This window comes from Alteromonas halophila (genome assembly GCF_014651815.1).
GTDB lineage: Bacteria > Pseudomonadota > Gammaproteobacteria > Enterobacterales > Alteromonadaceae > Alteromonas > Alteromonas halophila.
In genome coordinates this window covers 1-56,923 of record NZ_BMXP01000011.1, presented here as the reverse complement: position 1 = coordinate 56,923, position 56,923 = coordinate 1, and the positions used below count along the sequence as shown (strand labels likewise).

Annotated in this window: 58 protein-coding genes, 1 rRNA gene and 1 other annotated feature (1 of these 60 cut by a window edge); of the genes, 22 read left to right on the top strand and 37 right to left on the bottom strand. The window is 51.0% G+C overall.

Going from position 1 to position 56,923, the window contains the following annotated elements; translation table 11 throughout:
• Together IE054_RS15935 and IE054_RS15930 are read left to right on the top strand one after the other, a co-directional pair.
• On the top strand, positions 1-965 hold the 3' portion of the coding sequence (locus IE054_RS15935; protein WP_189408095.1) for a retropepsin-like aspartic protease. It extends 124 nt beyond the left edge of the window; only the last 965 of its 1,089 coding nucleotides appear in the window; its start codon lies beyond the left edge, outside the window; the stop codon is at positions 963-965.
• Positions 966-1,016: 51 nt separating this feature from the next.
• Entirely contained in the window at positions 1,017-1,577 is a 561-nt protein-coding gene (locus tag IE054_RS15930) for a type 1 glutamine amidotransferase domain-containing protein (protein ID WP_189408094.1), read from the top strand.
• Positions 1,578-1,623: 46 nt separating this feature from the next.
• Here IE054_RS15930 and IE054_RS15925 read toward each other — a convergent pair whose 3' ends face one another.
• Positions 1,624-3,666 (bottom strand): FAD-dependent oxidoreductase, encoded by a 2,043-nt coding sequence (locus IE054_RS15925; protein WP_189408093.1) that lies wholly within the window; start codon positions 3,664-3,666, stop codon positions 1,624-1,626.
• A gap of 14 nt (positions 3,667-3,680) precedes the next feature.
• Positions 3,681-4,565 (bottom strand): crotonase/enoyl-CoA hydratase family protein, encoded by an 885-nt coding sequence (locus IE054_RS15920; RefSeq protein WP_189408092.1) that lies wholly within the window; start codon positions 4,563-4,565, stop codon positions 3,681-3,683.
• A gap of 96 nt (positions 4,566-4,661) precedes the next feature.
• Here IE054_RS15920 and IE054_RS15915 point away from each other — a divergent pair, with 96 nt between their 5' ends.
• Positions 4,662-5,279, top strand: coding sequence for a TetR/AcrR family transcriptional regulator (locus IE054_RS15915; RefSeq protein WP_189408091.1), 618 nt, complete (start codon positions 4,662-4,664; stop codon positions 5,277-5,279).
• On the opposite strand, the gene IE054_RS15910 is transcribed toward IE054_RS15915, so the two are convergent.
• On the bottom strand, positions 5,248-6,870 hold the full coding sequence (locus tag IE054_RS15910) for a GMC family oxidoreductase (RefSeq protein WP_189408090.1): 1,623 nt from the start codon (positions 6,868-6,870) through the stop codon (positions 5,248-5,250). The two genes, IE054_RS15915 and IE054_RS15910, sit on opposite strands and share 32 nt — an antisense overlap.
• A 236-nt stretch (positions 6,871-7,106) precedes the next feature.
• Here IE054_RS15910 and IE054_RS15905 point away from each other — a divergent pair, with 236 nt between their 5' ends.
• Positions 7,107-7,823, top strand: a complete 717-nt coding sequence (locus IE054_RS15905) for a DUF1439 domain-containing protein (RefSeq protein WP_189408089.1) — start codon at positions 7,107-7,109, stop codon at positions 7,821-7,823.
• 42 nt (positions 7,824-7,865) lie between these two features.
• On the opposite strand, the gene IE054_RS15900 is transcribed toward IE054_RS15905, so the two are convergent.
• The 3 genes from IE054_RS15900 to IE054_RS15890 are packed head-to-tail and all read right to left on the bottom strand — an operon-like array spanning position 7,866 to position 11,210.
• Positions 7,866-9,311: a wax ester/triacylglycerol synthase domain-containing protein gene (locus IE054_RS15900; protein WP_189408088.1), complete on the bottom strand. Its 1,446-nt coding sequence runs from the start codon at positions 9,309-9,311 to the stop codon at positions 7,866-7,868.
• A 2-nt stretch (positions 9,312-9,313) separates the two neighbouring features.
• On the bottom strand, positions 9,314-10,000 hold the full coding sequence (locus IE054_RS15895) for a TetR/AcrR family transcriptional regulator (protein ID WP_229805207.1): 687 nt from the start codon (positions 9,998-10,000) through the stop codon (positions 9,314-9,316).
• 1 nt (position 10,001) lies between these two features.
• On the bottom strand, positions 10,002-11,210 hold the full coding sequence (locus tag IE054_RS15890) for a DUF445 domain-containing protein (RefSeq protein WP_189408087.1): 1,209 nt from the start codon (positions 11,208-11,210) through the stop codon (positions 10,002-10,004).
• Positions 11,211-11,413: 203 nt separating this feature from the next.
• Here IE054_RS15890 and IE054_RS15885 point away from each other — a divergent pair, with 203 nt between their 5' ends.
• The gene (locus IE054_RS15885; protein WP_189408086.1) at positions 11,414-12,901 is read left to right on the top strand and encodes a DUF3336 domain-containing protein; all 1,488 of its coding nucleotides are present in this window, start codon (positions 11,414-11,416) and stop codon (positions 12,899-12,901) included.
• A 39-nt stretch (positions 12,902-12,940) separates the two neighbouring features.
• Positions 12,941-14,374 carry a hypothetical protein gene (locus IE054_RS15880; RefSeq protein WP_189408085.1) on the top strand — a complete coding sequence of 478 codons (1,434 nt, stop codon included), beginning with the start codon at positions 12,941-12,943 and terminating at the stop codon, positions 14,372-14,374.
• Positions 14,375-14,403: 29 nt separating this feature from the next.
• On the opposite strand, the gene IE054_RS15875 is transcribed toward IE054_RS15880, so the two are convergent.
• The 4 genes from IE054_RS15875 to fadR form a co-directional block, all read right to left on the bottom strand.
• Entirely contained in the window at positions 14,404-15,021 is a 618-nt protein-coding gene (locus tag IE054_RS15875; protein ID WP_189408084.1) for a hypothetical protein, read from the bottom strand.
• A gap of 79 nt (positions 15,022-15,100) precedes the next feature.
• The gene (locus tag IE054_RS15870) at positions 15,101-15,472 is read right to left on the bottom strand and encodes a phasin-related domain-containing protein (protein WP_189408083.1); all 372 of its coding nucleotides are present in this window, start codon (positions 15,470-15,472) and stop codon (positions 15,101-15,103) included.
• A gap of 82 nt (positions 15,473-15,554) precedes the next feature.
• Positions 15,555-15,941 carry a VOC family protein gene (locus IE054_RS15865; protein ID WP_189408082.1) on the bottom strand — a complete coding sequence of 129 codons (387 nt, stop codon included), beginning with the start codon at positions 15,939-15,941 and terminating at the stop codon, positions 15,555-15,557.
• Between the two features lie 180 nt (positions 15,942-16,121).
• Positions 16,122-16,832 carry a fatty acid metabolism transcriptional regulator FadR gene (gene fadR, locus IE054_RS15860; protein WP_189408081.1) on the bottom strand — a complete coding sequence of 237 codons (711 nt, stop codon included), beginning with the start codon at positions 16,830-16,832 and terminating at the stop codon, positions 16,122-16,124.
• A gap of 366 nt (positions 16,833-17,198) precedes the next feature.
• On the opposite strand from fadR, the gene nhaB reads away from it, so the two are divergent.
• The 3 genes from nhaB to IE054_RS15845 are packed head-to-tail and all read left to right on the top strand — an operon-like array spanning position 17,199 to position 19,861.
• The gene (nhaB, locus tag IE054_RS15855; protein ID WP_189408080.1) at positions 17,199-18,782 is read left to right on the top strand and encodes a sodium/proton antiporter NhaB; all 1,584 of its coding nucleotides are present in this window, start codon (positions 17,199-17,201) and stop codon (positions 18,780-18,782) included.
• 9 nt (positions 18,783-18,791) lie between these two features.
• Positions 18,792-19,319 (top strand): disulfide bond formation protein DsbB, encoded by a 528-nt coding sequence (gene dsbB, locus IE054_RS15850; RefSeq protein ID WP_189408079.1) that lies wholly within the window; start codon positions 18,792-18,794, stop codon positions 19,317-19,319.
• Positions 19,316-19,861, top strand: a complete 546-nt coding sequence (locus tag IE054_RS15845; protein ID WP_189408078.1) for a GNAT family N-acetyltransferase — start codon at positions 19,316-19,318, stop codon at positions 19,859-19,861. The genes dsbB and IE054_RS15845 overlap by 4 nt, the downstream gene beginning before the upstream one ends.
• A 4-nt stretch (positions 19,862-19,865) precedes the next feature.
• Here IE054_RS15845 and IE054_RS15840 read toward each other — a convergent pair whose 3' ends face one another.
• The 13 genes from IE054_RS15840 to IE054_RS15780 form a co-directional block, all read right to left on the bottom strand.
• Positions 19,866-20,360, bottom strand: a complete 495-nt coding sequence (locus IE054_RS15840; RefSeq protein WP_189408077.1) for a YcgN family cysteine cluster protein — start codon at positions 20,358-20,360, stop codon at positions 19,866-19,868.
• Positions 20,357-21,022 carry a fumarylacetoacetate hydrolase family protein gene (locus tag IE054_RS15835; RefSeq protein ID WP_189408076.1) on the bottom strand — a complete coding sequence of 222 codons (666 nt, stop codon included), beginning with the start codon at positions 21,020-21,022 and terminating at the stop codon, positions 20,357-20,359. The genes IE054_RS15840 and IE054_RS15835 overlap by 4 nt, the downstream gene beginning before the upstream one ends.
• Position 21,023: 1 nt before the next feature.
• Complete coding sequence (locus tag IE054_RS15830; protein ID WP_189408075.1) at positions 21,024-21,998, bottom strand: lytic murein transglycosylase; 975 nt, start codon at positions 21,996-21,998, stop codon at positions 21,024-21,026.
• Positions 21,995-22,291 (bottom strand): YcgL domain-containing protein, encoded by a 297-nt coding sequence (locus IE054_RS15825; protein WP_189408074.1) that lies wholly within the window; start codon positions 22,289-22,291, stop codon positions 21,995-21,997. The genes IE054_RS15830 and IE054_RS15825 overlap by 4 nt, the downstream gene beginning before the upstream one ends.
• Positions 22,288-23,478: a ribonuclease D gene (rnd, locus tag IE054_RS15820; RefSeq protein WP_189408143.1), complete on the bottom strand. Its 1,191-nt coding sequence runs from the start codon at positions 23,476-23,478 to the stop codon at positions 22,288-22,290. The genes IE054_RS15825 and rnd overlap by 4 nt, the downstream gene beginning before the upstream one ends.
• A 57-nt stretch (positions 23,479-23,535) precedes the next feature.
• On the bottom strand, positions 23,536-25,188 hold the full coding sequence (gene fadD / locus IE054_RS15815; RefSeq protein ID WP_189408073.1) for a long-chain-fatty-acid--CoA ligase FadD: 1,653 nt from the start codon (positions 25,186-25,188) through the stop codon (positions 23,536-23,538).
• 125 nt (positions 25,189-25,313) lie between these two features.
• Positions 25,314-26,153: an alpha/beta fold hydrolase gene (locus IE054_RS15810; protein WP_189408072.1), complete on the bottom strand. Its 840-nt coding sequence runs from the start codon at positions 26,151-26,153 to the stop codon at positions 25,314-25,316.
• Positions 26,154-26,302: 149 nt separating this feature from the next.
• Positions 26,303-26,986: a Slp family lipoprotein gene (locus IE054_RS15805; RefSeq protein ID WP_229805204.1), complete on the bottom strand. Its 684-nt coding sequence runs from the start codon at positions 26,984-26,986 to the stop codon at positions 26,303-26,305.
• A gap of 118 nt (positions 26,987-27,104) precedes the next feature.
• A complete protein-coding gene (locus IE054_RS15800; protein ID WP_189408071.1) occupies positions 27,105-27,401 on the bottom strand; it encodes a hypothetical protein in 297 nt (98 codons plus the stop codon).
• Between the two features lie 99 nt (positions 27,402-27,500).
• Entirely contained in the window at positions 27,501-28,184 is a 684-nt protein-coding gene (gene tsaB, locus IE054_RS15795; protein WP_189408070.1) for a tRNA (adenosine(37)-N6)-threonylcarbamoyltransferase complex dimerization subunit type 1 TsaB, read from the bottom strand.
• 15 nt (positions 28,185-28,199) lie between these two features.
• Positions 28,200-30,113, bottom strand: a complete 1,914-nt coding sequence (gene yoaA / locus IE054_RS15790; protein ID WP_189408069.1) for a DNA repair helicase YoaA — start codon at positions 30,111-30,113, stop codon at positions 28,200-28,202.
• 102 nt (positions 30,114-30,215) lie between these two features.
• Positions 30,216-31,526, bottom strand: coding sequence for an alpha-amylase family glycosyl hydrolase (locus IE054_RS15785; RefSeq protein ID WP_189408068.1), 1,311 nt, complete (start codon positions 31,524-31,526; stop codon positions 30,216-30,218).
• A 210-nt stretch (positions 31,527-31,736) separates the two neighbouring features.
• Positions 31,737-32,645 (bottom strand): sulfite exporter TauE/SafE family protein, encoded by a 909-nt coding sequence (locus IE054_RS15780; protein ID WP_189408067.1) that lies wholly within the window; start codon positions 32,643-32,645, stop codon positions 31,737-31,739.
• A gap of 174 nt (positions 32,646-32,819) precedes the next feature.
• On the opposite strand from IE054_RS15780, the gene IE054_RS15775 reads away from it, so the two are divergent.
• The 4 genes from IE054_RS15775 (at position 32,820) to IE054_RS15760 (ending at position 35,410) form a co-directional block, all read left to right on the top strand.
• Positions 32,820-33,308: a DUF2244 domain-containing protein gene (locus IE054_RS15775; protein WP_189408066.1), complete on the top strand. Its 489-nt coding sequence runs from the start codon at positions 32,820-32,822 to the stop codon at positions 33,306-33,308.
• 125 nt (positions 33,309-33,433) lie between these two features.
• Positions 33,434-33,682, top strand: a complete 249-nt coding sequence (locus IE054_RS15770) for a DUF6482 family protein (RefSeq protein WP_189408065.1) — start codon at positions 33,434-33,436, stop codon at positions 33,680-33,682.
• Between the two features lie 91 nt (positions 33,683-33,773).
• Positions 33,774-34,631, top strand: a complete 858-nt coding sequence (locus IE054_RS15765) for a TraB/GumN family protein (RefSeq protein ID WP_189408064.1) — start codon at positions 33,774-33,776, stop codon at positions 34,629-34,631.
• A gap of 206 nt (positions 34,632-34,837) precedes the next feature.
• Positions 34,838-35,410 (top strand): lipid-binding SYLF domain-containing protein, encoded by a 573-nt coding sequence (locus tag IE054_RS15760; protein ID WP_189408063.1) that lies wholly within the window; start codon positions 34,838-34,840, stop codon positions 35,408-35,410.
• 56 nt (positions 35,411-35,466) lie between these two features.
• Here IE054_RS15760 and IE054_RS15755 read toward each other — a convergent pair whose 3' ends face one another.
• Complete coding sequence (locus IE054_RS15755) at positions 35,467-35,835, bottom strand: hypothetical protein (protein WP_189408062.1); 369 nt, start codon at positions 35,833-35,835, stop codon at positions 35,467-35,469.
• A 236-nt stretch (positions 35,836-36,071) separates the two neighbouring features.
• Positions 36,072-36,194: a sequence feature (His leader region), on the top strand.
• A gap of 34 nt (positions 36,195-36,228) precedes the next feature.
• Between IE054_RS15755 and hisG the strand changes: the two genes are divergently transcribed.
• The 9 genes from hisG to lepB all read left to right on the top strand — a co-directional run bounded on the left by hisG (position 36,229) and on the right by lepB (position 44,086).
• Positions 36,229-37,131: an ATP phosphoribosyltransferase gene (hisG, locus tag IE054_RS15750; protein WP_189408061.1), complete on the top strand. Its 903-nt coding sequence runs from the start codon at positions 36,229-36,231 to the stop codon at positions 37,129-37,131.
• A gap of 9 nt (positions 37,132-37,140) precedes the next feature.
• Positions 37,141-38,442, top strand: coding sequence for a histidinol dehydrogenase (gene hisD / locus IE054_RS15745; RefSeq protein WP_189408060.1), 1,302 nt, complete (start codon positions 37,141-37,143; stop codon positions 38,440-38,442).
• A complete protein-coding gene (gene hisC / locus IE054_RS15740; RefSeq protein ID WP_189408059.1) occupies positions 38,442-39,518 on the top strand; it encodes a histidinol-phosphate transaminase in 1,077 nt (358 codons plus the stop codon). The genes hisD and hisC overlap by 1 nt, the downstream gene beginning before the upstream one ends.
• Positions 39,515-40,585, top strand: coding sequence for a bifunctional histidinol-phosphatase/imidazoleglycerol-phosphate dehydratase HisB (hisB, locus tag IE054_RS15735; RefSeq protein ID WP_189408058.1), 1,071 nt, complete (start codon positions 39,515-39,517; stop codon positions 40,583-40,585). Before hisC ends, hisB begins: the two co-directional genes overlap by 4 nt.
• Entirely contained in the window at positions 40,585-41,181 is a 597-nt protein-coding gene (gene hisH / locus IE054_RS15730) for an imidazole glycerol phosphate synthase subunit HisH (protein WP_189408057.1), read from the top strand. Before hisB ends, hisH begins: the two co-directional genes overlap by 1 nt.
• Entirely contained in the window at positions 41,181-41,918 is a 738-nt protein-coding gene (gene hisA / locus IE054_RS15725) for a 1-(5-phosphoribosyl)-5-[(5-phosphoribosylamino)methylideneamino]imidazole-4-carboxamide isomerase (protein ID WP_189408056.1), read from the top strand. Before hisH ends, hisA begins: the two co-directional genes overlap by 1 nt.
• A complete protein-coding gene (hisF, locus tag IE054_RS15720; RefSeq protein ID WP_189408055.1) occupies positions 41,900-42,697 on the top strand; it encodes an imidazole glycerol phosphate synthase subunit HisF in 798 nt (265 codons plus the stop codon). Before hisA ends, hisF begins: the two co-directional genes overlap by 19 nt.
• A 3-nt stretch (positions 42,698-42,700) precedes the next feature.
• Positions 42,701-43,324 (top strand): bifunctional phosphoribosyl-AMP cyclohydrolase/phosphoribosyl-ATP diphosphatase HisIE, encoded by a 624-nt coding sequence (gene hisIE / locus IE054_RS15715; RefSeq protein ID WP_189408054.1) that lies wholly within the window; start codon positions 42,701-42,703, stop codon positions 43,322-43,324.
• Between the two features lie 105 nt (positions 43,325-43,429).
• Positions 43,430-44,086, top strand: coding sequence for a signal peptidase I (lepB, locus tag IE054_RS15710; RefSeq protein ID WP_189408053.1), 657 nt, complete (start codon positions 43,430-43,432; stop codon positions 44,084-44,086).
• Positions 44,087-44,093: 7 nt separating this feature from the next.
• Here lepB and IE054_RS15705 read toward each other — a convergent pair whose 3' ends face one another.
• From IE054_RS15705 to IE054_RS15645, 13 genes are all read right to left on the bottom strand, one after another.
• Positions 44,094-45,224, bottom strand: coding sequence for an alanine racemase (locus tag IE054_RS15705; protein WP_189408052.1), 1,131 nt, complete (start codon positions 45,222-45,224; stop codon positions 44,094-44,096).
• Positions 45,221-45,622, bottom strand: a complete 402-nt coding sequence (locus IE054_RS15700; RefSeq protein WP_189408051.1) for an MAPEG family protein — start codon at positions 45,620-45,622, stop codon at positions 45,221-45,223. The genes IE054_RS15705 and IE054_RS15700 overlap by 4 nt, the downstream gene beginning before the upstream one ends.
• 269 nt (positions 45,623-45,891) lie before the next feature.
• Positions 45,892-46,536 carry an adenylate kinase gene (gene adk / locus IE054_RS15695; protein ID WP_189408050.1) on the bottom strand — a complete coding sequence of 215 codons (645 nt, stop codon included), beginning with the start codon at positions 46,534-46,536 and terminating at the stop codon, positions 45,892-45,894.
• Positions 46,537-46,815: 279 nt separating this feature from the next.
• Positions 46,816-48,738 carry a molecular chaperone HtpG gene (gene htpG / locus IE054_RS15690; protein ID WP_189408049.1) on the bottom strand — a complete coding sequence of 641 codons (1,923 nt, stop codon included), beginning with the start codon at positions 48,736-48,738 and terminating at the stop codon, positions 46,816-46,818.
• A 120-nt stretch (positions 48,739-48,858) separates the two neighbouring features.
• Positions 48,859-49,458: a recombination mediator RecR gene (gene recR / locus IE054_RS15685; protein WP_189408048.1), complete on the bottom strand. Its 600-nt coding sequence runs from the start codon at positions 49,456-49,458 to the stop codon at positions 48,859-48,861.
• Between the two features lie 18 nt (positions 49,459-49,476).
• A complete protein-coding gene (locus IE054_RS15680) occupies positions 49,477-49,803 on the bottom strand; it encodes a YbaB/EbfC family nucleoid-associated protein (protein WP_189408047.1) in 327 nt (108 codons plus the stop codon).
• 39 nt (positions 49,804-49,842) lie between these two features.
• Complete coding sequence (gene dnaX / locus IE054_RS15675; RefSeq protein WP_189408046.1) at positions 49,843-52,152, bottom strand: DNA polymerase III subunit gamma/tau; 2,310 nt, start codon at positions 52,150-52,152, stop codon at positions 49,843-49,845.
• 15 nt (positions 52,153-52,167) lie between these two features.
• On the bottom strand, positions 52,168-52,704 hold the full coding sequence (apt, locus tag IE054_RS15670) for an adenine phosphoribosyltransferase (RefSeq protein WP_189408045.1): 537 nt from the start codon (positions 52,702-52,704) through the stop codon (positions 52,168-52,170).
• Between the two features lie 228 nt (positions 52,705-52,932).
• Entirely contained in the window at positions 52,933-53,685 is a 753-nt protein-coding gene (locus IE054_RS15665) for an HvfC family RiPP maturation protein (RefSeq protein ID WP_189408044.1), read from the bottom strand.
• Positions 53,682-54,530 carry an HvfB family MNIO-type RiPP peptide maturase gene (locus IE054_RS15660; RefSeq protein ID WP_189408043.1) on the bottom strand — a complete coding sequence of 283 codons (849 nt, stop codon included), beginning with the start codon at positions 54,528-54,530 and terminating at the stop codon, positions 53,682-53,684. The genes IE054_RS15665 and IE054_RS15660 overlap by 4 nt, the downstream gene beginning before the upstream one ends.
• Positions 54,531-54,599: 69 nt before the next feature.
• Positions 54,600-55,052: an HvfA family oxazolone/thioamide-modified RiPP metallophore gene (locus tag IE054_RS15655; protein WP_189408042.1), complete on the bottom strand. Its 453-nt coding sequence runs from the start codon at positions 55,050-55,052 to the stop codon at positions 54,600-54,602.
• A 311-nt stretch (positions 55,053-55,363) separates the two neighbouring features.
• The gene (locus IE054_RS15650) at positions 55,364-55,888 is read right to left on the bottom strand and encodes a CC0125/CC1285 family lipoprotein (RefSeq protein ID WP_189408041.1); all 525 of its coding nucleotides are present in this window, start codon (positions 55,886-55,888) and stop codon (positions 55,364-55,366) included.
• Between the two features lie 955 nt (positions 55,889-56,843).
• Positions 56,844-56,923, bottom strand: a 23S ribosomal RNA gene (locus IE054_RS15645); the annotation flags it as partial.

Below are 56,923 nucleotides of genomic sequence, written 5' to 3'. Positions count from 1 at the left end.
ATCCGCCTGTCAGCCCGGCTCCGACTGAGGCTGCCCCCCCAACAGCCCCTGCTCCGAACCGGCTTAGTGAGTACCGTCAGTGGCTCGAATCGGGCCAGTATGAACGCCTTAAAGAGGCACTAAACCGGGCGCTGAAAGCCAGTCCGCTGGATGCGGAGATGCTATTGCTGGAAGCCGAACTGGTACTGCAAACGGAGCCACTGTCCGAGGCCATTCTCCATTACTACACGCTGCTGGATCTGCCGCTTGCTGCTGAGGTACATGACAAGGTAAATGCGCGTATTACGTCACTGACAAGTAACGCCGCCTCCCAGCTTCGTCAGAATGCAAACTGGTCATTGCTGGCACAATTTATGGAGCCACTATTTCAGCGCATGCCGACGGATTACCAGTACGCACGCTGGCTGGCCGAAGCGTATGCACAGCAGCAAAAACCGACACTCACCGAAGATGTACTGGCGGCTTTGCCGGCAACGGATCCCGCTGTAAGCCGGATCAGGGGACTACTTGTCACGGTGCCTGCGTCTGAAGACACCGCCGATACCAGGGCTTCGGATAGTACGTCATCAGAAGCGATTACCATTGCACTGGAGCGAGGGCGCGATCAGTACTTTGCACATGTGCGGTTTGCCAGTGTCCCAGCCCGGTTGCTGTTTGACACGGGAGCCAGTACGACCGCCATTACCGATTCGCTGTACAAAGCACTAAAACGCCGCAGCGCACTACCATTTATTGGCAATTTCACGGTCAATACCGCAGCGGGCAGGATCCGGGCGGCCATGTACGAAGTACCCGTGTTGACGTTCGGGCCGCTGCGCATTGAAGATACGCCTGTTCTGGTTCTGCCGCCGTCGGTGTTACCCAACGCCGATGGACTGCTGGGAATGAATGTACTGCGTGGCTACCATTTTGGTATCGATCAGCAAAAAGCGGCACTGACACTTTCTCCGCTTAAGCCAAACTAAACGTGTAGTCTCACGTATAAACGCGCACATACAGCAATAAGCGGAGTCATCATGAGTAAGCTAACCGGAAAGTCTGTCGCAGTGCTCGCCACCCATGGCTTTGAACAAAGTGAACTGTCTGAGCCGGTCGAGGCAGTACGAAAAGCGGGGGCACTGGTGCATATCATCAGCCTGGATGGCAAGCCAATACAAGGCATGAACCATGACGAGAAAGGCGAGATGGTCGATGCAAATAACGCCGTGTCTGATGTGTCTGCGCAGGACTATGACGGCCTGATACTACCGGGCGGCGTTGCCAACCCCGACAGCTTAAGAATGTCCTGCGAGGCCATGCAGTTTGTTCGTGACTTCTTTAGCAAACATAAACCGGTGGCCGCTATCTGCCACGCCCCCTGGACACTGATTGAAGCGAATGTGGTAAAAAACAGAAATGTGACCTCATTCCCCAGTATAAAAACCGACTTACTGAACGCCGGCGCATTGTGGGATGACCAGGAAGTCGTGATCGATCAGGGCCTTATCACCAGCCGTAACCCGGATGACTTGCCCGCCTTTTGCCAGGCCATTATTGATGAATTCAGTAAAGGTGAACAGGCCCGTCAAACTGTTTAAGAATACAGGCAGCCTTGCGGCTGCCCGCCTGTTTTGAAAATGCCAATCAGAGCGCAGCACACACCCGTGTGCCCTGATCAATGGCCCGCTTGGCATCCAGCTCTAACGCTTCATCCGCGCCACCAATCAGGTGGTACGGTAAGGTTAGGCCTTCAATCAGGTCACGCAGCGGGTCCTGACCCGCACAGATTACGATGTTATCGACGGCAAGTACCTGACGCTCACCGTCCACCTCAATGTGCAGGCCGGCATCATCGATCTTCTCGTAACTGACACCGGGAACCATGTGTACGCCTTTCATTTTAAGTCCGGCTCGGTGAGACCAGCCAGTCGTCTTACCCAGCCCGGCGCCTACACGTGTCGTTTTACGTTGCAGCAAATAAATCTCACGGGGTGACGGCTCCGGCTGTGGCGTCATCCCTTCCACTCCGGCACGGGCTGAAAAGCTCATGTCGATGCCCCACTCTTTCATAAACGCAGGAATGTCCTGACTGGGCGTTGCGTCGCCGTGCGCCAGAAATTCTGCGGTGTCAAAACCAATGCCGCCTGCGCCAATAATGGCGACCGACTTACCGACCGGCTTCTTGTCGCGCAATACATCGAGGTAGGACAGCACGCTGGGATGATCAATCCCTTCAATCTCTGGCGTTCTTGGTCTGATCCCGGTGGCAACCAGCACCTCATCAAACCCAGCCTCATTCAGCATCCCGGCATCCACGCGGGTATTCAGTTTCAGCGTGATATTGTCATGCAGTTCAATCTGGCGTTTGAAGTAACGCAGCGTTTCATAAAACTCTTCCTTACCCGGAATTTGCTTGGCGATATTAAACTGCCCGCCAATCTCGTCTGCGGCATCGTACAGAACAACGTCATGACCACGTTCAGCCGCGGTCACTGCAGAAGCCAGTCCGGCCGGGCCCGCCCCCACCACAGCGACCCGCTTTTTAACGTCGGCTTTGGTGACATTCAGCTCAAGCTCGTGGCAGGCGCGTGGGTTAACCAGACAACTGGTCATCTTGCCGTTAAACACATGATCCAGACAGGCCTGGTTGCACCCAATACAGGTATTGATCTCATCAGCCCGGTCCTGCTGGGCCTTGACAACAAAGTCGGCGTCAGCCAGAAACGGCCGGGCCATCGACACCAGATCCGCATCACCGCGGGCCAGCACGGTTTCTGCCGTATCCGGCATGTTAATGCGGTTAGAGGTGATCACCGGTATCGTCAGCGCCTGTTTGAATCTGGCCGTTACCCAGGTAAACGCCGCACGCGGCACTTTGGTGTTAATGGTTGGGATGCGCGCCTCGTGCCAGCCAATGCCGGTGTTGATAATGGTGGCACCGGCCTGTTCGATCGCTTTGCCAAGCTGCTCGACTTCCTCGGCACTTGAGCCACCTTCTACCAGATCAAGCATGGACAACCGGTAGATGATAATAAACGCATCACCTACCGCCTCACGCACGCGCCTGACAACCTCAAGCGGCAATCGAATGCGGTTCTGGTAATCCCCGCCCCATTCATCATCACGATGATTAGTGCGCTGTGCAATAAACTGATTCAGAAAATACCCTTCAGAGCCCATGATTTCGACACCGTCGTACCCAGCTTTCTGTGCCTGTGTGGCAGCGAAGATAAAATCCTGAATTTGCTGCTCTATTTCGTCGCTTTTAAGCGCTCTGGGCTTAAATTTATTGATCGGTGCCTGCACCGCTGAAGGTGCCACCAGCTTGTCACTGTAGGCATAGCGTCCGGTATGCAGAATTTGCATACAAATCTTACCGCCTGCCTGATGCACGGCATCGGTCACTTCACGGTGATTTTCCACTGCTTTGTCGCTGTCCAGGCGACGTGTCACTGGGTGCGTAGAGCCCTCTTCATTAGGCCCAATACCGCCTGTTACAATCAGCCCGACGCCTCCCCGGGCCCGTTCGGCATAAAAGGCAGCCATGTGCTTGTGGCCGTTCGGCAGCTCTTCAAGACCGGTATGCATAGAGCCCATGATGATACGGTTTTTTAGCTCGGTAAAACCCAGATCCAGCGGACGAAAAAGGTGAGGATAAGCACGTGTCTGGTGTGCGGAAACGGTCATGATAACTCCTGAAATTAATCGTTTTGTTTGTGCATGGCGCGGATGTCGCTTTGCATACCGAAAAGCGGCGCATAAGAAGGTGCCTGCCTCTGTTTCTGGGCCTGCATGGCCTGTTGCACATCTTCCATCTGAAACATGCCGCTTTGCCAGGTTGCCATATACTCCAGGCTTTGCGCGGTGCTGTGCTCCAGTGCATAGTTGATCATCTGCTTGGTGCCACTGACGGCCATTGGTGAATTAGCAGCGATTTGACGGGCAATGCCTTTTACCGCGTCCAGCATCTGCTGCTGGTCATCAAATACCTGATTTAAAAAGCCGGCCTGAAGCGCTTCACTAGCGCCGAAATTACGTCCGGTATACGCCAGCTCTTTTGCCAGTCCGACGGGGATAAGTTTCGGTAGTCGCTGTAGGGTCCCCAGATCGGCGGTCATACCCAGTTGCGTTTCTTTTACTGTAAAATAGGCATCGCGGGTGGCATAACGCATGTCGCAGGCACACAGCAAATCAACCGCTCCGCCGATAGCGCCGCCCTGTACCGCTGCCAGTACCGGCACCCGGACCTTTTCAAGTGACGAAAGGCTGTCCTGCAGCTCCAGCACCTGACGACGCATTTTCTCTGCACGGCGGGCAGGATCGGCCTGAAAACTCTTCGCCATATCCATAAACACCGACAGATCCATGCCCGCCGAAAAGTGCTTGCCAGTAGATGAGATCACGATGGCGCGGACATCACCATGGGCATCGAGTGCGTGCACCGCTTCCGGCAGTTCAAACCAGAATGCCGGAATCATGCTGTTCAGGGATTCTGGGCGACATAACTGAATATACCCTATCTGCTCATCCACACGTAAACTGAGCGTTTCATAGTGGCGCTTGATTGCGTCTGCCTGGGTTGTCATCGGCCTCTCCATTAACAATTCTGCAAACTGGACAGTGTCAAGATAAAAGCGTATGTTGACACTGTCAAGATATGAAGTAAAAAGTTTGAGGTAACGATGGCGCAGGTTTCACAGTCATATCATCACGGCGACTTACGCCAGACCCTGATTAACACGGCCCGCTCGCGCATTGCCGAGCACGGTGTAGGTAGTCTTTCCCTGCGCAAGCTGGCTGAAGATGCCGGTGTATCGCGTACTGCGCCTTATCACCATTTTAAGGATAAGAGTGCCCTGTTAAGTGCCATTGCGGCAGAAGGCTTTACGCAGTGGCAACAGGTTGCCCGGGAGATTTTTGATAATACTGAACTGTCCGCCCGACAGCGCTTCAGAACATTTATTCATCGTTATATTGGCTTTGCGGCAGGCAACCCGGAATTGTACGAACTGATGTTTGGCCGGCCTATCTGGCAAAGCAACAGCGCCACCGACGATTTGAAAAGTGTGGCCTACCCGTGCTTTCAGTTTCAGGTAGAAATGACACGCTACTGGCAAGCTCAGGGGTTATTGCCTCAGCAGCAGGATCCGCTGCGCCTGGCGCAGGTTACCTGGGGCACGCTGCACGGCATAGCCCGGCTGCTGATTGACGGCATTTACGCCGATCAGAGTCATATTGATGACATGTGCGACTGTGCAGCGGATGTATTTATGCGCGGCGCGCCTCATCCTCACGAATAAACGCCACAGCTCGCTCAGCGATCATTACGGTGGGCGCGTTGGTATTGCCCCCAATAAGACTGGGCATGACAGAAGCATCAACGACCCGCAGCCCATCAATGCCGCGTACCTGCAAGCGGGTATTCACCACCGCCATCTCATCATCCTGCGCGCCCATTTTGCAGGTTCCCACAGGATGGTAAATGGTTTCGGCTTTTTCTTTCAAAAACTCCGCTATCGACGCATCGTCCTGGGCGTCTGTCCCCGGCTGAACCTCGTGGGGCTGATAGTCTGAAAACGCCGCTGAGCCCAGTATTTTGCGGGCAATGCGTACCCCATCTGTCATCACCTTTATATCGTCTTCATGATCCAGGTAATTGGGATCAATAAGCGGCTGATCTTCGGGATGGTTACTCTGCAGTGTGATCCGTCCCCGGCTCTTTGGATAAAGACAGCACACGTGCACTCCATAGCCATAGCCGAACGCCGTGCGCCTGCCGTGATCCTCCAGTATCGCTGGCAGAAAATGCAGCTGAATATCCGGCTGTTTACCGGCCTGGGACGAGCGTAAGAAGCCGCCTGCCTCGGCAATATTTGAGGACAGCAGACCGCGACGACCAAACAGGTAACTGAACGCCGCCCTGATGTATTTAGGTATCGCGCTGAGTGCGACGGCATAGCCCACGCGCGCCTTACAGCGCATCTGTACAATGGCATCGAGGTGATCCTGCAGGTTTTCGCCAACACCGGGCAGATCCTGCTGTACGTGTATCCCATGCTCCTGCAACTGCGCTTTAGGGCCTATGCCTGAAAGCATCAGCAGCTTGGGCGAATTAATGGCACCGCCGCTTAAAATCACTTCTTTGTTCGCATTTATGCGCCGGATCCGGCCTTTTTCACGTATCTGAACCCCAACCGCCCGCTTGTCTTTAACCAAAATGCGCTCAGCCGATACGCCGGTTATGACCGTAAGATTACTGCGCGTAAGCGCGCCTGACAGGTATCCCCTGGCCGTTGAGCAGCGCTGCCCGTTCTTTTGCGTGACATGATAAAAGCCCAGTCCCACGCGCTCCTCACGGTTGAAATCCTCGACAATCTCAGTGCCAATCTCAGATGCTGCACTGACAAACGCGTGTGACAGCGACTCTTTATGTCGCAGACTTTCTACCCGTAGCGGCCCGCCTGTGCCATGAAACGCATCATGGCCATCTTCAAAATCTTCTGCTTGCTTAAAATAGGGTAAGACCTCGTCAAATCCCCACCCGGTGGCGCCTAGCTCTACCCAGTGATCGTAATCAGCACGCTCCCCGCGAATGTAGCACATGGCATTGACCGAACTGCTGCCGCCCAGTGTCTTGCCACGGGGCCAGAACAGCTCTCTGTCGTAAAGGTGTTGTTGTGGCGCAGTATAATATCCCCAGCCTATGCCCTCGAACCGGCTGAGTAAGGATAAACCGAAAGGAATATGAATAAGCGGATTGCTGTCTTTGCCGCCAGCCTCAAGCAGACACACCTGATTCGCCGGATTTTCACTAAGCCGGGCCGCCATCACTGCGCCCGCCGAACCACCGCCGATTATAATGTAGTCGTAAGTCTGAACCGATTCCTGCACACCCACATCCTCTGCCTGCAAACTTGTGCGCCTGACTGACCGAGTGGCACACCAATGACTGCCTGTGTCGTTGTCTGCTCCGAGCTGTGAGGCCTGCTTGCAGTGACCCGGCACTGCACCACATCACAGGCTGCTTGCGACAACATCAAATGGTACGACCAGATTAGCAAATGTTGCGCACCTGCGGGTAGTATTATGTTAAGGTTTTTTAAGAACGAACCATTGTTGTGACGGATATGCACCAGTTAACGTGGCAGGATAAGTGGCGGGTGGCGGCTGGCTGGGTGCTGGTAAAGCTGGGTAAAATAAGCCATGACGACTTTACCCCTGATGAACTTAATGACCTCATTGCCCCCCATTTTCCCCAGCGTTTTTCTATTCGTCCTCCCATTGGCGAGGGGACGGTCAGAGTTGAGCGCGGCCAGGTTACGCTGCACGAGACCGATAACCGTATTGGACTGCAGGCACTTGCCAGCCTCAGAATAAGCGCGCTGAGCGCCACCATTTACCGGGCGCATATTATGCTTACAGCCAGTTGCAGGCCTCGCTATGAGAGCGATACAGCCACCCTGCACCTGGAGGATGTACGCTTTGACGGAGCCCGCCTGATTAACGATGACTATGCGCTGATTAAAGATACCCGTTTTCTTATCGACAAATTATTACCCGGCGGGTTTGGCAGCCTGCTAAGCAAATCGGTGATTGGCGGGCTGTCAGTCCTTTCTGGCGGCGTCTCAACGCAGGCGCTGGATTACCTGAAGCTTTATCTGAACGGCAGTATGCAGCGGATCCTTGATTATCACCGGCCTCAGATAGAAACAACGCTGGAGTCGGCCCTGACTCACGCTGAACTTTACCACCAGATGCGCGATGACCAGTGGCGTGAGTATTTATTTGCGCGTCTGGGCCACCACGTCGGCGTTGAAGACAACCGGCTGCGCTTTTATTTTTAACACCAATGGGTGTAGTGCTCTGCACAGAGGCTGTGCGCATCATTATTGCGGCGTGTCGGTGACAATCGATACCGGCACATTTTCGATGTGCTCGCCGATATCCTCAATATTCTGAGACGGATCATCGACACTTGCTTCCAGCATGTCGAACGCTTCCTGAAAATAATCCACCAGCGGCTGCAATGACGTGATGTTTTTGTTGCAGCACACCATGCCTATATTGGCCTTACCGGCATACGTCATCAGCGTAATATTGACGCCGCCCCCCGGCGTCATAGTGGAAATCGGGTAGCAGGCAAGCAACTTGCTGTCTTTCAGATAGCGTTCATCGGTGGGCCCCGGTACATTCGACACCAGTATATTGGCAATGGGCTTAACCAGGCTGGATAAATGCAGCCATTCATAGACCAGCGCCAGCGACTGGATAACAATGGTATAAGCACTGAATGCGCCCGGTCTGGCGTGTTGCGCTGCAAATTTTACAATACGGTGATTAATAATGATCTGTCGCAGGCGTAAATACGGATCAGTTTCGCCGTGCGCCAGTTCTACCGGTACAATGGCAATTTTATTGCCGGACGTCTTCTCTCCCGGTTTACGCAAATTAATCGGCATATTGGTAAACAGACTTTTCTTAAACACGTGACCGTGATCCTGCAAAAGCCGGTGTACACCAATATCAAAGGCACACAGGAGCACTTCGTTAGCGGTGGAGCGGGTTCGTTTTGCAATCCGCCGTACCCTGTCAAAATCCAGCACAGTGGTCGCCACGGCGCGCCCCTGCTTAACCTGCCCGGTCAATACAGTTTTCGTGCCGGTGAACGGGATAGGCATATAGTGCGGATTGATACGTACCAGCTTCAATAACAGCCGCGAGAAGATCACAAACAAATCAATACCAGTACGCAAGGCGCCCGTCACTGACTGCCACAGCCGGGTAACGCCTGCAGGCTTACTGCCCTTTCTGCGCAGCCGCTTCACCGCCCAGACCGGCACAAACGATGACGTATCCGGTTTGCTGAGATATCCAGCCTGAAACCAGCGTACCAGCGTCGCGCCATCCCCATACAGGTGGTGCACACGGGCATAAATGGCGAACCTGTCATGGCGTTTGTCATGGATAAAATGGTACTGCCAAAGCGGCTTATCAGGATCCAGTCGCGACTCGTGCAGACGCGCGACAAATGCATCAAGGGCGACTTTGTCAGTGATATCGTCAATCACATGAAGCTGAATATGGTAATCCATCGCCATACGCCGAACGGGCTGCAACCCGACCGGGTAGCCGAGCACTGCTTTAACTTTACAGTTAAACGGCGGTGTCGCCCGCGATGCTGATTTCATCTCGGTCACCAGCGTTTCCACGTACTCACCCACTACCACATCGTCAGGTGGCGCAAGCAACTGCAGGCATCCCACATGCTTAGGGTTCGCTGTCGACTCTGTGAGCCAGAACGATTTATCAAGGAAACTTAACCGGTAACCCACAATTATGCCCCCAGCACCAGCGATTCTGCCGACTGACGTGCGGTCATATTGGCCAGGGAATGACGTTGAATTGCGTCCTGGATTGCCGCTATGGTTTCAGCTGGCAGCCGTAACCTGGGCAGAATACTCACCATCAGTAAAGACAGCGCATGGTAGCGCTGTGCCTCATCGTCCTGGTTATTGATACGCCCGTTATACTGACACGACTGCATCATAATCTGCTCCAGCAACTCAGCCAGAAGTCGCGTGTCAGCAGCGGTGGCAATGAGCTCGCCTTTTCTGACCAGCGCACTGAGCAAACCGTTAAGGCGACTCTCCAGTGCATCCATCAGGCGTTTGCGTACACGTACCGTGTCAGGGTATTTTTCAGATAAGTCTGCAGGACTGCGGTAAAAGAATCGAAACAGATGCAGGTGGTCGATCAGCATGTAGAAGTAATAAAAAAGATCATCCGCATTCAGCACTTCATCCGATTTGCTTGCCAGCAACGCCAGCATATTTTTCTGATGCAGTTGCAGCAACGTTGCGACCATGACCTCTTTACCCTTGTAGTGGTAATACAGGTTGCCCGGACTAATATCTAACTCCAGCGCAATATCCACACTGCTGACCGAATTCTCACCGTGCTCATTAAACAGCGCCAGCGCGGTCAGGAGGATCCGTTGCGAGGTCTTAATACGGGCTCTCATTTCACATAAACACCAGATACAGTTGCGCAAAACCAGCCAGCAAACCCAGTATCGCGCCAGTCACGATCAGCTTCCATTCGTCCTGTTGATAAGCAGGTCTCAGCACCCCTTCAAACTCAAGTGGCGTCAGTGCCTGCATGCGCTCACATAAATCGCCACCTATACGCAGCGCCTGATTAGCATAATCATAGGCGTAAAGCAGATATTTGTCAGAGTTTTCAAAAATTTGCTCTACCGCCAGTGTTTTCATGCGGTGGTAGTTTTCAGACCCTACCCCCAGAGCAAAATATGGTTGTGCGACGGCGACATAGCGTTCAATTGCATCGTTGACATGCAATTCAATAATTTCCAGTAACTGCGCTGAACCGGAGCCATGCAATATGATGTGGGTAATGTTTTGTGGCGTAATCAGCTTTCGCTCAATAATATCCGCGTAGACTTCTGATACTTCTTTCTGACGCTTCAGGAACATCCCCTGAATTTTGAAAGGGCCAATGTTGATAGGATTTTTTGGCTCAAAAATAATTTTAATGGCGATCCAGTTGGTAGCGTAGCCCACCAGCAACCCGCCCAGAGGCAGCAGCCACCATGCCTGAAAGTAATGCCATAGCAACATGGTCGGCAGACCGAACAGAAAACCAAAATACAGGCCGGAACGAACGATAAAGGGAAACTCTTTACTGCCGGCGGTCAGAAAGATCTCGTTGATAAGTTCGGGTGCATTCACCAGCTGCTCTACGACCAGCTCTTTAATGTCAAGGATCTCCGTAACATTATGCTGGAAGTCTTCCACCATTTTTTGCACCACATGGGGCATGTCATTTTCAACGCGCTGATAAACGAGGTTTTTGCCCTGTACCGGCAAGGCAGCCCATAACCCGGGTGCCGATTCGCTCATCACATCGTTTACCACTTTGCGTAACACCTGTCGCAGGCGACGTTCAATGGCCTCGGTAAGCGCTTCCGGCTCAATGCGCCCGGCCATTTCTTCGACACTCAACAGTTTACCCAGCACCAGTTCCACTTCGATTTCGGCCATTTCCCGGCGTTTGGCCGGGATCAATCCCTGCCAGCCAAAAAACGGCCGTATGCCAGTGAACTCGATGGGGTAAAACATCATCTTGACGGCAAGGTAGTTTGTTACCCACCCCACTATGGCACTGATGACAGGGATGGACAGCAAACTCAGCAACTGAATATTCCATTCCATGAGCGGTGTGTTGAGTCCTGCGATTTTTGTTATGGCTTCAGGCTACTGACTGCTTAGCCTTTGGTCAATCTTTTTGCCGGGTATAAGGCGCAATCATCACTGCCAGACTGAAGTTTATAAAATTGGGTAGTGATTTCTAATTGCGTTACATACACTAGGACAGGTGTTGTCCCAATTAACCGCACAGCGCTGGAGGTACGGCTATGGCACTTTTGAATCCTCGACTTTTTTCTATCGAGCGTGCTATCCGACATGCATCGACGTATCAGGAATATCGGGAAGCCTGCCTTGAACATGACAGGCAGTCCGGAGCAGACGAATGGAAAGACAAAGATCCTTGTCGCGACTACGATTACCGACTGATCAGAAAACGTGTCCAGCGATTGCAAATTGCCCGTGGACGCGCGGATGTCATGGCGCTTTCCTCAATTATTCACGAAGGTCTGCATGGCAACCTGGGCAACATTGCCAATCCAGTGCTGGGTGAGCAGTGTCTGATTGGCACTAAAACCCTGATTGAGACCTTTATTGCTGAAGTGGTCGGCGCCCTTGAACAAATCTATCATGCTGACGAGCAGGAAATGGATTTTTACGAAAAGCTGTCGTTTTTCGAAGAAACCGCGCACGCCTTTGGCCGCAGTTGTCTGATGCTGTCAGGCGGCGCAGGCCTGGGAATTTTTCACTGTGGTGTCGTGAAATCACTGAATGAGAAGAATTTACTGCCAGGTGTTATCAGTGGCGCCAGTGCCGGTTCGATTATCGCAGCAATGCTGGGTACCCGTACCCATGATGAACTGCTTGATGCCCTCGACACTGAATATATATTCGAGCGCTTCAAAGACTGGCGTAATTTTTCCGGGCTGGGTAAAAAAAGTCTGTTTGACAGTTCGTCGCTGGAAAATGCCTTAATCACCCTGTTTGACCTGACCACCTTTGAAGAAGCATTCAAAAAAACCGGCCGGCATGTGACGATCACGGTGTCGCCTGCAGATTTGCATCAGCATTCCCGGTTGCTGAATGCCAAAACCTCTCCCAATGCCATTATTGCGCAAGCCGTGCGGGCATCGTGTGCGGTACCGGTGATCTTTAGCCCGGTTCAGTTAAAAGCGAAAACCACGAAAGGTGATGTGGTTCCTTATATACCTAATCGCCGATTCGCTGACGGCTCGCTTATGGCGGATCTGCCATTTGAGCGACTCTCCCGGTTGTATGGGGTGAACCACAGCATTGTCAGTCAGACAAATCCACTGGCAGTGCCCTTTTTATCCAGCTTCAAAAGCAGTGCATCGTCCTGGACCGATCTGACCATGCGTCATCTTGGCCAGCTGGCGAAATCTAACAGCATTTTCGCAATTGATATGGTCGAGCGACTGATTGACAACCGTGGCGCGAAACTGGCAATTCACAAAGCGCGATCTATACTCGACCAGCAATACGTTGGTGACATCAATATACTACCGAACAGTCAGCTACGCAGTTTGTCTCAGGTGCTGGCAAATCCCACGCTGGAGAGTGTATCAGCGTTGATTGAAAGTGGTGAAAAGTCAACCTGGCCGCATATCGATGTTATTGAAAGAAATACCAAAATCAGTGAAACTTTGCGTTATTATCTACGCCTTTTAAAACAGCGCGAAGCAGTTGAGCTTGGCCATAAGCGGCATGTGGAAGATATCCAGACCCATGCGCTGTAACCCTAACTGTTCGTCAAATTATGAGTGTAAGCTTTGTCAGTGAGTAAAAAGACAGAAAATCCAGACAGTATCTACACCCAGCAAGTCAAGCAGCTCATCGACCTCGTTTATCCTCAGGAAGCGGGCCTGGGCTCCGTCTATGAGGACGCCCGTCATTTTTTTACACTAACGCCCGAACTTGAATCCCATATTACAGAGCTGAAAGATAAGCTTGTGGAAATCGAAGGCGGTGGTAAGCGGAAACAGGCGCATGAAGAGCAACTGAGAAAAAAACTCAAAGTCGCTGAAAAGAAGCTCGAAGATGAACGGCTTGCCCGACTCGATCGCCTGGACTCGGTTGCCCTGAAACTGCTTACGTTGTGTGAAGGCGACACCTGGCAGGAAACACAGCACTTAAGCGCTAAGTTTCTTGGCACCGTGATGTTACTTACCCGTGGCCCACAGGGCAATTTCGCCCGTCATCATCAGCGTCTCAAGCCACTGTATAAGGCCGTACTTTGTCTGCGCCTGACTGATAAAGTGCTGGCCCATGAAAAAATCACACATCCTTACCTGTCCAGGTATCAGGGGGCGCTTGAACGGTTCGAAGGGAGCCGAAAGTGGCAGGATACCTGGCGTGAAGAGCTGGCATTACCACTGATCAAGGCCTGTGTTTTACAGGATATCGGCCTGCAAAGCAGCGAAGCTATCGCTATTTTGCGCGGCGATGAAGGCGACAAAGATGAATTTCGGGTACTGGAAGGTGACGACCGCAAACAACTGCTGAAAATTAATTACTACCAGTCACTGCGGTATATTAAAGAAGGATTAGGTCTGCCTGCGTATATTGGAAACGACAAGGAAGAACGAGACCGCTTTAATGCCATGCATGAAGCCGCCAGCGCGTTTACCATGAATACGGTTAAGGATGCGTTTGTCGGTAAATCCGGAATTGGTGAAATTATCAAGATCCCTCAGATCTATGTCTCTATTGTGCTGTCAACCAAACCAGATTACACCCGAAAAGAATTGCCAAAAGGTTACATGCTTATTGAGCAACTCGCGAAAAAAGAGGCTCTCAATCCACGGCTTGCAGGAGACTTTATTAAGATTGTCGGGTATTTTCCGCAAGGTTTCGGCGTCACCTTTATTCCCAAAAATGAGCGCGGTATTGAACGGGATCAGTACGAGTGTGCCATCGTCACCGGCCTGAACCCAAAAAATCCGGCAGAACCAATGTGTCGGGTGGTCAGCCGCAACCTGACCTATATTTCAGCTGGGCAGGATGATGTCATTGAACGCAGTTGTAATCTGTACTTTCCCGCAAACCGCAAAAAACTAATGCGTATTGGCCGCGAACGGTTAACAGAAATTATGGATAAGCTGTCAGCCAACTTTACGCCGGACGCCATTGATGATCTGGTTCCCAGCTACTGGGAGCCTTTTGACTACTTCCTGTTTAAGAAACATCAGAACCTGTGGAACCGCTACTGATGATGGGCACAGTTACGAAAAAAGGCCGTTTATTCGGCCTTTTTTGTCGCGCTTGCTTTCGTTGTCCCCGATGAAGAGGACGTTTTAGACGCGCCCGTACTGCTGCGTTTACGGGTGGTTGATGTGCTGGCACGTTTGCGTGTCGACTGACTGCCCGCTTTAGACGCTGACGTCCCTGATGTACTTTTTGATGCAGTCGAACTTTTACGGGACGTGGACTTTTTGGTCGTGGACTGAGCCGCTGAGCCAGCACTGGTTTTTGCCGGAGTGGCCGACGCATTCTGTTCAGCCGCCTTTTTCGCTGCCAGCAGCGCCACCTGCTCGACCAGTAAATCGACTTTTGCCGACAATACCTCGAGTTGCTGTTCCCGGACGCTGGCTTTCTTACTGCCACTGAATAATGAGAACAGTGGGTTTGCCATCATCAGCGTCTGCAAAGACGAAAACACAGAGGATGGACTCAGCGTTTCACGCAGTTGATCATCCACACTCTCGCCGCGCTGCTGTAGTTCTTCAAATAAGGCGTGAGTGGCATCCAGTTGCTTGCTTACCATGTCGGTAACCTGCTCAACCTGTTCAGATACAAGATCTGCACCCGCAGACATCCAGCCCAGCAAGGGCGATGTGGGTTTTCGGTTTGTAGACATAGAGCACTCCTTAATATTGCGGTAGACGTTGAAAAGTGACGGCCCCCCCCCGGAATGTGTGCCTCCGGGGGAACGCAGCTTACTTGTTGCTGTTTGCTGCGAGTTTAGCCACTGCTTCTGTCAATGCGTCAACCTTGGCAGACAGCTCTTCAATGCGCTGATCTGATGGCTCGCTGTCCAGACCCAGCTTTTTACGTACTTCTGATACGCGGTTTTCAACATCGTTGGTGGTAGACTTGAACTTGCTACGCGCATCATCTTCCAGGTTCTCACCTTTAGATACCAGATCGTCAAACATCTTACTGGCTTCTGCGCTCAGCTTGTCATAGCGACCCTGCGCTTCTTCAACGCTTTTACCGTACGCACCTAAGCCGGCTAACCAGATTTTGCGCGCAAAATCTTCTGCTTCGTTGAATTTACCTTTGATGGTGTCAGTTTTCTTGGTTGTCATAGCATTTTCCTCGTTACGCTAACTTTGATGTGTTCAGGTTACGCCTGACAATTAGAAAGCGCATACTAATTAACCAGTTTTTTTAACGATGGGAATGCAGCCCAATCATATTCCCCTCTGAATCGAAGGCCAGCACAATAAAACCATACTCACCAATGGCCATTTTTTCCCGTTCAACACGGCCACCGGCCTCAGCCACCCGACTGCCCTCTACTGCACAGTCTTCGCAGCTAAAATATACCAGAGTGCTGTTGCCCCCCGCCTGCATCCCTTCTACCTGCACCAGCGCGCCCGACGCGCCATACGCGTCCATATCAGAGGGAAACGCCAGCATCTTCAGGGGGACGTCTTCGCCGGTATCCGGCGGTGTCAGTGACTCTAGGGAAACGGCAAACACCGATTCATAAAAGGCTTTTGCTCGTTGTAAATCATCGACATAAATTTCAAACCATCCGATAGGGTTTTGCATGGGCTTAGCTCCTGTACTGTGCGGGTAGGTATATGGGTATAGCACAGCCTGCCCATAAACGCCCGTTTACACACAGACAAAAAAACGCAGCATAAAATGCTGCGTTTTTTGAGAGTGCAAACAGCGCCATACGCTTATTTGCTCAGACGTATTTTCACCGTCCTGACACGTCAGACTGGATTAATCGACCAGATCTTTTGGCATATCTTCCCGCACCTGCTGCCAGACTTTGCCACTTTCGATACCGTATTTTCTTACCACATTGGGCACTGCATCGTGATCACCACGCTGCGCTATTTCAAGCAACTCCTGATAGAACGCCTTTGCTACATTGCGTGCGGACTCGTGGGAGAAAAAGTAGCCACCAATTCTGGAGTACAGGCCCTTGAAGCCATTCATCATTAACACAAACACATTATTATTCGATGCCAGTGCAAGATCGTGATTCATCTGATAATCGAACTGTGCAAACGCCAGACCTTCTTCTTCGACATCACGATAACGGGCAATAATATCAGCAGACGCCTGGGGGTTATTTCTGATCGCACCACGAATAAACACGGCACTGAGATTGGTTCTGGCAGCCAGAAGATTATCGACAAGCTCTGGGATCCCTTCCTGATCGAGGCGTGCAAGGGTTTCCAGAATGTTCAACCCGCAGGTTTCCCAGAAATTATTCACTTTGGTGGGTTTACCGTGCTGGATGGTAAGCCACCCGTCACGCGCCAGCCGCTGCAGTACTTCGCGCAGCGTGGTACGGGTCACACCGATTAATTCGGAAAGTTCTCTTTCTGCCGGCAGGATGGTGCCCGGTGGAAAGCGCCCGCTCCAAATCGATTCGACTATATATTCTTCTGCAAATCCTGCGGGGCTCTGAGCCTTATAAATCATAACGTCTTGCCTGCCAGTTATTGTTTTTCTTAACTGATTGTACCAGATGACATTTCATTAACACAATCAATTAAGGAGGATGCGAACACGTCTGTGAGCATATTCTTAAAATCGGGGCCTGCGACACTATCAAATTTAAGCCCAGAGGGCTAATCGGCGGTGTTTAAATCAATACCAGCACTGCCATCAAAACGGCAACTACTTCTTTCTCACACCTGCAATTTCATGTAGTCTCTGAACCAGAACAGATCACAATACAAAACTGCCCAAAAATCGACAACTTGGCTATATTAAGCATATAGATAAATACCAAGGTGGTGTTTGTTCGTGCTGACAGCAATATTGTTGTAAAAGGAACAGGAACACATGCAAACTTCATTACCCACGGCAATTTACAAAAATTTTCTGGGCCATGCTCCGGACTGGTACAAAAAAACCATCATTGCCTTTTTAATTGTTAATCCCGTGCTGTTTATGGTCGACCCCTATGTGGCCGGCTGGACATTGGTAATTCAGTTTATTTTTACGCTGGCCATGGCTTTGAAATGCTACCCACTGCAGCCAGGCGGATTACTGCTGATCGAAGCCATGTTTATTGGTATGACTTCGCCCGGGCATATGATGCACGAAATTGAAGTCAACCTGGAAGTGCTGTTACTACTGGTCTTCATGGTTGCCGGTATCTACTTTATGAAAGATTTGCTGATGTACCTGTTCACCAAACTGGTCATCAGCGTCAGAAATAAACTCATTCTGTCACTGTCTTTTATTGTCGCTTCTGCGTTTCTCTCTGCATTTCTCGATGCGCTCACGGTGGTCGCGGTTATTATCAGTGTCGGACTGGGCTTCTATTCCATTTACCACAAAGTCGCGTCAGGTAAAGAGTTCCACTCCGATCACGACCATACCTATGATGACGATGTACACGACCTGGGGCACAATGATCTGGAAAACTTCCGTGCCTTTTTACGAAACCTGATGATGCATTCAGCCGTGGGTACTGCGTTAGGCGGCGTAATGACCATGGTCGGGGAACCCCAAAACCTGATTATCGCCGACAAAGCGGGCTGGAATTTCGTTGAGTTCTTTATTCGAATGTCACCGGTCACACTGCCCGTTTTCGTGTTTGGTTTGCTTACCACCATCGTCCTTGAGAAAACAAAAAGCTTTAGCTATGGCGCACAATTACCGGAATCGGTCCGCCATATTCTGGTTGAATATAATCAGCACATGGATAAGGGACGGGGTAAACGAGATACCGCAAAACTGCTGGTTCAGGCGCTTATTGGTATTTGGCTGATTGTCGGGCTGGCAACCCACATGGCATCGGTAGGTCTGATTGGATTGTCTGTAATTGTGCTGGCAACCTCAATGAGCGGCGTCATTGAAGAGCATGCACTGGGCAAGGCCTTTGAAGAAGCCCTGCCTTTTACCGCGCTGCTATGTGTCTTTTTTGGTATTGTCGCCGTTATCATCGATCAGGGGCTGTTTCAGCCTGTCATTCACTGGGTGTTATCGTTTGAAGGCGAAACCCAGATGGTGATGTTTTATCTGGCCAACGGGGTGTTGTCGATGGTCAGTGATAACGTGTTTGTTGGCTCAGTGTATATCACTGAAGTTACGGCGGCTCTGCAGGCCGGTGATATTACCCGTGACCAGTACGATATGCTGGCGGTGGCCATCAATACTGGTACCAATCTGCCGAGTGTCGCAACGCCAAATGGTCAGGCCGCGTTTCTGTTTTTGCTGACATCGGCCATTGCCCCGCTGTTGCGATTGTCTTACGGAAAAATGGTAATGATGGCGCTGCCCTACACCATTGTACTGACCATTGTCGGTCTGGCTGCCACGTACCTGGGTCTGACCGATGCCACAGATATGCTGTACAACATGCATCTTATTGAACATCACTCGGTGACCGAAGCCGCATCCGGTTCATCGACCCATTAGGAATTTGGCATGAAAGCTGTATTTCATCCGCTCAGCCGCTGGGCTGAGCAAAAATCGTCCTGGCTGGTGTTGCTGCTATCAGCGGTTGCCCTGCTTGTGACGGCATTGTATTTCCAGTACGGGCTGGGCCTTAAGCCCTGCATAATGTGTATATATCAGCGTACAGCGGTAGTCGGCATTGCATTATCCGCGCTGTTGGTGGTGCTGGTAAACAATGGCTTCAGTCGGCTGCTGGGCTTTGCCGGCTGGGCCGTCTCCGCAGGCTGGGGATGGCTGATTGCACGGGAACATATTGATATTTTAACCGCGCCTAACCCATTCTTCGCTACCTGTGACATTGTGCCTGACTTTCCGTCGTGGCTGCAGTTACACGACTGGTTTCCGGCATTTTTTGCGGCTGAAGGTGACTGTCTTGAAGACAGCTGGCAGTTCTTGTCGATGGGAATGGCCGAATGGATGCAATTCATTTTCGCCGCCTACTTCATTGCGTTTGTGATTGTGTTTGTTGCCCGACTGGTAGATAAGAAGCCGTTTTGATCGATTTGACCGTACTACCCTCCCGGCTACCACCTGTCCAGTCGGATTCGCAGCAGCTTCAGGTGCAGCGTCTTGCGCTAAAACACGCGGATATGCTCAGCGTCGCAGGGCAGCAGTCCGCTGCCCATGTTCGCCCCTGGCTGGGCAACACCCTGTGCCCGGTAACGCCCGCTGCCAGTAAGCAATGTATTACAGGTATGGAGTCACAACGGGAACAGGGGTATGGCATTACTTACCTGCTTATTGACGATGATCAGTGTCTGGGAATGGGCCTGATTAACTATATTCACCCGGTACATTTAAGTGCTAACCTCGGCTTTTGGCTGCGACCAGACGCCTGTGGCCGCGGCCTCGCGACGGCATTATGCCGCTCGCTTATCAAACTCGGTTTTTCGCAAATGGGCCTTCACAGGCTTGAATGTCTGGTTGAGCCTGCGAACAAAGCCAGCCTGAGGGTGGTGACGCGGCTGGGAGCGGAAAAAGAAGGGGTATGCCGCAAGCGCGTGTTTGGCCGGGATGCATTGCTATACAGCATCACCTGAACGCTTAATCGATATCCTCCAGTGGCCACAGGGCGATATAGTCTTCCGCGTCTTCCAGAGAAACATCCGCTTCATCCACGGTTTTTCCGCGCACCGACATGCCCTTGCTATGCATGGCGCTTTTCTTTCCCTTGTTGAGTAGCGGATGCCAGGCGGGCAGACCGCGACCTTCATAGAGGCGCCGGTACGAGCAGCTTGGTGGCATAAAAAAGATGTCTTTAAGATTTTCTTTAGTCAGTTTCACACAGTCAGGCACCAGTTCAGTGCGCTTTTCATACTGACTGCATTCACAGCGCTTTGTGTTAAGAAGCGTACACACAATACTGGTGTAATGAACCTGCTCGCCCTCGTAGAGGACATCGGTGGGCTGCGCGTCGTCACTACTGTCATCATCGATAAACTTGTGCAGACAGCATTTTGCACAGCCGTCGCAAACCGCTTCCCATTCCGCGTCGTTCATTTCCTCAAGCGTTTTGGTTTCCCAGAAAGGGTTCGTCATAGCTGCACCACCCGACTTGTAATTGAAAGTGTTTCACCCAGTGTTGCCTGCAAAGTGTCGCCATTATGCATAGGTCCTACGCCTTTCGGCGTGCCGGTTAGGATGACATCGCCGGCGTCCAGTGAAAACTGCGTCGACATATGTGCAATGAGTGGCACGACCGGATGTAGCATCATGGCACTGTTACCCTGTTGCCGGCACTCGTTGTTAATGCTCAGCGTAAAGGTAAGTGCATCGAGCTCTGCAAGCTGACTTTTCGGCACAAATCCGGACAACGGGCAACTGAAATCAAAGGCTTTTGCGCGCTCCCAGGGGTAGCCCTGGGCTTTGAGTGACTGCTGCAAATCACGTAACGTGAGATCCAGACCAAGTCCCACGCCCCAGATGGCGCTTTCTGCTTCCTGAGGGCTGGCATTTTTTAGCGGCGCACTCAATAAAACGGCAAGCTCCAGTTCATTGTGACAGGCCCCCTTCCCTTCAGGGATCCTGACAGGTTCTGACAGGACACACATTGCTGCGCGAGGCTTAATAAACAACAGTGGTGATACCGGTACCAGAGACTGCATTTCTTCGATATGATCGCGGTAATTCCTGCCAATACACACCACCTTACCGACCGGCAAATCAATCGGCATGCCACGTTCATCACTGTGCTGATACATGTTAGTAGCCTCGTTTAATCCGATCAGACAGATAGCCAACCGACACACCGAAATAGAGCGACCGGTTCCACCTCATCAGCGTACGAAAATTGTCATACACCAGATAGATCCGGCCATCAGGACCATCTGGCATAATTAGCGAAGCATCAATCTCATTGGTTGGCAGGTTATTTCCATTGTAGCGACGTACCCCCGATTGCTGCCAGTCAGCCAGCGATGCCTGGTGCGAAAGTCCCTGACTGAGTGTGTTGGGGTCACCCTGTACTTTTACCTGCCGGCCCCAGGTCAGGGCGTCATTCCAGCCCTCTGATGCCAGAAAATTAGCAATAGACGCAAAGACATCTGCCTCTGTGCCCCAGATGTCTTTTTTGCCATCGCCGTCGTAATCTACCGCATAGGTTAAAAACGAGGTCGGCATAAACTGGCTTTGCCCCATTGCACCCGCCCAGGAGCCGTTGAACGCCTGTCGGTCAATATGGCCTTCGTTTAAAATCGTCAGCGCTGCAAAAAACTGCTTTTTAAACAGTGCTTCCCGTCGTCCTTCATACGCCAGCGATGCCAGTGCACTGAGTACATCATGGTTCCCCTGAATACGCCCGAAGTTAGACTCATTTCCCCACAATGCCACAATAAAGCGCGGCTGGACGCCGTATTTGGTGCCGATTTCATCGAGCAGGTCTTGCCGTGATGCAAGTTTTTCGACCGCCTGCTCAACCTTCCAGTCGGGAACCCGGGTGGCCAGATAATCATCCAGCGTGGTTTTGCGTTCTGGCTGATTCTTGTCAGAGGCAATAACAGTAGGCCGAAACGCCATCTCAGTCAGTGTCGTGTCCAGCCACGCCTGACTGAAGCCTTTGTCCTGAGCCTGCTGTTTCAGTGATGCCACATAGGCCCTGAATCCGGCTTCTGTCTTTTCCTTCGTGTGCGCGATGCCACTGGTGAGCAGCAACACACAAATTACAATCAGTCTTTTCATTCCCGCTCCTCTGGCTTAGGGCTAAGGCCAAGACTCACCCGGTGTGAGGCCAGCAAATCCTCTTCTTTGGGTGGCATCTGAAGGTAATAGCCTTTTTCATCAAGCGCGCTTAACAGTGCTTCCTTGTCAACACCGGCCAGCATTTTACGCTTCTCAGGTGCAATCAGCATCACCAGTTCAGGCTGACTGAACTGTTGCAGTAATGACTCGGGAACAGCACTGAAGTCATCTTTTCCTGGAACATAAAGATACATACCGGCTTTGCGCCGGGTTTTATAAACGGCAATGATCATAATGGTCCTGCTGTTGAATTAACTGACACAGTCGTCGAGGGATACGGGCCGAGTAACGCCCTGACCGGCTCTTCAAAATATCGCTGGCGCCAGCCGCTCAGTACATCCGGCATCAGCCCCTGCGCGCGGGTCTCGTCAAGCTCAAACCAGTACCATTTAAGCAACTGATTAAGCTGTTTTTTCGACGCCATAATTTCCGGCGCCACACCGTACTTCACGGCGAGCGATGTTGTGGTTGTTTTGAGTGCGTTCAGCGTTTTTTTGTACTCGGGAATATCAATTAGCCGCTGCACGACAGGCAGATGATCCTGTTCAGGGGCGTTATCGAACGCACGTAAACTGTCACTCACAATGTCCACCACCACTTCGCCATAGCGGCGAATAGTGTGTGGGTTGAGCCCGTGAATTTTCGACAAAGCGGTTTTACTTGCCGGCAATACACTGGCTACGTCAAACAGATGGTTTTCCTTAAAGACAAAATTGAGTGCCAGATCCTTTTTCACTGCTACCGATACACGCCAGGCCGCGAGGGCCTGCAAAACCTGTAGCTGACGCGGTGACAGCCGCCAGTTGTTCTTAATTTGTAAATACGCAAACCCGGGCGGGATGGTCGCGCGTTTCTTCGCGGCAATTGTTGCGACTTCCCTGAACACCCAGTCGGTTTTATTAATATCGTCAATCTGGTCTTTCAGCTTCATATAGGCCGGTAACAAATACAGCACATCATTGGCCGCATATTCCAGCTGACGAGGCGATAACGGGCGCGCCAGCCAGTCAGTGCGGGACTCGCCCTTGTCCAGTGTCTTGGCACACAAGGCTTCAATTAGACGCGCGTACCCCATCGCCGCCCCCATTCCCAGAATGCCCGCAGCAAACTGCGTATCAAACACGGGCTCCGGTATCACGCCCAGTGCGCTGTTAAACGCCTCCAGATCTTCTGAGCAGGCATGTAATACTTTGATGGTTGATGTATCGCTAAGCAGCGCCACCATGGGCGCCATGTCGTCAATGGCCAGCGGATCAATCAGTACCAGCTGGTCGCCATCATAAAGTTGAATAAGACCAAGCTGAGGGGTGAGTGTGCGGGTGCGGACGAACTCTGTGTCCAGTGCCACTGCGTCTTTCGTGCGAGCCTGGTCACAGACCGATGAAAGCGCATCTGATGTTGTAATAAGCGAATAATGCATCACTAAAAAAACAGCCGGCATAGGCCGGCTGTTATTGTCTCCTGTCTGCGTAGCCCGTTAGTCGCGCAGTTCTCTGCGCAGGATCTTACCTACATTGGTTTTTGGCAGTTCTTCTTTAAAGACCACTTTCTTTGGTACCTTGTACCCGGTTAAATGGTCACGACAATGCGCGATCACTGCTTCTTCGGTAAGTGAGTCATCTTTTCTCACTACGTATAGTTTAACGACTTCGCCGCTGACTTCATGGGGAACACCAATCGCGGCGGCTTCAACCACTGCGTCATGCATTGCAGCAACTTCTTCAATTTCGTTCGGAAACACATTGAATCCCGAGACCAGTATCATATCTTTTTTGCGGTCAACAATATAGAAGTAACCCTGCTCATCGACGGTCGCAATATCACCGGTCGCCAGCCAGCCGTCTTTGAGGATCTCATCCGTGGCTTCCGCGCGGTTAAGGTAGCCTGTCATAACCTGTGGCCCTTTCACCCACATCTCGCCAGGCTCGCCCATTGGTACCTCATTGCCGTCTTCATCAAGCAATTTGATATCCGTAGATGGCACAGGCATGCCTATCGCGCCTTTATATTCATCAAGTTGCGGCGGGTTTACGGTGACTACCGGTGAACACTCGGTCAGCCCGTAACCTTCAAGCAGTACCGTACCGGTGGCTTTCTGCCATTTTTCGGCCACCGGACGTTGTACCGCCATACCGCCACCCAGGCCAAATTTGAAGTTGGAAAAGTCCAGTTCGCTGAACCCTGGCGTGTTTAACAAGCCGTTAAACAGCGTGTTCACGCCGGGCAAAATGGTGAAAGGATGATTGCTCAGTTCTTTCACAAAGCCCTGCATATCCCGAGGGTTTGTGATCAGCAAATTCGGACAGCCTTGCTTGACGAACAACAGGCAGTTCGCCAGCAGCGCAAAGATATGGTAGAGCGGTAACGCCGTTACCACCATGTCCTTGTCCGGTTCGATCACCGTTTCAAGAATACTCGATACCTGTTCGAGGTTAGCAATCATATTTCGATGGGTCAGCATCGCGCCTTTAGAAACACCGGTAGTCCCACCGGTATACTGTAAAAAGGCCAGATCATCACCAGAAACCTGAGGACGGGAATAGGACTTTGAGGCGCCCTGCTTCACCGCTGACGTGAAGGATATTGTGCTACTGAGTGAAAACGACGGGACCATCTTCTTGATGTATTTAACAGCAAAATTCACAACCCAGCGTTTCGGTGCCGGCAGCATATCGCCCAGAGCTGTCAGGTACACCTGTTCTACCTGCGTCTCCTGAATCACTTTTTCCAGCGTACAGGCGAAGTTTTCAACAATGACAATGACTTTGGCCCCGGAATCGTTGAGCTGGTGTTTAAGCTCACGGGCAGTGTAGAGCGGGTTAACGTTCACCACCACCATACCTGCGCGCAAAATACCAAACATGGCAACCGGATACTGCAGCAGGTTTGGCATCATAATCGCTACCGCGTCACCACGCTTTAAACCGCTACTTTGCAGGTATGCCGCAAATTGTGCTGACTGGGTATCCAGTTCGGCAAATGTCATCGACTGACCCATATTGATATACGCAGTCTTGTCAGCAAACTTTTTGACAGACTGTTCAAAAATATCAATGACAGACGAGTAGTGATCCGGATCTATGTCTGCGGGTACACGTGAGTCGTAATGCTCAAGCCAGGTTTTTTCCACCAAAACCTCCTTCACTTATTATTATCTTGCGGCACTTACGTCGTGTAACGTACACAAGCACCAGGCAACTGGTCTGATATCTTGCGAATAGTATAGGATGAGCAACGAAAAATAAACGTCACAATTTACAATTGTTCAACAAACGCGCGAATAAGCGGCCCGCTTTCATCCGGGGCCTCCATGTGCGCATGATGACCGCCCTCGATATTTTCACAACGTGCATTGGCAAACCAGCTGGCGCGCTGCTGATATACCATAGCCGTTTTTTTAAAGCTGCGGGACGCCGCAGTAAACAATATCGGACAGTCTATTTGCTGCATGATCGCTTTAGCCTGTGACTCTGTGAGCCTTAGGGTTGAGCGCGTTCTGACCCGCGGATCGCTGGCCCAGAAACTGTGGCCACTGGCATCCTGTGTCAGGTTTCGTGACAGGATCACCCTTGCCTGCTCCGGGGCAATGTCAGCAACACTGCAACGGGCCTCGACAGCCTTATCCAGTTCAACCGGCTTTAACTGATTACGTCGTTTCTGATGGCGATTGACGATGGACTCACGCATTTGCTTAGCGGTCGTCGACGCATCCTCAGTAAGCGGCCCGCACACATCAAGACTAATCAGCCCGGCTACACGCTCAGGAAACAAGCCTGCAAAAATACTCGCCAGTATGCCGCCGAGAGAATGTCCGAGCAGGATCACTTTGTCCCACTGCTGTTGTTCAATCAGTGCATACAGATCCTGAAGATAATCAGCCTGATTATACTGAGCTCCCGGCGGACGATGGGAAGAGAGGCCATGTCCGGGCAAATCCAGTGAAATAAATCGCGTGCGCTGTAAATAAGGCGCCAAAGGTTGCAGGCTACTGGCATTATCCAGAAAGCCATGCAGTCCAATGACCACAGGCCCGGTCCCCTGGTTATCAAGCCCGGCAATAACTTGCTCGCCCAAATGAAATTCAGTGTCCTGCATGTTTCCCTTCCTGTAGCTGGTGCTTCGTCGATGAGGTCCTCCCCTCACCATATTGTAATTTACAACTACGAGCGAAAAGCGGTAAATGTTTGCCGTTAACAAACAAAAAAAGCGGCATAACAATGCCGCCTTTCGGAAAAGCGTTGCCGCTATTTTTCCTGAGTATGGATCTGTCTGTGCTCTGATGGTCGCCGGTCTGTGCCCTGCCTGCTGTTGCCAATCGTATTTGGTATGTTGCCGCGGGATTTAACTGCACCACCAGGTACACCGTTGCTACGCTCGATAACGCGGATGCGGGAACGATGGAACCCCCAGTGAGGTCGGTAGAATGGCGAATAGAACGGCGAATACCATCCCGTTGCAAAGTTAAAATACAGCGTTGAGACATCATAGGCCGTTTCTTTTCGCCACATATGGTAGTCCAGACCATCAATGGTTGGATACATGTAGGGCTGCTCGCCTATCATGCCTGCACTGGGGCTGGTCAGCGTACCCAGAAATGTCACCGAACGCCCTTCTTCGAACGTGATCGGGTCGACAAAACCGTCAATGGCCACTTTAAATCTGCCGATCGTTTCTTCTGACCGTTTTGGCTTGCCGTAATGATTGAGAGGAAAATGCACCATTTCAATCCAGGTTTTCTGTGGCTTGTTCTCCACACCAACAATCACACCTCCCCACCGCGCAGTCTGTCCTACAGCATCAGAGCCTGCGGTAACAGCCTTTGAGTAGCTGACCAGTTGTGTGCCCTCTGGCACTTCAATACTATCTGGCACGATCGCACACCCTGACAGAGTGGCGATAGCAAGAATCAATAACGCGTTACGAATCATTTGACTTCCTGACTTAAATAGATGTACCTGAATAACCATTATCACATTGTTTCATGAACAGAAACTGAACTCAGCCCTTCCACGACTTTTTTTCAGCGTTTAATGTATGGGACGCGAATTATACGTAGGTATCAACCCCAAAAAGCGTTTGCACGTGTTCACGCTGAGATTGTCTCGCGAGGCTGGTATAGGTTGAAATAGCCTGTTGGCTTTTATTGTCTGAGACGTCACGAACAAAACGTTGATACTCGCTGGCCTGCTGAAAGTCTGCAGCGCTTTTCGGTGCTTTTACCAGTTCCTGCTGTACCGGCGCGGCCTGCCGCTCAGCGTTTTTTTGCTGCTGCTCACTGACTGGCCTGACTTTTTTGGGATTACCATCATTACCGACAGTAACAAGTGACGTATTGATTTCCATGGTCGCTGCTTTCAGCCCGGTGCCAGGGCTGCTGTACACTCCTGATTATAGCGCTGTGATCATAGTAAAGCCCATTGGCAAAGCAAAAACCATTCCGTACTACTCTCTGCCAGGCAACTTCTTCCAGGTGACTTTGTCACGCAGGTAAACAGGCGTCACCCCCAGCGCATCGGTACTGTCACCCCGCTGGTGAATACTTAGCGCAAGCGCCGTCATATGCCTGGCATCAGGGTAGAATACGGATACTGGCGTTTCTTCAGCGAGCGCAGACAGTGCCGGGTAGGCCTCCCATCCCGTGCCTGCTTTTGCATAGCCAGTCTTACCATCAAGCTGCGCGGCAGCAGCCTCAGGCGAACAGACTTGCTGCATGATGACCGGCGTTGCAAGTTCCGCTTTACGCTCAAAGCAGGCAAAATACACTTCACCCATTCTGGCATCGATGGCGACGGCAACCTCGGTAGCGTTGGTTTCATTCAGTACCTGCTGCGCCATTGCCTGTAGCGTACTGACCCCTGCCACCGGCAGCGCTGAGCCCAGCGCAAGCCCCTGAATCATGCCAGTTGCAATGCGTACGCCGGTAAAACTACCTGGCCCGTTGCCGTAGGCCAGCAATTGCACATCACCGAGTGTTAAACCTGCGTCTTTGAGGACCTCATCCACCATAGGCAACAAACGCTGGCTGTGCTGTTGGGGGCAAACCTCAAACCGGCAAACCTCCTGGTCGGACGTACGCAGGGCTACTGAGCAGGCTTCGGTAGCCGTATCAATTGCAAGAATATTCATTTTTCATTCAACCTGTTATTCAATGCTTGTCAGAAATGCTTCCACGTTATCCAGACTACGGGTGCGCTGCATATCGGGTAAGCTGGCGACAAACGTTTTCGCATAATGCCGGGTTACCAGACGGTTGTCGCAGATGACCAGCACCCCCTTATCCTGCGGATCCCGTATCAGGCGACCCGCGCCTTGTTTGAGGGTAATAACCGCCTGGGGGATCTGAATTGTGGCAAACGGGTTGGCCCCCCGCTTTTTGACATCCTCAATGCGGGCCTGCAGCAGCGGATCATCCGGTGATGCAAATGGCAGTTTGTCAATCATGACACAAACCAGATCGCTGCCGCGCACATCGACGCCTTCCCAGAATGCCCCAGTGCCCAGCAACACGGCATTTTCATCAGCCAGATACGCATCAAGCAATGCCTGTTTTGTCGTGGTGCCCTGCACCAACAGCGGGTTATCTACTTCTTCTGCCAGCTGGCTGGCAATCAAACGCAGCATGGCATGGCTGGTAAACAGTAAAAAACAACGCCCGCGACTGGCTTTAATGATGCGTTTTGCGGTGTCCAGCAAAACCTTTTTCATGGCAGGGCTGTTGGGCTCAGGCAGATAGCGGGGCACACACAACATCGCCTGTTGCTGATAATTAAACGGACTGTCCAGTCCCAGCGTTCGTGCGTCTTCCAGCCCCATGCGGCGCTGAAAGTGCTCAAACCCGCCGTTTACCATGAGTGTGGCAGAGGTAAATACCCAGCCGCGCGGTACCGCGTTAATGAAGCGGCGGAATTTCGCCGCGATGGACAAGGGGGTCAGGTGCATGATGAGGTGACGGGGTGTGGTTTCATACCACAGACTGACGCCGTCCTGCTCTGTATTACACAGGGCATCCAGCTGCTCTCGCGTGCTGACGATGCGTTCATACAAATTATCCAGGTCCTTGTCGCGACCAATATGCAAACGACACACTTCGTGTAGTATACCAAGCGCTTCAGCCAGTTTGCCTGCCTCGTGACGCACTTCATCGCGCTCCAGCGCCTGTGCCCAGTTTCCCCGTTGCGGGGTATCAGGAAACAGTAACCGCAAATCTGCTGCAATCATCCGGCATTTGTCCGCAGCCGTATCAAGCTGTGCCGCATCTTTTAAAACAGTGCGGTACAACAAGGTAATATCTTTTGCCAAATCCTGAAGCTGTCGGGTGGAAAGTGCCTCGCCAAAATAGTCACTGGCAATGTCTGGGATCTGATGCGCTTCATCGAAGATAATGCTGTCAGCCTCCGGTATCAGTTCACCAAAGCCCGTATCTTTTAGCGCCATATCGGCAAAGAACAAGTGATGATTCACGACAATGACATCGGCATCCAGCGCCTTACGTCTGGCTTTTACCAGATAACAGTCTTCGTAGTCAGGACAATCACGCCCCAGGCAGTTGTCTACCGTCGAGGTCACCATGGGAAGTACCCGGGCGTCTTCCGGCAGTTTTTTAAGCTCGCCCATGTCGCCGGTCTTGGTGGTGGTCGCCCATTGTTTGACCGTTGAAAGCTGATCAAGCACCTGCGTGTCCACCAGCGTTGAATTGCCACCATGCTGTGCCAGCCGGTGCAGGCAGAGGTAGTTGGCCCGGCCTTTTAGCAATGCGGTTTTACGACGGCTACCCAGCGCTTTTTTCACGATCGGCAAATCCCGGTGGTAGAGTTGCTCCTGAAGGTTTTTGGTGCCGGTGGAGATAATCGCTTTGCCCTCCCCCTTCAAAGCAGGAACCAGATAGGCAAACGTTTTGCCGGTACCGGTTCCGGCTTCAACAATCAGGCTTTCATTGTCTTCAATGGCTTTTTCTACCGCTTCCGCCATGTCGGTTTGCGCGTCTCTGGGCACAAACCCCTGGATTTGGTCGGCCAACAGGCCGTCAGCGCTGAACACGGATTTCAATGAGGGCATAGCTACATCTGAATGGGAAAAACGGCATTATGCCAAAAAAAATGAAGCGACTGCCACTAAAGTCAGTTAATCGGTTACAAAACGCCCGAAGGTGTCCGCGCGTTACAGACCGTTAATCCAGATTTGGTATTGCCAGCCAGACAGGTCAACCACACTGTCATGCCGAAACTCCCGCTTGCGTCGCAGATAGCTGTCGGTATACCTGCCGGTAAACAAATCCTCGTTAAAGGTGACGGACACTGGCGATGCCGACAAATTCAGGATCACAAAGACCTTATGCGGGCCCTGTTGACGCACAAAGCTCAGTACCTTTTCCATATCTGAGTTAGGCACCTGAATCATGCGTGCGCCGAATGCCCCGTTCCACAATGCCGGAATCCGCTTTTTCAGGGCAATCAGATGCTGATAGAGCGCGCCGATTTCATGTTTTTTCCACTCAATCGGATCACGCTCAAAAAAAGCCAGACGCTTTGACTCGCCTGCTTCCTGACCATTGTGAATCAATGGCACTCCCTCACCAATCACCGATAACACGATCGCCGCTTCGAGACACCCGCCAAACTGCTCGTACTGCGTTCCATCCCAGGCGTTCTTATCATGGTTACTCACAAACGTCATGCGGTATGCCTGCCTTGGCCAGGCCCGTTCGTTCCAGGAGTAGTATTTGCGCAGCCTGTCCAGCGGTGCACGGCCGTGAGCGATGTCGTGCATCGTCTCATTCCAGCTCCAGGCGTAACTCATATTGAATGCCTGCTCATGCAAGTCCCTGTTTTCCCATTCGGCCAGCATAAACACATCTTTATGTGCTGACAGTGCGTGTCTTGCCTGCACCCAAAAGTCGTTGGGCACATACCCCGCGACATCACACCGGTAACCATCAATATCAAACTCGGTGACCCAGTACTGCATGGCCTCAATCATATATTTCCGCAGTGCAGCGTTGTCGTAGTCAAATTCAATGATATCTGTCCAGTCCCACCACGGCGAAGGCCGGAAGTCACCTTTATAATCTCTGGCGTACCATTCGGGGTGGCTGTCCACCAGTGGATTGTCCCACGCGCTGTGATTGGGGACCCAGTCAAGGATCACTTTCATATCGCGGGAGTGCGCCTCATTCACCAGCCTGCGCAGATCACTGGCATCGCCAAATTCAGAATTGATGGCTTTATAATCTTTAACTGCATAGGGGCTGCCAAGTGTACCTTTGCGATTTTTTTCGCCAATTGGATGTATTGGCATCAGCCAGAGAATGCGGGCGCCCAATGCCTGAATATGATCCAGCCCCGCGGTAACACCATCAAAGTCACCTGACGCAGAAAACTGACGTGTATTAACCTGGTAAATGACCGCATCTTTCGACCAGGATGGCTGTTCAAGTTGATAATCACTGCTTGGCTGAAATGAAGTCTGCACGTCATGCTCTCCTTAATACGCTTATAGCATTGTTACTTCAGGCAGGCGTATGACGTTCAATAGTAAGTTTAGAAGGCGTGAACACGCCTGAAGCATCCATTCGCTGCGTTAATTTTCTTGCCAGGGGCGACAGCCATAGTCCGTCTAACCTGCCTTGCGACTGCACACTTCAGGACTCGCTGAATGATGATAGATTTATTCGCATCTTCCCTAGTAGACAGGCAGGCCACTTACCCCCAGAACGAGAACCCAGGTGCCAAAGAATATTTTCAGATGTTTTGGGGAAAACGCCAGCACCAGATATTTAGCAATAACGCCGCCCAGCACTGCACCAGCACCAGCGAACAGAACAACCTGCCACACCACCGCCTGTGTAACACTCAAATGAAAGCCAATGGCGGCCCACACCGAGACAGCGGATAAGATAACGGCTAGGGCAATACTCATCGTGACATTAAACCCTCTAATGATGAGGTATACCGCCACTAACTCGCCTACCCCCACCGACAACCAGGCAGTGATCAGTCCTCCAACAAAACCAACCACCGGTAACCAGAAGACGTCGGCTTGCGACAGCGCAGTGAGTGTCACAGTTCTGTTAAGCAATGCAACAGAACCGTATATTGCCAGTGCCAGTACAATCGAAAAAATACCAAAGCCCAGGTGCAGATGATCCAGATTCCCCCGCAACAAAGACAGTGCCGGGATGGCGTTTCCACCGTATTGCGCCAGCCAGATGCCACAGAGCGCGGCCGGGGTCACAACCGCCAACCCGCGCCCTAGTACCTGCCATTGCGGATCCCGCGCATGCTCTGATGTTGCGTGAAGGTACCAGGTAATCGCTCCCGCGGTCATGCCGCAGCACTGGATCCCAAAACTGGTCGCCACGATTGCCTGTGGAGCAAAGTTAAGATGATTAAAAAACGGCACAAATACAACACCGCCCCCCGCGCCTGTCGCATTAGCAAAAATGGCGCCGAATATACCCAGAAACGTAAACAGGCCGTAGTCTTTAAGCAACAGCGTAAGATCACTTTGCACACATAGCAGTATCAGCCACGCGAAGGCCAGTGCGCCCAGTACCACTCTTTTTGAAAATAGACTTGTTTTTACTGTCACTCAGCACCCTCACAACAGGCGGCATAAAGAAAGTGCGCTACTTTGCCAAACTTTTTTTGTCTAAGGAAGATACGGATACATTATCGGCATGTTTTATACATGCTTTTAATTTTACAAGCAGACGGTTTATGAACATAGTTACATGACGTTAAGGCTAATCAAAATGTCGTATTAATGGTGGTCGCGAAGACCCGGGCTGACAGAACACAGATTGTTCTTCATCCCAACCGCTCAGCAACCTGGTCACAGACCAAGCATCTCATTGCATTTATGGCGCTGGTCGTGGGCGTAATTGCCGCTGGCTGGGCGTTTGCGGGCGTGTGGATCATATTACCCTTCGCCGGGTTAGAGGTCAGCCTGCTGGCATACTTAATGTATCGGGTATCCTGCTTTACCTATCAGCATCAGTATATCGATGTTTTGCCAAATGAAATTCGTGTGGTGCTGACGGCGCGCGCGCCGCCTGTCCGGCTGCGCAGACAACATTGCCATATTCAGTTCGATGATCCCGGTAACAGCTGGCAATTGCCTGTTATAAAGTTATCCGATGACAATACCCATGTCGAAGTCGGCGTCTTTTTAAATCGTGACGACAAACATAAGCTCAAAGACCTGCTTGAGGGGGCTGGCTTGCTCACCTGCTCTGCCCAGTGGTGGCGATAAACGCCTTTTGTCAGCGTGGATAACGCGACAGGTCTGCTCGGGGATTTCATTACGTACAATTAATGATCATTCTGTCGCCAAAGCGCTATTAGTTACTAATGTTTGGTAACACGATGAGTGTCGCAATGAACCTATATATTGAGTCTTTGGAAGGTGGGAACTATCTTGTTGCAACGGGCAATGATGAGAACAAAACGTTGCTGCGCGACAGTCACGAGCGTCCTGTTATGTTTCATTGTCTGACCGAAATCAAGTCATACTTCGGCGACAGCACATTCGATAAAGTCTGGCTAACACAAACCACGCCTTATGAAGAAATGATTGGACAAAGCAATACCGAAGGACCTCTGGAACTTGAAATCGACTGGCATTGATTTCAGTTCAGTCCTTTGGACGAGTTGCCTGCTACCAAAATTATCCGTACAGTTAACGGGTTGATTAAAGGGAACTTACAGGAGATGTCCAATGTATCGCTTTGTTGCGCTTATTACCTTATCGCTCACACTGTGTGTGAATGCTTATGCTGCGTCAGTCTGGGAAGTCACGGACGGAGAAAATACCATGTACCTGGGCGGGACGCTGCACATTCTTAGTCCATCTGACTACCCCTTGCCTGATGCATACAAAGCAGCATATGAGGCCTCAGACTCGCTGGTGTTCGAAACAGACTTAGCTGCGCTTACCTCGCCAGAATTTGGACGCAAGTCAATGGAGCTGCTGACGTACGGGGAGTCGGGTACGCTTAGCGACGACATCAGTGACAAGACGATGAAGGCGTTGAAAGCCCACTTAGAGGAACGAGGCATTCCTGTAGACAGGTTTATGAATATGCGCCCGGCAATGGTTGGCATAACCCTGAGCATGATTGAATTTCAGCGCATGGGATTAACCAGCCAGGGCGTCGATCGCTTTTATTACACTGTCGGTATGGGCGATGGTAAGCCAATGTTATGGCTGGAAACCCCTGAGGAACAACTTCATTTTATTGCTAAACTTGGTGAGGGCGAGGAAGATGCGTATTTACAATACAGCATCGACGATGTTGAGGAGCTGCCGGAACTACTTCCAGAGTTGCGTGAAGACTGGCGCGAAGGTGATATGGACGGCCTTTACTCACTGGCTATGCAGGACTTCAAAAAGGAATACCCAGACGTCTATCACTCTATACTTACACAGCGAAACAACAACTGGATTCCGGAATTGATCAAGATGATGAAAACGCCTGAGACTGAGTTTGTGCTGGTCGGCACCCTGCATATGCCAGGTGAAGGCGGTATTCTGGCTCAGCTAAAAGACCAGGGATACACAATTACTAAGAAGTGATTAATCCGGTACTTTTCAGTGCAACGAAAAGGGGCGACAGCCCCTTTTTTTGTTTTAACTCACCGACGACACATACAGCGTGATGTGCACATTTTTTGCAAACCTCTGATTTATTGCCATGCAACACTGCGTGACAGCTCGGGTTAGCTTTTCCCAGACAATGGTTAAAGTGCCTGTCCAAAGATGTAAATATTTCGGAGTTAACCATGAAAAACAGATACTTAAAGTACTTATTTGCACTTTCCCTTACTACGTTGCTTGCGACAGGTTGTGCATCAATGGGCGATGGGACTGTAGCAGAAAAGAGACAGGCCATACTCGCAATGCAGGATAACGCGCTATCCCGTTTATACAGTGAGAAACCTGATACGCGCGCTCAGATTAGAGAGGCGGCAGGGTACGCTGTATTCAGCAATGCCAATGTAAATGTTATTTTTGTCGCGGCCGGCACTGGTTTTGGTGTTGCAACCAATAAACTTACGGGCGAGCGTACCTACATGAACATGGCTGAAGGAGGCGTTGGGCTGGGTCTCGGCGCAAAAGACTACCGTATCGTTATGGTTTTCCATAGCCAGGCATCACTGGACTACTTCCTGAAGCATGGATGGACAGCCGGCGGCAATGCAGATGCAACCGCCAAAGCTGGGGGCAAAGGCGCGTCGGCTGAGGGCGAAGGCTACCTTGGCAATGTCACTGTTTACACGATGACGGAAAGTGGGCTGGCGCTGCAGGCCACGGTCAAAGGAACAAAGTTCTGGAAAGATAAAACGCTTAACTAGGAAAGGTGGAAATAAGCCTGTCGCCGCTCAGTCTCACAGGCTGGGCGGCTTCTCTCTTAAATATAAATATCCAGGTGTTTTCTGCCTGCCGGTTTCGGGTTGTCGCCCTTTGCGTTTGACTCATTTAGCGGGTGATTGTCTTGTGAGACCGTTGTTTGAGATGCCTTCTCATCACCTTGCCTGGCAGTTTTTTGCTCCTTGTTTTCCTTATCATTTTCAGGCTCTTTATATACATTTTCTACCCGCTCGTGACGCGCCTGTCGCTCTGCTTCATCAACACGGTGTGTTTGTTCATGTTGCTCTTTCTCATCCTGATTAAGCGACTCTGATTTAGCGGTCTTTCTGATGCGCTGAATACGATTATCGCCTTCCACTGGCACCTTGGTATTTCGCGGCAAAATTGGAAAGATTAAATCGTTGTACATGCGCGCTGTTTTCCTTTGGTTTAGTTACAAGTGTCTCTGTAATGCTCATTGGCTAAGAGAGCCTCTGCCTGGCCTGGAATACTGTGCCCAACGCAGACTTTTTCCACACACTTCTAACAGTTTAGAGTATTTGGCCAAAAATAGTTCAATTTAGAGTTGCAATATGCGCTATCTTTGGCTACTGTCATGCTTCAAATAATTGAGGCACCAAATTTTATGACTTTCTGCGCGTTTAACCACCATCATCATCACCTAGCATAGCCTTTCAGGTTTGTGCTGGAAGGTTCGTTGTTTCCTTCCAGTGGCGCAGATGAAACGTTTATCGACCCCCGGAAGGAAACTTCCGGGGGTTTTTCGTTTCAGGAACACTTTTTAAAGGTAAGGAAAACAACTATGACAGATAGCAAACGTTTACGTATCGCCGTGCAAAAATCAGGGCGCCTGAGTGACGACAGTATCGCACTTCTCAAAGCCATAGGCGTCAAACTCAGCATCAGGGACCGTTTGCTTATCGCGCATTCAACCAATGAGAAGATTGATCTTCTCCGGGTGCGTGATGATGACATCCCTGGTCTGGTTATGGACGGCGTCGTCGATCTTGGCTTTATTGGCGAAAACGAACTCGAAGAAAAGATGCTTGAGAGAAAAGCATCAGGAAAGCCTGCGGACTATGAGGTGTTACGTCGCCTTGATTATGGTGGGTGCCGCTTGTCTATTGCTGTCCCTAACGAGATGCCTTACGCGGGCGTATCATCACTGGAAGGCAAGCGTGTTGCAACCACCTACCCATTCTTATTAGAGCGCTACTTCATTGAGCAAAACATTAATGCCAAAGCGGTGATGCTAACAGGCTCTGTTGAAGTCGCACCCCGCGCAGGCGTTGCCGATGCAATTTGCGATCTGGTTTCCACCGGTGCAACCCTTGAAGCTAACGGGCTGGAAGAAAAAGAGGTCATTTTCCGCTCTAAAGCCGTGCTGATACAGCGCAAAGACAGCGAACTAAGTGATGAAAAGCAGGCGCTTATAGAACGGCTTGCACCTCGTATTGATGGCGTGCTGCTGGCTAAGGAAAGTAAGTACATCATGCTGCACGCGCCCAAAGCAGAAGTTGAAGAGGTAAAATCACTGCTTCCAGGTGCGGAGAACCCAACAATCCTGCCGCTTGCTGGCAGCGATGACACTGTGGCTGTTCACGTTGTGTCGACTGAAACCCTGTTTTGGGAAACCATGGAAAAGCTCAAAGCGCTGGGCTGCAGCTCAATACTTGTGCTTCCCATAGAAAAAATGCTGGGATAAGGAGTTACCATGATCATCTGGTCATCTCTGACAGATACAGAAAAGCAGCAGGCGCTTGCACGGCCCACTGCGTCGTCTTCACGACAGACGAGTGACACCGTCGCGCAGATTATCAACCGTGTTGAAAAAGACGGCGATGCGGCAGTCATTGATTTCACGCGTCAGTTTGATTGCCCCGACCTCACCACCCTGAAACTGGACGCTCAAACACTTGATACGCTGGCCGATAGTCTTGACAGCAGTGTCGCCCGTGCCATTAACCGTGCTTATAACAACATCCACGCATTTCACAGTGCGCAAATGCCCACGGATGTAACCATGGAAACCTCCCCTGGGGTGCGGTGTGAACTGAAATATACCGCGCTTGAGCATGTGGGTATTTATATTCCCGGTGGCAGTGCACCGTTACCGTCTACTGTACTTATGCTCGGCGTGCCGGCGCGTGTTGCAGGCTGTCAGCGTATCACGCTGTGCACTCCCCCCAATAAACAGGGCTCGGTCACTCCGGAAATTGCTTATGCAGCGCGGAAATGCGGGGTAACCGAGGTGTTCCTGTGCGGTGGCGCGCAGGCCATTGCAGCAATGGCGCTGGGTACGCAAAGTATTAGGAAAGCAGACAAAATCTTTGGCCCAGGCAATAGCTATGTTACCGAAGCCAAGCAACAGGTAAGTCTGCGCCCGGATGGTGCCGCCATTGATATGCCTGCTGGCCCCTCTGAAGTGCTGGTGATTGCAGACGCCGATGCCAATCCGGCATTTGTTGCATCAGATCTGTTGTCGCAAGCCGAACACGGACCCGACTCACAGGCAATTCTGGTGAGTAACAGCGAGGCACTGATTGCCGACGTAAAGCAGGCTGTAGAGGAACAGTTGGAAAGCCTCTCGCGCGCCGACATTGCGCGTACGGCGATGCAGAATGCCCGCTATATTCTGACAGAAACCATGGACGAAGCTGCCGCGGTCAGTAACCAGTATGCCCCCGAACACCTTATTGTTCAGACAGCGCAGTCGGCTGATTTCCTGCCAAAACTTAAAAATGCCGGCTCTGTCTTTGTCGGCCCCTGGTCTCCGGAATCTGCCGGCGATTACGCGTCGGGAACAAACCACGTATTACCCACATACGGCTACGCAAAAAACTACTCCAGTCTGGGGCTGCTCGACTTCATGCGCCGGTACACCATACAAGAGCTCAGTGCCACTGGTATCAAAGATCTGGGACCCACAATCATGTCTCTGGCCCAGGCAGAAGGGCTTGATGCCCACAGTAACGCTGTCGCCATCCGGCTTGACGCATTAAAAGAGGAAAGCTGATGTCTGCGATCGTAGAGAAATTACTGAACCGCAATCTGGCTGAACTTACGCCTTATGAGTCAGCCAGACGTTTATTTTCTGGTGGGCAGGACTGGCTGAATGCCAATGAGTCTCCCTATAACAACATCTATCAACTGGATGACAGTACATTGAATCGGTATCCGGCCTGTCAGCCTGAAGACGTTGTTCAGCGCTATGCCAGCTATGCAAATGTCAGTTCTGACCAGGTATTAGTCAGTCGCGGTGCGGATGAAGGCATTGAACTGCTGATACGTGCGTTTTGTCAGCCGGGCCGGGACAATATTCTTATCTGCCCGCCCACGTACGGCATGTATGCCATCAGTGCTCAAACCAACAATGTGGGTGTCCAGTCGGTGCCGCTTAAGAATGACTTCAGTCTGGATGTCGATGCCGTTTGCCAGTCTCAGAATGTCAACCTGGTCTTCATCTGTGCGCCCAACAACCCGACCGGCACCCAGGTAGCACGCGAGGATATTAAAACGGTGCTCGAGGCCATGGCTGATAAGGCACTGGTTGTTGTTGATGAGGCCTATATCGAGTTTGATGCGCACAACACCTGGGCAACCGAGCTTGCTCACTACCCTAACCTTGTGATCCTGCGCACGCTGTCAAAGGCCTTTGCACTTGCGGGATTGCGCTGTGGTTTTACGCTGGCGCAGCCAGCGGTTATTCAGGCACTGCTAAAGGTCATTGCACCTTACCCTATTCCGGAGCCGGTCGCCCAAATTGCGGAGCAGGCACTGAGTATTGAAGCCTTGCCGCGACTCTACGATCAGGTTGGTCAGATTAATGCTGAAAAACAGCGCCTGACCGAAAGCCTGGCCGGGTTACAGAATGTTGAAATCGTCGGTGCGCAGTATGCGAACTTCGTGTTGTTCAGCCACCCTCTGGCCAAAGAACTTATGCAATACCTGGTTGCCAGCGGTATGCTCATTCGCGATCAGTCTAAGCAGCTGGGACTTCAGAATTGTTTGCGGGTAACGGTGGGCACACCTGAACAGAATCAGCGTCTGATTGCCCTGACTAACGAATTTTTAAATGAGGTAGCACAATGAGTCAGCAACCTATCCTATTTATTGACCGGGACGGTACCCTGGTCGAAGAGCCGCCTGTTGATAAACAACTGGATAGCCTTGAAAAACTGGTACTGGAGCCAAACGTGATTCCGGTGCTGCTAAAGCTTCAGGCTTCGGGCTTCCGGCTGGTCATGGTGTCTAATCAGGATGGGCTTGGTACACCAAGTTTTCCTACCGACACCTTTGATGCACCCCACAATGCGATGATGGCCATTTTTGAAAGTCAGGGCATACGTTTTGATGACGTACTTATTTGTCCGCACTTTGACAGTGATAATTGCAGCTGCCGCAAGCCAAAGCTGGGACTGGTTCAGCCATATCTGACCCAAGGCCGCGTAGATTTCACCCGCTCGTATGTGATTGGCGATCGGGCAACAGACATGCAGCTGGCAAAAAATATGGGGATCCGGGGAATACAGTACGATCGTGAAACCCTAAACTGGCGTGCCATAGAAAAGCAGTTGCTGGCGTCCTCCCGTATCGCTGATGTCACCCGCACAACGTCCGAAACCGATATTCGCGTGCATGTCGATTTAGACTCAACGCAGAAATCAAGCATTAGCACCGGCATGGGCTTTTTCGACCATATGCTTGATCAAATCGCCACTCATGGTGGCTTTCAGCTTGATGTCTCGGTAAAAGGTGACTTACACATTGATGATCACCACAGTGTCGAAGACACCGCCCTGGCCATCGGTGAAGCGATGAAGAAAGCGCTCGGTGACAAACGCGGCATTGGCCGTTTTGGCTTTGCTCTGCCCATGGATGAGTGCCGTGCGGAATGCATTATGGATATCTCTAACCGGCCACACCTTAAGTTTGACGCCACGTTCAGTCGCGATCATGTCGGTGAGATGGCAACAGAGATGGTGCCACACTTTTTTTACTCGCTGGCACAAAGCATGGGCTTATCGCTGCACCTGTCTACGTCTGAAGGGAATGCGCATCATCAGGTAGAAAGTCTGTTTAAAGTGTTTGGCCGGGCACTGCGTCAGGCTATTACCCGTCAGGGCGATGCACTTCCCAGCAGCAAGGGAGCGCTGTAATGCAGAACATTGTCATTGTGAACACTGGCTGCGCCAATATCTCCTCAGTGCGTTTTGCACTTGAGCGTCTTGGTGTGCGTGTCACGGTTTCCGCTGAGCATGACGTCATTCAGCGGGCCGATAAGGTGTTTTTGCCCGGCGTAGGCACTGCCTCCGCTGCCATGCGCAGTATCGGTGAAAAAAACCTTACCGCGACATTGCAGCAGCTACAGCAGCCTGTGCTGGGCATTTGCCTGGGCATGCAACTGATGGTTGCATCCTCAGAAGAAAGCCGCACCGGCGATATCCCTTGCCTGTCACTGATGCCTGGTCAGGTTAAAAAACTCAACGCCAATGGTAAACGGTTGCCACATATGGGCTGGAATACTGTGACTCACACAAACAGCCCGCTGTTCAAAGGGATTGATCAGCACAGCTACTTTTACTTCGTGCATAGCTTTGCGGTGCCTGATTACCCGCAAACACTGGCCCGTTGCGACTATGGAAGCACGTTTTCAGCAGCCATTGGTAAAGACAACTTTATGGGTGTCCAGTTTCATCCCGAGCGCTCCGGCGATGCTGGTGCGCAACTTCTGACTAACTTTGTGAATTTGTAATGATTATTCCCGCGATTGATTTAATAGACGGGCGCGTTGTGCGCCTTTATCAGGGCGATTATCAACAGAAAACCCAGTATGAGGTAGACCCGATTGATGTCGTGAACGACTATGCCGATCAGGGCGCGTCCTGGCTGCATATCGTTGATTTGACCGGTGCCAAAGACACCAGTAAACGTCAGCTTTCACTTATCCAGTCAATGGTGGACACGCACCGTATGAAGTTTCAGGCCGGTGGCGGTATTCGCAGTGAAGCGGAAGTGGCGCAGCTGCTGGAAGCCGGGGTGAGCCGGGTGGTTATAGGCTCGCTGGCAGTGAAGCAGCCGGAACTGGTGAAGTCGTGGATCCAAACGTTTGGCGCCGAGCACATTGTGCTGGCACTGGATGTCAATATTGATGAGGCTGGTAACAAGCTTATCGCCACACACGGCTGGCAGCAAAACTCAGGTATTGCGCTGGAAGCCCTGCTGGAAGACTTCAGCGAGGTGGGTGTCCGGCACGTGCTGTGTACCGATATCAGCCGTGATGGCACACTTCAGGGGGCCAATACGGCATTGTATCAGGATGTAGCGTCAAAGTTTGCGACGGTTAGCTGGCAGGCCTCTGGTGGTATTGGTTCGCTTGCCGACATTGAAGCACTAAAACCCACTGGCGTCGGTGGGGTGATTTTAGGCCGTGCCCTGCTAGAGGGGAAATTTACTGTTAAGGAGGCAATTGCATGCTGGCAAAACGTATAATTCCCTGTCTGGATGTCCGCGACGGCAAAGTGGTAAAAGGCGTGCAATTTCGTAATCACGAAATTGTGGGTGATATCGTGCCACTGGCCGAGCAATATGCCAAAGCTGGCGCTGATGAGCTGGTCTTTTACGACATCACTGCCAGTTCTGATGCGCGGGTAGTAGACAAAAGCTGGGTAAGCCGTATTGCTCAGGTCATTGATATCCCTTTTTGTGTCGCGGGTGGAATCAAGTCGGTCGCAGACGCTGGCCGTATTCTGGAGATGGGCGCAGATAAGATTTCGATAAACTCACCTGCACTAACCGACCCGTCGCTGATCGATACCTTGCATGACGAGTTTGGACAGCAATGCGTGGTTATCGGTATTGATAGCTTTTTTAACGAAGAAACCGGTCGTTATCAGGTGTATAAATTCACTGGCGACGAAACCCGCACACAGCAAACAACCTGGCAGACTACCGACTGGGTCAAAGAGGTCCAGCAACGCGGTGCCGGTGAAATCGTGCTGAATTGCATGAACCAGGATGGCGTCCGACAAGGCTATGATGTCGCGCAGCTCAAAACGGTCAGGGAGGTGTGTAACATTCCTCTGATTGCGTCGGGCGGCGCCGGCGAAATCCAGCACTTTATTGATGTGTTTAAGCAGGCAGATGTCGACGGGGCGCTTGCCGCCTCAGTGTTTCATAAGGGCATTATCAATATGGATACGCTTAAAGCGACGCTGATTGAGGCAGGTCTGGCCATTCGTGAAAGACAGGTAATCAACAAAGGGACGTAGGATATGACGATAACAGTAAATTCAATCAGCACCCTGGCCTGGGATAAAATGGACGGGTTATTACCGGCGATTGTTCAGGATGCCACCACCGGCAAGGTACTGATGCAGGGCTATATGGATAAATCCGCCCTCTCAAAAACGCTGGAGGAAGGCAAGGTCACGTTTTACAGCCGCTCCAAGGCGCGGCTCTGGACAAAAGGTGAAACGTCAGGCAATACGCTGGATCTGGTCAGCGCAGCAGCAGATTGTGACAATGACTCGCTGCTGATTTTAGCCAGGCCTAACGGCCCAACCTGCCATACAGGCAGCGAGAGTTGCTGGTTTGAAGATAATACCAGTGACTTCACGTTTTTAGCTGATCTTGAGCGACTGCTTGCGGCCCGCAAAGATGCCGATCCCGCCAGCAGCTATACCGCCTCGCTCTATGGTAAAGGAATCAAGCGCATAGCCCAGAAAGTCGGTGAGGAAGGGGTTGAGACTGCGCTGGCTGCAACTGTCCAGGACACGGAAGAGTTGAAAAACGAGGCTGCCGATCTGCTGTACCACCTTACCGTACTGCTACAGGCCAGTGACTGTTCGCTTAGCGATGTGATTGCGGTACTTAAAGGGCGTCATTCACAAGCCTGAACACGATGCGTCAGCTCACGCTGACGCATTTTGTTACAACCATCACTGCAACTTTTCTGACCTTACAGCACTCCAAGTGTCATATCATTGCATTTGGACTCCCACATGAGATCAGCTGGTTCACGCAAACATCGCCCTGGCTTTATTCGGGATAACTGGGGCTTCCTGCTCTTTATTGTACTAATGCTGACAATGCGCAGCAGTCTGGCCGACTGGTATGATGTACCTACCGGATCAATGCAGCCAACCATTGTTGAAGGCGATCGCATCTTCGTCAATAAGGCCGCGTATTACCTTGAAGTCCCCTTCACTAACATTCGTGTGATGCAAACCGGCAAAGTGAAACGTGGCGACATTGTCATCATCGACAGCGATCATGAAGATATGCGATTAGTAAAGCGTGTGGTTGGACTTCCCGGCGACTGTATTAGTATGCAAAACAATGTCTTGACAGTTAACGGAGAAACGCTGACTTACCGCAGACAAAACCCACAAACCTATGAAGAAACGCTGGATAATTCACGCCACCTTATCCAGTTGCGTGCCGTGCCAGCTGCCAAACACAGCTTTTCGGCAACCTGCATACCCGATAAGCAACTGATGGTGTTAGGTGACAACCGCAATAACAGCCGCGACTTCCGGTTTATTGGCTTTGTAAGTTTAAGCGAAATTCAAGGCAAAGCTACATCAGTACTGTTTTCTCTGGATCCGGACGATCACTACCTGCCCCGGCCGGCCAGGACGCTGCGTCAGCTTATGTAGCGCACGATTACCAGCCGTTAATACGATGCCAGCGCTCGCACACCACGTTGTCTTCGCACACCTCATAGTGTGAGAATTGCGCAGCGGTAGCGCAGGCATGAACCGGCAGAATCTGAAGTGTATCGCCGAAGGCAAAAAGTCTGGAGGGATCAACATCGCCACTGGCATGCGTAATCGTGCCATGCTCCTGACTGGTTGCACTGACAGTCCAGCCATCCAGCAGGTTGCCGTCGATATCACACACCAGACCATAGCCGCAGTCACGCCACTGACCCTGTGTCCCCGTATCCCGAGATAAAGCCATCCAGCCCGCATCTATCAATACGCGCTTCTTTTGGGTATCCACCTTAATGACGCGTGTCGCGACCTTAAGCGCAATATCATTGGGCTCACAAATGCCGATATTGGCCATGACGCAATCAAACGTTGTGAACACACCTGCACGGATATCTGAAATACCGTCACGCGAAATGTCGGCAAGCGCTGTGGGGGTCGAACCTAATGACACCAAATCACACAAAACGCCTTCATTAGCGAGCGTGTCTTTAGCAGCCAGCAAGGCATCATTTTCCTGTTGCGCCATGGCTTGCCGCGACGCGTCGTCAAAACAGCCATAAGATGCTCCGCCATGCGTGACAAGGCCACGAAAATAAAGGCCCGCTGACGCATTAATAGCCTTCGCAAGCAGTATCAGTTCAGGATCATCCGGCGTTAGCCCTGCTCGCGCACCGTCCACATCGACTTCAATTGCCACCGGTAAAGGCTTTTCAAGTGGCTCCAGTGATGAAGCCAGTGAGTCCAAAGCCGCCTGGCTGTCAATCATCACGGTAAGCATCACGCCATTCTCGTGTAAAGGGTAAACGGCGGGTAGTTTATTTGGTGTAAGCGTAACGGCATACAGAATATCGGTGTAGCCAGCACCGGCAAAATGCGCAGCTTCGGCCAGTGTAGAGACAGTAATGGGCGTTCCTGGCGGCGCATAATACGCAGCCGCTTCAACACTTTTCAGTGTTTTCACGTGGGGCCGAAACGTCGCGCCTGTACTGGCAATGTGTTTTTTCACCCGCTCGACGTTGTTAATAAACCGGTACCGATCGATCACGCAAACCGGCGTGACCAGCTCCGTGATTTGGGTCATCCAAGCATATCCAGGTGCAATTGAACTAAATTTGCCACGGCTGACAAAAATAAGGCCGCAAACGTGAGCAACATGCCGACCAGACGCTGCCAGCTTGCTCCCTCATGCTGACGCAACCCGTACGCATGCAGTAAACGTCCAAATAACAGGCACATTGCCAGTATATGGATCCCAAGCACCTGACCGTAATTAGCCTCAAAACAGGCAATAAGGATAAGCGTGATGGGCACATACTCACTGAAATTGCCATGAGCTCGACCAAGGCGGCGAAGATCTTCGTTGCCGCCGTCTCCAAGACTAATCCGTGCAGAGCGCCTTACACCAATGACCAGGAAGGACAGGTAGAGGTAACATAACCCTAGCAGGCTCGCGTAAAAGGCTGTAATCGGCAACACCATCTGGATTTTGCTCCTATTATCAGGTGACCCAAAAAGGCCGCTGGGAAACGTGTCAGAGCGACCTGCTTGCTATTAAAACGCGACATCAAAATCTGCCACAAAACCTTCACCCGGACGGAACGGAACACTTTGTGGGGACAGACTCACTCGCGTTTGTCTTAGAGTAAACGTAACCTGTACGGTTGCGCAAGCTGACCTTACCGTTTGCGCAGGCACAAAAAAGGGCAGTTACGATAGCGAAACTGCCCCCTTCACAAGAAACAAAAAGCTTAGCCCAGTAGCGTAGACAGCTCGTTGCTTACCTCATCAACAGGACGGGTCCCGTCCAGACGATGATATTCACAATTACCGTTTTGTGCCTCTTTCTGGTAATAATCGACCAGTGGCTTGGTTTGTTCGTGGTAGACACCTAACCGGTGGCGCACCGTTTCCTCTTTATCATCGTCGCGGATGATCAGCGGTTCACCGGTCTCATCATCTTTCCCTTCTTCCTTGGGCGGATTGTAGACCACATGGTACACACGACCAGACGCCGGGTGGACGCGCCGGCCACCCATTCGCTCGACGATCACGTCATCGGCGACATCAAATTCAATCACATGATCAACCTTAATACCGGCCTCTTTCATGGCATCGGCCTGAGGGATCGTGCGAGGGAAGCCATCAAGCAGAAAACCATCTTTACAGTCATCTTCCTTAATGCGCTCTTTTACCAGTCCAATAATGATCTCGTCAGAGACCAGTTTACCTTCGTCCATCACACGCTTGGCGGCCAGACCTAGCTCAGTTCCTGCTTTAATTGCCGAGCGAAGCATGTCGCCGGTAGAAATTTGAGGAATGCCATACTTACGCATCAAAAACTGAGCTTGTGTGCCCTTTCCTGCGCCAGGCGCACCAAGAAGAATAATTCGCATATGTGCGTCTCCGCTTCATCTAATACTGTTAACCAACGGCACTTTACACACTCAGCGCAAAGGTGACAAGTAGCATGCATATTGCCAGCGCAAGGTTAAGACTAATAGCGTAGAACATTAGCTTTCAGCGGGCTGCATTGCATTTACTAAATACAACAAAAGTTAACACCTGACGATGTGCTGAGCAGGACAGAGAGTGGAAATCGCCATTTTTTAAAACTTAAACAAAAAAAACGGGCCAGAGGCCCGTTTTTAACTATAAACTTTGCTGCTTACGTCTTATTTAGCTAAAGACATTAGCAAGGTGTTTAAATTCCGTACAAAGCTTGACGGATCCTTTAAGCTCCCCTGCTCTGATAGTGCAGCCTGGTCGAACAACACCCCGACCCACTGATTAAACAGCGCCTCGTCCTGGGTGTCAGCCAGCATTTTTATCAGGCTGTGCTCGGGGTTAAGTTCAAAATGATATTTTACATCAGGAACCGGCTGGCCGGCTGCCTGCATCAGTTTCATCATTTGCGTACTCATGCCCGCATCATCGGCAACAATCACTGCCGGCGAATCGGTCAGGCGATGCGTGAACTTCACATCGACAACTTTTTCACCCAGCGCTGTTTTAGCACGCTCCAGTACACCTTCAACTTCTTTTTCAGCTTCTTCCTGCGCTTTCTTGGCGTCTTCGTCTTCCAGGTCACCTAAGTCCAGATCGCCTTTGGCAATAGACTGGAACGACTTCTCATCAAACTCTGTGAGATGCTGCATTAACCATTCGTCAATACGCTCACCCATCAGCAACACTTCAATGCCTTTCTTGCGGAAGATCTCAAGGTGCGGGCTGGATTTTGCTGCCTGGAGACTGTCAGCAGTGACATAATAAATCTTGTCCTGCCCCTCTTTCATACGGCTGATGTAGTCAGCCAGAGACACAGTTTGTGCATCTGTTTCGCCATGCGTTGAGGCAAAGCGCAGTAAGCCTGCAATTTTCTCACGGTTACTAAAGTCTTCAGCGGGACCTTCTTTTAGAACGTTACCAAACTCGTTCCAGAAACCCTGATACTTCTCTGCATCGTTTTTGGCCATACGTTCAAGCATTTGCAACACACGCTTGGTACAACCCTGACGCAGCGCCTGAGTAACTTTATTGTCCTGAAGAATTTCTCGGGAAACGTTCAGCGGCAGATCGTTGGAGTCAACCAGGCCTTTAACAAAGCGCAGGTATACCGGCATAAACTGCTCAGCGTCGTCCATAATAAACACACGCTGAACATACAGCTTCAGGCCGTGGTTTTGCTCGCGGTTCCACATGTCAAACGGCGCTTTGCTGGGAATGTACAGCAAGCTGGTGTATTCCGTTTTACCTTCAACCTTGTTGTGAGACCAGGACAGGGGATCAGCAAAGTCATGAGAAATGTGCTTATAAAACTCTTTGTATTCCTCATCAGAGATATCTGATTTTTCGCGAGTCCACAGGGCGGTTGCTTTATTAACAACTTCCCATTCACCTGGCTCTGCAGGAATTTTCTCACCATCGGGACCATCTCGCTCTGGCGTCTCTTCCTTCCACATTTGCACAGGAATGCTGATGTGATCAGAGTACTTATTGATGATAGAACGCAGTCGCCAGTTGTCAGCAAACTCTTTTTCATCGTCGCGCAGATGCAGCACTACTTCTGTGCCACGCGCAGGCTTGTTCAGCTCAGAGATCGTGAATTCACCGTCACCATCGGAGACCCACTCTACCCCGTCAGCAGCGTCACTGCCGGCGGCACGTGTTCTTACCGTCACTTTATCGGCAACGATAAATGCAGAATAGAAGCCAACACCAAACTGACCAATAAGCTGAGAATCTTTGGCCTTGTCGCCGGACAGCTTGCTAAAGAAGTCTTTGGTTCCTGACTTTGCAATGGTGCCAAGGTTTGACATCACTTCTTCACGGGTCATACCGATGCCGTTATCAGTAACGGTGATCGTACCCGCATCCTGATCTACGCTGATACGCACGCTAAGTTCGGTATCGTTCTCGTACAGGCTATCGTTTTCCAGCGCCTTGAAGCGCAGCTTATCGGCTGCGTCGGCAGCATTGGATACCAGCTCTCTTAAGAATATTTCTTTATTTGAGTACAGAGAGTGGATCATCAGATTCAGAAGCTGTTTTACTTCTGTCTGAAACCCATGCGTCTCTTTTTGGGCTGCTTCAGCCATAATCCAAAATCTCCTCGTTGATGGATCATCATTTCCTTACCACAGGTAGGGACACAGGCATCGCTTTTCAAGCCGTTTTACAGAAAAAAATAGGGAATGTGGCAGAGCGCCTGGCGGGATTCAGAGTTTACGGCGACCAGAAAATGCATGAGTGAGAGTATTGCCGTCAATATACTCCAGCTCCCCCCCCACTGGTACGCCGTGTGCGATACGACTCGCGTCAATATTGTACTCGTTGCACAACTGAGCAATATAATGGGCTGTGGCCTCTCCCTCAACCGTCGGATTGGTCGCGAGTATCACCTCGTTGATATTGCCGTTTTTAAAGCGCAATTCCAGCTGGTCCAGCCCGATTTCTTCAGGCCCAATGCCATCAATCGGAGATAAGTGTCCCATCAACACAAAGTACTGCCCGCTGTAAGACAGTGTCTGTTCTACGGCAAGTACATCCTGCGGGCTCTCGACGATACACAGCAGTCCGCTGTCAGCGCGCTCAGGGTGGCGACAGATGTCGCACAATTCATCTTCGGTGAACGTACGGCATTGCTTGCAGTGATGAATGTGCTCCATGGCATTGTGCAGCACATTACTCAGGCCAATTGCCCCTTCACGGTTTCGCTCCAATAGATGAAACGCCATGCGCTGAGCACTTTTATTGCCAACCCCTGGCAGGCAGGTAAACGCCTGAATGAGATCTGACAACAGCGGACTAAACTTCATTATAAACGTACCTGCCGGTTAAAACGGCATTTTGAAGCCAGGAGGCAGTGGCATACCGCCGGTAACGTCACCCATTTTCTCTTTGCTGGTTTCCTGAATACGACGAACACCGTCATTAAAGGCTGCCGCGATCAGATCTTCCAGCATATCTTTATCGTCGTCCATCAGAGATGGGTCGATATCAACCCGACGTACATTATGGTTACAGGTAAGCGTAATTTTCACCATACCTGCACCCGCTTCGCCGGTTACTTCAAGGTTAGCCAGCTCTTCCTGGACTTTCTGCATGCGCTCCTGCATTTGCTGCGCCTGCTTCATCATATTTCCCATTCCGCCTTTAAACATACTCTTACTCGCTTAATTAATGGTTGATTATTATCGCTCTCAACGTGGCTTTACTGAGTCTGGCATAACATCTGCCTCAAACGTCGATAGCAATGACTGGATAACGTCATCATTACTGACAACGGTTTTTGCATGTGCCATGCGCATGTCGGTAATCTGTTGTTGCAAGACAAACGGTGTCACAGCCGGTTCGCCTGCTGACATTTTCAGGGTAATACTTTCACCCAACGCGTGTTTAAGTGCATCCAGCAGTTGCTGCTGACTGCTTTCATTAAGTAAATGGGCCTGATTTTGATCAAGTTCAAGCACCACTTCATCATCCTGTCGCGAAAAAGACGAGTGCAGTGCCAGTTGTTTAAGCAGTCCAGCAATCGGCATTTGTTCAACAAGGTGACTCCAGGCGTCAATCTGACTGGCATGCAGCACCTTTTCTCCGCTCTCCAGAAAGGCCGGAATTGATTCGGGTACCGACTGCACGTTGCTCTGGGGGGGGGATTGAGACGACGGCTCATCCCATGGTGGCGTGTCTTCATCAGACTCGGCTTGTGAAACCTCTTTGGGCGGCACACCTGGTGTCTTATGTGTAGCTATCGGTTCGACAGGTGTCAGCTGCGTATCTGCCGGTGCGTGGTCGCTTGCGTGCGAAAGGGTATCCGCAATATGGGACGCAACCTCTGCCTGAGCCGTTTCCGGCGCTTCAGGCTTTTTTGGCGACGTTTCCTCTCCCCCCTGGCGTGGCTTTTTAAACTGTTGTCTCAAAGCCAGCATCGCTTCAGTATTGGAAAGGCGTTCTTCCTCCTGTGCAGGCGTCTGTGGCTCCTCTTCGGCGACAGGTGGTTCGGGCACATTGTCGTCTTGCATCGCCGTGACCGGATCATCCTCGTAGGCTGAAAGCGGCGGATAGTCGTTGGGTTCGACACCATGTTGTGCGTTCGGCTCATCTGATACACCTGTCTCCGGCGCTGGTGCATCTGCTCTCTCCCCCGCAGCCTGAGTCTCAGTCTCCACAGGCTTTTCATCCTGCCCCTCAGATGTTGGTGTCGCCGTGAGCGAAGTGGTCGCGTGCTCCTCTTCAACAGCTGAGGAGGCAGCAAGCGTGTTGTTCGTCTCTTCATCCGGACGTGATTCGGGTTCAGGAGGTTTATCCTGCTGGTGTGACGGATTATCTGCCTGTGCCTGCGCTTCTTCAGAGCTGGCAGTTTGAGGATCTGAAGGCATTGATACTGGTTCATCACTGATCACAGACTCTGTGTCAGAAACCGGTGAGGCTGGAGCAAAGGACATCATTCGCAGCAATGTCATTTCCAGCGCTGAGCGTCCGTCTGGCGCTAAAGGTAAATCGCGCTTGCCGTGCAGGGCTATCTGATAATACAACTGCACTTGCTCTGCTGTTACAGATTTCGCGAGCTGATAGATGGCTCTGGCTGACGTTGTCTCCAGTTTGCATGCATCCGGTACCCACTGGGTCAGCGCAATCTGGTGAAGTATGCTGCTTAATTCAGAAAGCAACTGACCATAGTCGGGGGCCTGTTGCGCCATATCATCCACAATTGATAGGACATCCTGCGGTGTTTTTGTGATCAGCGCATGTAGCAGTTTCAATAGCTGATTTCTGTCCATTAACCCAAGCATGTCAGTAACGACAGCCTGGCTTACCTGGCCGTCACCCTGCGCAATGGCCTGATCAGTCAGGCTTAGCGCATCACGCATGCTGCCCTGAGCCGCTTTTGCTAATAACACCAGGGCCGACGATTCCAACGGAACGGCTTCCGCCTCGAGAATATGACGCAACTGATGAGTAATTTGTTCGCGGGATAACGCCTTGAGGTTGAACTGCAAACACCGCGATAAAATCGTTACCGGCAGCTTCTGCGGATCCGTCGTAGCCAACAGAAACTTAACATGCGGTGGTGGCTCTTCCAGTGTTTTCAGCAGGGCATTAAAACTATGCTTGGAAAGCATATGCACTTCGTCTATCAGATAAACCTTGAAGCGGCCACGGGTAGGACGGTACTGGACATTATCAAGCAGTTCACGGGTATCCTCGACTTTGGTTCGTGAGGCTGCGTCAATTTCCAGTAAATCAACATAATTTCCCTGCTCTATTTCTTTACAGGTATCGCATACACCACACGGATGCGCACTTTGTCCCTGTTCGCAGTTCAGGCTTTTGGAAAAGATCCTGGCGATCGTGGTTTTGCCCACCCCCCGGGTACCTGTAAACAGATACGCGTGGTGAAGCCGATTGTTGTCCAGCGCATTAGATATGGCTGCAACAACATGCTCCTGCCCGACTAATTCAGCAAATTTCCCGGGGCGCCACTTTCTTGCCAGTACCTGATAGCTCATATGTAAAGCGTTACCTTATTCACCGTCGAAATCACAGATTGTAAAGGACTCGACGCCAATTTCACTAAGCCTTTCGTGCCCTTTTAAAGAAGGTAACCCGATCACAAATCCGGCGTGCTCGACCTCACCGCCCAGTGCCCTTATAAGTTTGGCCGATGCTTCAATCGTGCCGCCCGTTGCCAGCAGATCATCTATAAGCAGTACTTTATCACCTTGCTGGATGGCATCTTTATGGATCTCCAGGGTGTCCATACCATATTCCAGTTCGTAGCTTTCACTCACGACCTCACGAGGCAGTTTGTTTGGCTTGCGTACCGGTACAAAGCCAATCCCCATCTCGATGGCCAACGGCGCGCCAAACAAAAAGCCGCGGGCTTCAGTACCCGCAATTTTATCAAAACCCATGCCCTGGTATTTGTCTACCAGCAGCGATATACAACTACTAAAGGCTTTGTGGTCTTCAAGAACACTGGTTACGTCACGAAACATGATGCCGGGTTTAGGGTAGTCCGGCACACTCTTTACCACTGATTTAATATATTCGGCAGTCACAACAAAAACCTATCTCGTTACAGCCAAAAGGTAAACCAGCCGCAAATTATATGCAGCAACGGAAACGCTAGCAGCGTTACCAGCGAACCGAGGAAATACCATTTATTGTATACCTCTTTAAATTCGGAGTTGTCAGCCATGATTACAACCTAGATCACTTGCTCTGAAAAAATGGGTGTAAATGGTAATCGAAACCCCGCAGGAATGACAGACCTGTTCGCAGGAAGTTTATAGATCGAGGGGTTTGTCTGCCGGGAGGATGACGCCTTTCTCGCGCATTTGAGTCAGTGTGTCAGAAACACCCTTTGTTAGTACGTCAGGCGCGATCTGAGGTGCTGCCTCACGGAGCTGCTCGGTAAGATGTTTTTCGCTAAGCTGTTCATTCGCCGAAGCTAAAAGTTGCAGTAACATGGCTGTCATTGCATTGACCTGAAGAAACTGAACACTGTAATCCTGTTGTCGATAAACCACATAGTAATGGCGATCGCCAGACGGTTCATCGGGCAAATAATCCTCGCCGATCAGGTGAACCGGATAAGCATAGGAAACCAGCGACGCAAAGGGTGACATAACGACTCCCTGAGTTTGCTGGGTGTGGCACGCCGGTGCACGGCGAATGCTCACATCAAGTTCAAGCCATTCGTAATGCGCCAGTTCACTGGCAAACGGGGGTAACAGGCTAAGGCATGCAGGTTCCGACGACAAATATTCAACAAACTCTTTACTAATTTCAGCAAAGTAAGGACTTCTGCAGGCATGATCACTAAAAAAATCTCTGACAACCCTCGACCAGGTCGTGTTGTCCAGAATGCTGTGAAGTACCGGAAAGCCTGACTGGAGAAAATTATTTATATTATTAAAAAAAAGAGACTGGTATACGCCCATGCGACGTTGTTCTTCGTCGCTCTTGTTTTGCGATAAAGCCGGGCTTCGTACTGCGCTTACAAACTCCTTTTGTATCTCTCTGAAACTCTGTGTCATGCAGTTGCCTGCTGTGATCTAACACCGGTTACATACTGCTGCTGAAGTGACTTTATCCGGCGAACTTCCTTCAATAATTCCGCCATGGGAGGGATATTAAAATCTCGTTCCAGCAGTGTGGGGAATACACCATGATAGTCATACGCCTTTTGCAGAAGTGCCCATACAGGTTCAATGACATCAGCGCCGTGTGTATCTACTTTCAAATCTTCTGCTTCATCAAAATGACCCGCGATGTGCCCGTATACAATTTTGTCTGACGGCAGGGCCTTTAAAAACGCATCAGCATCATATCTGTGATTTATGCTGTTGACGTAAAGGTTATTTACATCAAGCAGCATGTTACAGCCAGACTCAGCAAGTACGGCCTGAGTAAATGCCAGCTCTGTCATCTCCTGACCAGGCGCAAGATAGTAGGACACATTCTCCAGTACCAGAGGACGCTCCAGGATATCCTGCACCTGCCGAATACGCTCAGCTACATGCATCACCGCCTCTTCGGTGAACGGTATAGGCATCAGGTCATACATGTGTCCATTACTTGAGCAGTAACTCAGGTGCTCGCTGTAAAGCGGGATCTCATGTTTATTCAAAAACTGCCGTAGTGCTTTTAAAAATCTCACATCCAGCTTGTCTGTACTGCCGATAGACAATGACAATCCGTGGGTGCTAAACGGTGCCTGCGCCCGGCAGGCTGAGAACTGCTGTTCAAACTTTCCACCAAATGGGATCCAGTTTTCAGGCGCAACCTCCCAAAAGTCTACCTCCGAGGGCAGAGACGGAAGAAGCTCATCCATCATTTCGCGACGAAGCCCCAGCCCCGCCCCGGTAATATTACTTAACACTTACAACTCCACGGGTAATGAACAGATTAAAAAGCTGTTACGCCCCGTTCGGAGCGTAACCCCGGTTGGTTACATGCTGCCGCACTTACCTTCACCGCATTTACCTTCTTTTGCAGCTTTATCGCCGCCACACTTTCCTTCGCCGCATTTACCTTCTTTTGCAGCTTTGTCACCGCCGCACTTTCCTTCACCACACTTGCCTTCTTTTGCAGCTTTGTCGCCGCCGCACTTTCCTTCACCGCATTTACCTTCTTTTGCAGCCTTGTCACCGCCGCACTTTCCTTCACCGCACTTACCTTCTTTTGCAGCTTTGTCACCGCCACACTTTCCTTCGCCGCATTTCCCTTCTTTTTCGGCCTTATCACCACCATATTTGCCTTCGGCTGCAAACTGGCTATACCCTGATTCCAGTGATTGCATGCCAAAAGGGTTGGCGTCCGCCACCGCCGCAGTCGACGCCAGTGATCCAATGACTACTGCACCTAACGCTGACGCAACTGATGTTTTATTTACTTGTTTCATTTCAAATTCCTCAACGAGATTGACAATTTCATTCTTCGACACAAACGTGTGGATATAAAGACCTGTTTAAACAGAAAACAATTTCACGCTATCTTTGTTATGCAGAAGGAATGTGTCTTCCAACCTTCACTGATAGTGTAGCAGTGATATTGGTGGCAGGCGTACAGGGGTGCATTCATTTGCACGATTAAATACACTTATTTAGGTATGGAGCGATTAACAGTAGATAAATTGAGACAAAGCTCTGGTCTCACAATCAGTTAGATCACAAAGTATGAGACCAGATGATACATATTCCTTCGCTATACAGCTTAGTTACTTTGTTCCTTAGGACTAAGGTTAGCTTTCACCGAACTGGCGTCAAAACTGTTTCCTTCGGAAGGCATTGTGCCCTTCCCCATTTTTATACTAAGGATGCTTTCAATTTCGCTTTTTTCCGCGCCCCCTACAAAAATTCCAGTCTGAAACTGGGTGGTAGGATAGCGAGTGGTACGGCAACTTAACGCTCCGCACTCTGTGACGGTCGCATAGCGTTGACTGAATCCGACCTGGGGACTTGTTTTGACTGATTCTTTATCCACTAAGGTCTCTCGATCATTGACAGTAAACCAGTCATAACCTTCCAGTAACGTTAACTCAGCTGCCCGTAACATCGCGTAATCCATAGCTTTGGCTTTATCAGAGCCCCGCGCTTTGAAATGTACCCGAAACTGCGTATCACTCAGCTTTGTTTCTGTATAACCAAACCCACCATTTTTCGCCTTACGATAATCAGATTGGCTTGAACATCCCACGACCAGTAGTAAAGGCACTAATAAGAAAAACAACTTTTTCATAATATACTCTCTGGAAATGCTTTATCTTAGATACCACTCTCGCGGGGTATAGGTTCAACCTTCTATTTTAATCATGCATCTAATACAGAAAAAAGTGACTCAATCCGACGATGATGCTCATGTGAAAGTTTTGTCCGACTTTTTATCTACGGTTGTACGGAGGGGGGCCCCGGATAAGCGCTGCGCACGTTCCGGGATGACGCCTTTCTTCGATTCACTTTTGTACCTCACTTTAAGCAAAGCAAGCTCTCACATGGGGCTTGGGCCCGCACTCGGGTGAAGAGCGGTGCTTCGCCAGAAGCATGGTGAATGCCCAATGGCATTCGCCAAGTGAAGAACGACACAGCCTCTGGCGGTGTGCTACTCTCACATGGGGGTGAAGAGCGGTGAGCGTAGCGAGCGAGGGGTGCCAGTGGCACGCCGACAAACTGGTATGGAACCAGTTTGAACAGCTTTAGCTGGCCTGCGTAAGCAGGTGAACCACAAGGAAGTGGTGAATAAAGTGATGAACGCGAGCACAGGACGTGCGAGCTGGTCGGTGCACCAGGGATGGGTGAGGCTCCGGTTTGCGAAGCAAATTTGAGGTGACTTAACGTCACCTCAAAAGGAACGAACGGGCGTACAGGACGTACGCCCTGGCACTGCGCCACATGGATGTGTCCGAATGCATCGATTCAACGTCCGAGGGGTTAGGTTTCGCTATGCGGGAGTAGCACGTCAGTGCTGGTCCCAAAAACAAAAAACCCCGCGTTCGCGGGGTTCTTTGTTTTTCGAATTAGGAGTCTGGCGGTGTGTGCCACGTCGCTATGGCCGCCAGACAAAACTGGTTGTTACCGACTTACGTCAATAACATAACAATCGGGAAAGTCTGATATTCAATCTATCGAGTAACTTACTACTCTACTTACATATTTCTTAGCTTGTCTTACAACATCCAAAGCTTTTTGGGTGTTGTATGGTTAAGCCTCTCGGGCAATTAGTACAGGTTAGCTTAACGCCTTACAACGCTTCCACATCCTGCCTATCAACGTCTTA

Bases quoted from the DNA above. Each gene is read 5' to 3' on its own strand.
- IE054_RS15930 (WP_189408094.1), top strand. From the start codon at position 1,017: ATGAGTAAGCTAACCGGAAAGTCTGTCGCAGTGCTCGCCACCCATGGC.
- IE054_RS15925 (WP_189408093.1), bottom strand. From the start codon at position 3,666: ATGACCGTTTCCGCACACCAGACACGTGCTTATCCTCACCTTTTTCGT.
- IE054_RS15920 (WP_189408092.1), bottom strand. From the start codon at position 4,565: ATGACAACCCAGGCAGACGCAATCAAGCGCCACTATGAAACGCTCAGT.
- IE054_RS15915 (WP_189408091.1), top strand. From the start codon at position 4,662: ATGGCGCAGGTTTCACAGTCATATCATCACGGCGACTTACGCCAGACC.
- IE054_RS15905 (WP_189408089.1), top strand. From the start codon at position 7,107: ATGCACCAGTTAACGTGGCAGGATAAGTGGCGGGTGGCGGCTGGCTGG.
- IE054_RS15895 (WP_229805207.1), bottom strand. From the start codon at position 10,000: ATGAGAGCCCGTATTAAGACCTCGCAACGGATCCTCCTGACCGCGCTG.
- IE054_RS15890 (WP_189408087.1), bottom strand. From the start codon at position 11,210: ATGGAATGGAATATTCAGTTGCTGAGTTTGCTGTCCATCCCTGTCATC.
- IE054_RS15885 (WP_189408086.1), top strand. From the start codon at position 11,414: ATGGCACTTTTGAATCCTCGACTTTTTTCTATCGAGCGTGCTATCCGA.
- IE054_RS15875 (WP_189408084.1), bottom strand. From the start codon at position 15,021: ATGTCTACAAACCGAAAACCCACATCGCCCTTGCTGGGCTGGATGTCT.
- IE054_RS15870 (WP_189408083.1), bottom strand. From the start codon at position 15,472: ATGACAACCAAGAAAACTGACACCATCAAAGGTAAATTCAACGAAGCA.
- IE054_RS15865 (WP_189408082.1), bottom strand. From the start codon at position 15,941: ATGCAAAACCCTATCGGATGGTTTGAAATTTATGTCGATGATTTACAA.
- fadR (WP_189408081.1), bottom strand. From the start codon at position 16,832: ATGATTTATAAGGCTCAGAGCCCCGCAGGATTTGCAGAAGAATATATA.
- nhaB (WP_189408080.1), top strand. From the start codon at position 17,199: ATGCAAACTTCATTACCCACGGCAATTTACAAAAATTTTCTGGGCCAT.
- dsbB (WP_189408079.1), top strand. From the start codon at position 18,792: ATGAAAGCTGTATTTCATCCGCTCAGCCGCTGGGCTGAGCAAAAATCG.
- IE054_RS15840 (WP_189408077.1), bottom strand. From the start codon at position 20,360: ATGACGAACCCTTTCTGGGAAACCAAAACGCTTGAGGAAATGAACGAC.
- IE054_RS15835 (WP_189408076.1), bottom strand. From the start codon at position 21,022: ATGTATCAGCACAGTGATGAACGTGGCATGCCGATTGATTTGCCGGTC.
- IE054_RS15830 (WP_189408075.1), bottom strand. From the start codon at position 21,998: ATGAAAAGACTGATTGTAATTTGTGTGTTGCTGCTCACCAGTGGCATC.
- IE054_RS15825 (WP_189408074.1), bottom strand. From the start codon at position 22,291: ATGATCATTGCCGTTTATAAAACCCGGCGCAAAGCCGGTATGTATCTT.
- rnd (WP_189408143.1), bottom strand. From the start codon at position 23,478: ATGCATTATTCGCTTATTACAACATCAGATGCGCTTTCATCGGTCTGT.
- IE054_RS15810 (WP_189408072.1), bottom strand. From the start codon at position 26,153: ATGCAGGACACTGAATTTCATTTGGGCGAGCAAGTTATTGCCGGGCTT.
- IE054_RS15805 (WP_229805204.1), bottom strand. From the start codon at position 26,986: ATGATTCGTAACGCGTTATTGATTCTTGCTATCGCCACTCTGTCAGGG.
- IE054_RS15800 (WP_189408071.1), bottom strand. From the start codon at position 27,401: ATGGAAATCAATACGTCACTTGTTACTGTCGGTAATGATGGTAATCCC.
- tsaB (WP_189408070.1), bottom strand. From the start codon at position 28,184: ATGAATATTCTTGCAATTGATACGGCTACCGAAGCCTGCTCAGTAGCC.
- yoaA (WP_189408069.1), bottom strand. From the start codon at position 30,113: ATGCCCTCATTGAAATCCGTGTTCAGCGCTGACGGCCTGTTGGCCGAC.
- IE054_RS15775 (WP_189408066.1), top strand. From the start codon at position 32,820: ATGGTGGTCGCGAAGACCCGGGCTGACAGAACACAGATTGTTCTTCAT.
- IE054_RS15770 (WP_189408065.1), top strand. From the start codon at position 33,434: ATGAACCTATATATTGAGTCTTTGGAAGGTGGGAACTATCTTGTTGCA.
- IE054_RS15765 (WP_189408064.1), top strand. From the start codon at position 33,774: ATGTATCGCTTTGTTGCGCTTATTACCTTATCGCTCACACTGTGTGTG.
- IE054_RS15760 (WP_189408063.1), top strand. From the start codon at position 34,838: ATGAAAAACAGATACTTAAAGTACTTATTTGCACTTTCCCTTACTACG.
- IE054_RS15755 (WP_189408062.1), bottom strand. From the start codon at position 35,835: ATGTACAACGATTTAATCTTTCCAATTTTGCCGCGAAATACCAAGGTG.
- hisG (WP_189408061.1), top strand. From the start codon at position 36,229: ATGACAGATAGCAAACGTTTACGTATCGCCGTGCAAAAATCAGGGCGC.
- hisD (WP_189408060.1), top strand. From the start codon at position 37,141: ATGATCATCTGGTCATCTCTGACAGATACAGAAAAGCAGCAGGCGCTT.
- hisC (WP_189408059.1), top strand. From the start codon at position 38,442: ATGTCTGCGATCGTAGAGAAATTACTGAACCGCAATCTGGCTGAACTT.
- hisB (WP_189408058.1), top strand. From the start codon at position 39,515: ATGAGTCAGCAACCTATCCTATTTATTGACCGGGACGGTACCCTGGTC.
- hisH (WP_189408057.1), top strand. From the start codon at position 40,585: ATGCAGAACATTGTCATTGTGAACACTGGCTGCGCCAATATCTCCTCA.
- hisA (WP_189408056.1), top strand. From the start codon at position 41,181: ATGATTATTCCCGCGATTGATTTAATAGACGGGCGCGTTGTGCGCCTT.
- hisF (WP_189408055.1), top strand. From the start codon at position 41,900: ATGCTGGCAAAACGTATAATTCCCTGTCTGGATGTCCGCGACGGCAAA.
- hisIE (WP_189408054.1), top strand. From the start codon at position 42,701: ATGACGATAACAGTAAATTCAATCAGCACCCTGGCCTGGGATAAAATG.
- lepB (WP_189408053.1), top strand. From the start codon at position 43,430: ATGAGATCAGCTGGTTCACGCAAACATCGCCCTGGCTTTATTCGGGAT.
- IE054_RS15705 (WP_189408052.1), bottom strand. From the start codon at position 45,224: ATGACCCAAATCACGGAGCTGGTCACGCCGGTTTGCGTGATCGATCGG.
- IE054_RS15700 (WP_189408051.1), bottom strand. From the start codon at position 45,622: ATGGTGTTGCCGATTACAGCCTTTTACGCGAGCCTGCTAGGGTTATGT.
- adk (WP_189408050.1), bottom strand. From the start codon at position 46,536: ATGCGAATTATTCTTCTTGGTGCGCCTGGCGCAGGAAAGGGCACACAA.
- htpG (WP_189408049.1), bottom strand. From the start codon at position 48,738: ATGGCTGAAGCAGCCCAAAAAGAGACGCATGGGTTTCAGACAGAAGTA.
- recR (WP_189408048.1), bottom strand. From the start codon at position 49,458: ATGAAGTTTAGTCCGCTGTTGTCAGATCTCATTCAGGCGTTTACCTGC.
- IE054_RS15680 (WP_189408047.1), bottom strand. From the start codon at position 49,803: ATGTTTAAAGGCGGAATGGGAAATATGATGAAGCAGGCGCAGCAAATG.
- dnaX (WP_189408046.1), bottom strand. From the start codon at position 52,152: ATGAGCTATCAGGTACTGGCAAGAAAGTGGCGCCCCGGGAAATTTGCT.
- IE054_RS15665 (WP_189408044.1), bottom strand. From the start codon at position 53,685: ATGACACAGAGTTTCAGAGAGATACAAAAGGAGTTTGTAAGCGCAGTA.
- IE054_RS15655 (WP_189408042.1), bottom strand. From the start codon at position 55,052: ATGAAACAAGTAAATAAAACATCAGTTGCGTCAGCGTTAGGTGCAGTA.
- IE054_RS15650 (WP_189408041.1), bottom strand. From the start codon at position 55,888: ATGAAAAAGTTGTTTTTCTTATTAGTGCCTTTACTACTGGTCGTGGGA.